Origin of the sequence: Paenibacillus qinlingensis, from assembly GCF_031455095.1 — a bacterium.
Lineage (GTDB): Bacteria > Bacillota > Bacilli > Paenibacillales > NBRC-103111 > Paenibacillus_E > Paenibacillus_E qinlingensis_A.
Genome location: NZ_JAVDSB010000014.1, coordinates 1 through 57,514, shown reverse-complemented (window position 1 = coordinate 57,514; position 57,514 = coordinate 1). Strand labels below are relative to the sequence as shown.

General features: G+C 45.4%; 61 protein-coding genes and 1 other annotated feature (1 of these 62 cut by a window edge). Of the genes, 35 read left to right on the top strand and 26 right to left on the bottom strand.

Going from position 1 to position 57,514, the window contains the following annotated elements; all coding sequences use genetic code 11:
- From J2736_RS26250 to ylbJ, 3 genes are all read right to left on the bottom strand, one after another.
- Positions 1-346, bottom strand: partial view of a PilZ domain-containing protein gene (locus tag J2736_RS26250; RefSeq protein ID WP_310501550.1) — the 5' portion only. Its footprint begins 326 nt before the window's first position; 346 of the gene's 672 nt are visible here — the first part of the coding sequence; its start codon is at positions 344-346; its stop codon lies beyond the left edge, outside the window.
- 132 nt (positions 347-478) lie between these two features.
- Positions 479-3,028: an alpha-glucan family phosphorylase gene (glgP, locus tag J2736_RS26245; protein WP_310501549.1), complete on the bottom strand. Its 2,550-nt coding sequence runs from the start codon at positions 3,026-3,028 to the stop codon at positions 479-481.
- A gap of 46 nt (positions 3,029-3,074) precedes the next feature.
- A complete protein-coding gene (gene ylbJ / locus J2736_RS26240) occupies positions 3,075-4,313 on the bottom strand; it encodes a sporulation integral membrane protein YlbJ (protein WP_310501548.1) in 1,239 nt (412 codons plus the stop codon).
- Between the two features lie 309 nt (positions 4,314-4,622).
- On the opposite strand from ylbJ, the gene J2736_RS26235 reads away from it, so the two are divergent.
- Complete coding sequence (locus tag J2736_RS26235; RefSeq protein WP_310501547.1) at positions 4,623-5,015, top strand: globin domain-containing protein; 393 nt, start codon at positions 4,623-4,625, stop codon at positions 5,013-5,015.
- A gap of 46 nt (positions 5,016-5,061) precedes the next feature.
- Positions 5,062-5,763, top strand: a complete 702-nt coding sequence (locus J2736_RS26230; RefSeq protein ID WP_310501546.1) for a DUF2225 domain-containing protein — start codon at positions 5,062-5,064, stop codon at positions 5,761-5,763.
- Between the two features lie 64 nt (positions 5,764-5,827).
- Here J2736_RS26230 and J2736_RS26225 read toward each other — a convergent pair whose 3' ends face one another.
- Genes J2736_RS26225 through J2736_RS26215 form a run of 3 tightly spaced genes read right to left on the bottom strand, consistent with a single transcriptional unit; the run spans position 5,828 to position 7,378 of the window.
- Entirely contained in the window at positions 5,828-6,937 is a 1,110-nt protein-coding gene (locus tag J2736_RS26225) for a GGDEF domain-containing protein (protein ID WP_310501545.1), read from the bottom strand.
- 27 nt (positions 6,938-6,964) lie between these two features.
- Positions 6,965-7,210, bottom strand: coding sequence for a hypothetical protein (locus tag J2736_RS26220; RefSeq protein ID WP_310501544.1), 246 nt, complete (start codon positions 7,208-7,210; stop codon positions 6,965-6,967).
- Between the two features lie 3 nt (positions 7,211-7,213).
- On the bottom strand, positions 7,214-7,378 hold the full coding sequence (locus J2736_RS26215; protein ID WP_310501543.1) for a YycC family protein: 165 nt from the start codon (positions 7,376-7,378) through the stop codon (positions 7,214-7,216).
- 156 nt (positions 7,379-7,534) lie between these two features.
- Here J2736_RS26215 and J2736_RS26210 point away from each other — a divergent pair, with 156 nt between their 5' ends.
- Positions 7,535-9,343 carry a M3 family oligoendopeptidase gene (locus tag J2736_RS26210; RefSeq protein ID WP_310501542.1) on the top strand — a complete coding sequence of 603 codons (1,809 nt, stop codon included), beginning with the start codon at positions 7,535-7,537 and terminating at the stop codon, positions 9,341-9,343.
- 61 nt (positions 9,344-9,404) lie between these two features.
- On the opposite strand, the gene J2736_RS26205 is transcribed toward J2736_RS26210, so the two are convergent.
- The gene (locus J2736_RS26205; RefSeq protein ID WP_310501541.1) at positions 9,405-10,664 is read right to left on the bottom strand and encodes a methyl-accepting chemotaxis protein; all 1,260 of its coding nucleotides are present in this window, start codon (positions 10,662-10,664) and stop codon (positions 9,405-9,407) included.
- A gap of 292 nt (positions 10,665-10,956) precedes the next feature.
- On the opposite strand from J2736_RS26205, the gene J2736_RS26200 reads away from it, so the two are divergent.
- Positions 10,957-11,319 (top strand): O-methyltransferase, encoded by a 363-nt coding sequence (locus J2736_RS26200; RefSeq protein WP_310501540.1) that lies wholly within the window; start codon positions 10,957-10,959, stop codon positions 11,317-11,319.
- 31 nt (positions 11,320-11,350) lie between these two features.
- On the opposite strand, the gene J2736_RS26195 is transcribed toward J2736_RS26200, so the two are convergent.
- The 3 genes from J2736_RS26195 to J2736_RS26185 are packed head-to-tail and all read right to left on the bottom strand — an operon-like array spanning position 11,351 to position 14,283.
- A complete protein-coding gene (locus J2736_RS26195; protein ID WP_310501539.1) occupies positions 11,351-12,181 on the bottom strand; it encodes an ABC transporter ATP-binding protein in 831 nt (276 codons plus the stop codon).
- 30 nt (positions 12,182-12,211) lie between these two features.
- Positions 12,212-13,261, bottom strand: a complete 1,050-nt coding sequence (locus J2736_RS26190; protein ID WP_310501538.1) for a FecCD family ABC transporter permease — start codon at positions 13,259-13,261, stop codon at positions 12,212-12,214.
- Positions 13,258-14,283, bottom strand: a complete 1,026-nt coding sequence (locus J2736_RS26185; RefSeq protein WP_310501537.1) for a FecCD family ABC transporter permease — start codon at positions 14,281-14,283, stop codon at positions 13,258-13,260. The genes J2736_RS26190 and J2736_RS26185 overlap by 4 nt, the downstream gene beginning before the upstream one ends.
- Before the next feature lie 199 nt (positions 14,284-14,482).
- Here J2736_RS26185 and J2736_RS26180 point away from each other — a divergent pair, with 199 nt between their 5' ends.
- Complete coding sequence (locus tag J2736_RS26180) at positions 14,483-15,481, top strand: ABC transporter substrate-binding protein (protein ID WP_310501536.1); 999 nt, start codon at positions 14,483-14,485, stop codon at positions 15,479-15,481.
- A 73-nt stretch (positions 15,482-15,554) separates the two neighbouring features.
- Here J2736_RS26180 and J2736_RS26175 read toward each other — a convergent pair whose 3' ends face one another.
- On the bottom strand, positions 15,555-15,791 hold the full coding sequence (locus J2736_RS26175) for an alpha/beta-type small acid-soluble spore protein (RefSeq protein WP_056613391.1): 237 nt from the start codon (positions 15,789-15,791) through the stop codon (positions 15,555-15,557).
- Positions 15,792-15,946: 155 nt separating this feature from the next.
- Here J2736_RS26175 and J2736_RS26170 point away from each other — a divergent pair, with 155 nt between their 5' ends.
- From J2736_RS26170 to ilvD, 3 genes are all read left to right on the top strand, one after another.
- Complete coding sequence (locus J2736_RS26170; RefSeq protein WP_310501535.1) at positions 15,947-16,444, top strand: hypothetical protein; 498 nt, start codon at positions 15,947-15,949, stop codon at positions 16,442-16,444.
- Between the two features lies 1 nt (position 16,445).
- Positions 16,446-17,096: a ribonuclease H gene (rnhA, locus tag J2736_RS26165; protein WP_310501534.1), complete on the top strand. Its 651-nt coding sequence runs from the start codon at positions 16,446-16,448 to the stop codon at positions 17,094-17,096.
- Between the two features lie 148 nt (positions 17,097-17,244).
- Complete coding sequence (gene ilvD, locus J2736_RS26160) at positions 17,245-18,930, top strand: dihydroxy-acid dehydratase (protein WP_068668162.1); 1,686 nt, start codon at positions 17,245-17,247, stop codon at positions 18,928-18,930.
- A 419-nt stretch (positions 18,931-19,349) separates the two neighbouring features.
- Here ilvD and J2736_RS26155 read toward each other — a convergent pair whose 3' ends face one another.
- The gene (locus J2736_RS26155) at positions 19,350-20,351 is read right to left on the bottom strand and encodes a permease (RefSeq protein WP_310501533.1); all 1,002 of its coding nucleotides are present in this window, start codon (positions 20,349-20,351) and stop codon (positions 19,350-19,352) included.
- A gap of 226 nt (positions 20,352-20,577) precedes the next feature.
- Positions 20,578-20,853: a binding site (T-box leader), on the top strand.
- A 71-nt stretch (positions 20,854-20,924) separates the two neighbouring features.
- On the opposite strand from J2736_RS26155, the gene trpS reads away from it, so the two are divergent.
- The gene (gene trpS, locus J2736_RS26150; RefSeq protein ID WP_310501532.1) at positions 20,925-21,908 is read left to right on the top strand and encodes a tryptophan--tRNA ligase; all 984 of its coding nucleotides are present in this window, start codon (positions 20,925-20,927) and stop codon (positions 21,906-21,908) included.
- Between the two features lie 71 nt (positions 21,909-21,979).
- Here trpS and J2736_RS26145 read toward each other — a convergent pair whose 3' ends face one another.
- Positions 21,980-22,165 (bottom strand): DUF5325 family protein, encoded by a 186-nt coding sequence (locus J2736_RS26145; RefSeq protein WP_310501531.1) that lies wholly within the window; start codon positions 22,163-22,165, stop codon positions 21,980-21,982.
- A gap of 151 nt (positions 22,166-22,316) precedes the next feature.
- Here J2736_RS26145 and J2736_RS26140 point away from each other — a divergent pair, with 151 nt between their 5' ends.
- A complete protein-coding gene (locus J2736_RS26140) occupies positions 22,317-22,547 on the top strand; it encodes a small, acid-soluble spore protein, alpha/beta type (protein ID WP_397341622.1) in 231 nt (76 codons plus the stop codon).
- Positions 22,548-22,717: 170 nt separating this feature from the next.
- Here J2736_RS26140 and J2736_RS26135 read toward each other — a convergent pair whose 3' ends face one another.
- On the bottom strand, positions 22,718-23,701 hold the full coding sequence (locus tag J2736_RS26135; RefSeq protein ID WP_310501530.1) for a metal-dependent hydrolase: 984 nt from the start codon (positions 23,699-23,701) through the stop codon (positions 22,718-22,720).
- A 118-nt stretch (positions 23,702-23,819) separates the two neighbouring features.
- Here J2736_RS26135 and J2736_RS26130 point away from each other — a divergent pair, with 118 nt between their 5' ends.
- On the top strand, positions 23,820-24,119 hold the full coding sequence (locus J2736_RS26130) for a hypothetical protein (protein WP_310501529.1): 300 nt from the start codon (positions 23,820-23,822) through the stop codon (positions 24,117-24,119).
- A gap of 53 nt (positions 24,120-24,172) precedes the next feature.
- On the opposite strand, the gene gerQ is transcribed toward J2736_RS26130, so the two are convergent.
- The 7 genes from gerQ to urtA form a co-directional block, all read right to left on the bottom strand.
- On the bottom strand, positions 24,173-24,622 hold the full coding sequence (gene gerQ, locus J2736_RS26125) for a spore coat protein GerQ (RefSeq protein WP_310501528.1): 450 nt from the start codon (positions 24,620-24,622) through the stop codon (positions 24,173-24,175).
- A 161-nt stretch (positions 24,623-24,783) separates the two neighbouring features.
- Complete coding sequence (locus J2736_RS26120; protein ID WP_310501527.1) at positions 24,784-25,476, bottom strand: response regulator transcription factor; 693 nt, start codon at positions 25,474-25,476, stop codon at positions 24,784-24,786.
- Between the two features lie 219 nt (positions 25,477-25,695).
- Positions 25,696-26,391 (bottom strand): urea ABC transporter ATP-binding subunit UrtE, encoded by a 696-nt coding sequence (gene urtE, locus J2736_RS26115; RefSeq protein WP_310501526.1) that lies wholly within the window; start codon positions 26,389-26,391, stop codon positions 25,696-25,698.
- Positions 26,384-27,175: an urea ABC transporter ATP-binding protein UrtD gene (urtD, locus tag J2736_RS26110; RefSeq protein ID WP_310501525.1), complete on the bottom strand. Its 792-nt coding sequence runs from the start codon at positions 27,173-27,175 to the stop codon at positions 26,384-26,386. The genes urtE and urtD overlap by 8 nt, the downstream gene beginning before the upstream one ends.
- 36 nt (positions 27,176-27,211) lie before the next feature.
- Entirely contained in the window at positions 27,212-28,294 is a 1,083-nt protein-coding gene (urtC, locus tag J2736_RS26105) for an urea ABC transporter permease subunit UrtC (RefSeq protein WP_310501524.1), read from the bottom strand.
- A 21-nt stretch (positions 28,295-28,315) separates the two neighbouring features.
- Positions 28,316-29,221, bottom strand: coding sequence for an urea ABC transporter permease subunit UrtB (gene urtB, locus J2736_RS26100; RefSeq protein ID WP_310501523.1), 906 nt, complete (start codon positions 29,219-29,221; stop codon positions 28,316-28,318).
- A 93-nt stretch (positions 29,222-29,314) separates the two neighbouring features.
- Positions 29,315-30,565, bottom strand: coding sequence for an urea ABC transporter substrate-binding protein (gene urtA, locus J2736_RS26095; RefSeq protein WP_397341617.1), 1,251 nt, complete (start codon positions 30,563-30,565; stop codon positions 29,315-29,317).
- A gap of 283 nt (positions 30,566-30,848) precedes the next feature.
- Here urtA and J2736_RS26090 point away from each other — a divergent pair, with 283 nt between their 5' ends.
- From J2736_RS26090 to J2736_RS26055, 8 genes are all read left to right on the top strand, one after another.
- A complete protein-coding gene (locus tag J2736_RS26090; protein ID WP_056613424.1) occupies positions 30,849-31,151 on the top strand; it encodes an urease subunit gamma in 303 nt (100 codons plus the stop codon).
- 23 nt (positions 31,152-31,174) lie between these two features.
- Positions 31,175-31,558 (top strand): urease subunit beta, encoded by a 384-nt coding sequence (locus J2736_RS26085; protein ID WP_310501522.1) that lies wholly within the window; start codon positions 31,175-31,177, stop codon positions 31,556-31,558.
- Positions 31,539-33,254: an urease subunit alpha gene (ureC, locus tag J2736_RS26080; protein WP_310501521.1), complete on the top strand. Its 1,716-nt coding sequence runs from the start codon at positions 31,539-31,541 to the stop codon at positions 33,252-33,254. The genes J2736_RS26085 and ureC overlap by 20 nt, the downstream gene beginning before the upstream one ends.
- 42 nt (positions 33,255-33,296) lie before the next feature.
- A complete protein-coding gene (locus J2736_RS26075; protein ID WP_310501520.1) occupies positions 33,297-34,001 on the top strand; it encodes an urease accessory protein UreF in 705 nt (234 codons plus the stop codon).
- 34 nt (positions 34,002-34,035) lie between these two features.
- Positions 34,036-34,698, top strand: coding sequence for an urease accessory protein UreG (gene ureG / locus J2736_RS26070; RefSeq protein WP_310501519.1), 663 nt, complete (start codon positions 34,036-34,038; stop codon positions 34,696-34,698).
- The gene (locus J2736_RS26065; protein ID WP_310501518.1) at positions 34,691-35,545 is read left to right on the top strand and encodes an urease accessory protein UreD; all 855 of its coding nucleotides are present in this window, start codon (positions 34,691-34,693) and stop codon (positions 35,543-35,545) included. Before ureG ends, J2736_RS26065 begins: the two co-directional genes overlap by 8 nt.
- A gap of 397 nt (positions 35,546-35,942) precedes the next feature.
- Positions 35,943-36,923, top strand: a complete 981-nt coding sequence (cyoE, locus tag J2736_RS26060) for a heme o synthase (RefSeq protein WP_310501517.1) — start codon at positions 35,943-35,945, stop codon at positions 36,921-36,923.
- A gap of 17 nt (positions 36,924-36,940) precedes the next feature.
- Complete coding sequence (locus J2736_RS26055; protein ID WP_310501516.1) at positions 36,941-37,573, top strand: SCO family protein; 633 nt, start codon at positions 36,941-36,943, stop codon at positions 37,571-37,573.
- A 10-nt stretch (positions 37,574-37,583) separates the two neighbouring features.
- Here the strand turns inward: J2736_RS26055 and J2736_RS26050 are convergent, their stop codons facing one another.
- Both J2736_RS26050 and J2736_RS26045 read right to left on the bottom strand, forming a co-directional pair.
- Complete coding sequence (locus tag J2736_RS26050; RefSeq protein WP_310501515.1) at positions 37,584-37,937, bottom strand: toprim domain-containing protein; 354 nt, start codon at positions 37,935-37,937, stop codon at positions 37,584-37,586.
- 160 nt (positions 37,938-38,097) lie between these two features.
- A complete protein-coding gene (locus J2736_RS26045; RefSeq protein ID WP_310501514.1) occupies positions 38,098-39,279 on the bottom strand; it encodes an MFS transporter in 1,182 nt (393 codons plus the stop codon).
- A 131-nt stretch (positions 39,280-39,410) separates the two neighbouring features.
- Between J2736_RS26045 and J2736_RS26040 the strand changes: the two genes are divergently transcribed.
- The 9 genes from J2736_RS26040 (at position 39,411) to J2736_RS26000 (ending at position 49,423) form a co-directional block, all read left to right on the top strand.
- Positions 39,411-39,566 carry a hypothetical protein gene (locus tag J2736_RS26040; protein WP_310501513.1) on the top strand — a complete coding sequence of 52 codons (156 nt, stop codon included), beginning with the start codon at positions 39,411-39,413 and terminating at the stop codon, positions 39,564-39,566.
- Between the two features lie 55 nt (positions 39,567-39,621).
- Positions 39,622-40,050 carry a hypothetical protein gene (locus J2736_RS26035; protein WP_310501512.1) on the top strand — a complete coding sequence of 143 codons (429 nt, stop codon included), beginning with the start codon at positions 39,622-39,624 and terminating at the stop codon, positions 40,048-40,050.
- 40 nt (positions 40,051-40,090) lie between these two features.
- Positions 40,091-41,239 carry a transglutaminase domain-containing protein gene (locus tag J2736_RS26030; RefSeq protein WP_310501511.1) on the top strand — a complete coding sequence of 383 codons (1,149 nt, stop codon included), beginning with the start codon at positions 40,091-40,093 and terminating at the stop codon, positions 41,237-41,239.
- 26 nt (positions 41,240-41,265) lie between these two features.
- Positions 41,266-42,015 carry an HAD-IA family hydrolase gene (locus J2736_RS26025; RefSeq protein WP_310501510.1) on the top strand — a complete coding sequence of 250 codons (750 nt, stop codon included), beginning with the start codon at positions 41,266-41,268 and terminating at the stop codon, positions 42,013-42,015.
- Positions 42,012-44,069, top strand: coding sequence for a peptidoglycan D,D-transpeptidase FtsI family protein (locus tag J2736_RS26020; protein WP_310501509.1), 2,058 nt, complete (start codon positions 42,012-42,014; stop codon positions 44,067-44,069). Before J2736_RS26025 ends, J2736_RS26020 begins: the two co-directional genes overlap by 4 nt.
- Before the next feature lie 412 nt (positions 44,070-44,481).
- Positions 44,482-46,356 carry an asparagine synthase (glutamine-hydrolyzing) gene (gene asnB / locus J2736_RS26015; RefSeq protein ID WP_310501508.1) on the top strand — a complete coding sequence of 625 codons (1,875 nt, stop codon included), beginning with the start codon at positions 44,482-44,484 and terminating at the stop codon, positions 46,354-46,356.
- The gene (locus J2736_RS26010) at positions 46,302-47,138 is read left to right on the top strand and encodes a Cof-type HAD-IIB family hydrolase (protein ID WP_310501507.1); all 837 of its coding nucleotides are present in this window, start codon (positions 46,302-46,304) and stop codon (positions 47,136-47,138) included. Before asnB ends, J2736_RS26010 begins: the two co-directional genes overlap by 55 nt.
- A gap of 67 nt (positions 47,139-47,205) precedes the next feature.
- Positions 47,206-47,685, top strand: a complete 480-nt coding sequence (locus J2736_RS26005) for a DUF456 domain-containing protein (protein ID WP_310501506.1) — start codon at positions 47,206-47,208, stop codon at positions 47,683-47,685.
- A 46-nt stretch (positions 47,686-47,731) separates the two neighbouring features.
- Positions 47,732-49,423: a putative polysaccharide biosynthesis protein gene (locus J2736_RS26000; protein WP_310501505.1), complete on the top strand. Its 1,692-nt coding sequence runs from the start codon at positions 47,732-47,734 to the stop codon at positions 49,421-49,423.
- Positions 49,424-49,437: 14 nt separating this feature from the next.
- Here the strand turns inward: J2736_RS26000 and J2736_RS25995 are convergent, their stop codons facing one another.
- Complete coding sequence (locus J2736_RS25995; RefSeq protein ID WP_310501504.1) at positions 49,438-50,736, bottom strand: DUF2515 family protein; 1,299 nt, start codon at positions 50,734-50,736, stop codon at positions 49,438-49,440.
- A 221-nt stretch (positions 50,737-50,957) separates the two neighbouring features.
- Between J2736_RS25995 and J2736_RS25990 the strand changes: the two genes are divergently transcribed.
- The 6 genes from J2736_RS25990 to J2736_RS25965 all read left to right on the top strand — a co-directional run bounded on the left by J2736_RS25990 (position 50,958) and on the right by J2736_RS25965 (position 55,096).
- A complete protein-coding gene (locus tag J2736_RS25990; protein WP_310501503.1) occupies positions 50,958-51,344 on the top strand; it encodes a GntR family transcriptional regulator in 387 nt (128 codons plus the stop codon).
- Complete coding sequence (locus tag J2736_RS25985) at positions 51,341-52,030, top strand: ABC transporter ATP-binding protein (RefSeq protein ID WP_310501502.1); 690 nt, start codon at positions 51,341-51,343, stop codon at positions 52,028-52,030. Before J2736_RS25990 ends, J2736_RS25985 begins: the two co-directional genes overlap by 4 nt.
- Entirely contained in the window at positions 52,027-52,860 is an 834-nt protein-coding gene (locus J2736_RS25980) for a hypothetical protein (RefSeq protein WP_310501501.1), read from the top strand. Before J2736_RS25985 ends, J2736_RS25980 begins: the two co-directional genes overlap by 4 nt.
- 61 nt (positions 52,861-52,921) lie before the next feature.
- Positions 52,922-54,151 (top strand): hypothetical protein, encoded by a 1,230-nt coding sequence (locus tag J2736_RS25975; protein WP_310501500.1) that lies wholly within the window; start codon positions 52,922-52,924, stop codon positions 54,149-54,151.
- 148 nt (positions 54,152-54,299) lie between these two features.
- Positions 54,300-54,662, top strand: a complete 363-nt coding sequence (locus J2736_RS25970; protein ID WP_310501499.1) for a DUF4183 domain-containing protein — start codon at positions 54,300-54,302, stop codon at positions 54,660-54,662.
- Positions 54,663-54,667: 5 nt separating this feature from the next.
- The gene (locus J2736_RS25965) at positions 54,668-55,096 is read left to right on the top strand and encodes a DUF4183 domain-containing protein (protein ID WP_310501498.1); all 429 of its coding nucleotides are present in this window, start codon (positions 54,668-54,670) and stop codon (positions 55,094-55,096) included.
- 45 nt (positions 55,097-55,141) lie between these two features.
- On the opposite strand, the gene J2736_RS25960 is transcribed toward J2736_RS25965, so the two are convergent.
- The gene (locus tag J2736_RS25960) at positions 55,142-55,333 is read right to left on the bottom strand and encodes a type II toxin-antitoxin system antitoxin (RefSeq protein ID WP_310501497.1); all 192 of its coding nucleotides are present in this window, start codon (positions 55,331-55,333) and stop codon (positions 55,142-55,144) included.
- A 12-nt stretch (positions 55,334-55,345) separates the two neighbouring features.
- On the bottom strand, positions 55,346-56,185 hold the full coding sequence (locus J2736_RS25955; protein ID WP_310501496.1) for an SPFH domain-containing protein: 840 nt from the start codon (positions 56,183-56,185) through the stop codon (positions 55,346-55,348).
- 368 nt (positions 56,186-56,553) lie between these two features.
- Here J2736_RS25955 and J2736_RS25950 point away from each other — a divergent pair, with 368 nt between their 5' ends.
- The gene (locus J2736_RS25950) at positions 56,554-57,144 is read left to right on the top strand and encodes a hypothetical protein (RefSeq protein ID WP_310501495.1); all 591 of its coding nucleotides are present in this window, start codon (positions 56,554-56,556) and stop codon (positions 57,142-57,144) included.
- The last annotated feature ends 370 nt before the right edge of the window (positions 57,145-57,514 follow it).

Sequence of the window (57,514 nt, the reverse complement as noted above, 5' to 3'; positions counted from 1 at the left end):
GAGGATGCCGTCGGTTTTGATGCTGAAAAACTTCCTCAGGAAGCGACAGCGTTAGCGAACAGATCGTCTTTTTGAGTTCAAGCTGAAGCAAATCAACATAAGCATAATATAAAATGGCACCGTCTTTGAAAGAGAACTCTACGAATGACACATGGTCAAGCTTGTCAAATGGGTATACACCCAATTGTTCCAGACATACCGTTATCGAATTTTCACTTATTTTGTCGATAGCAAAATTATCTTCAAAACAGAAAGGCTGTCCATCTTTGCATTCACCAACAATGATAATATGACAATCCTGATTTGGCGAAAAGGAAGCCAATTCTAGTACCTTATTCCAATCCATAGCATCACCAAGTCGTTAGATTTACATTCACATCTGCCTATACATCCAGTAATTCTTCTCTCATCATAATTTATATAAGTCAAGAAGAAAAGCCCCAAACGGGGCTTTCTCTAAGGTTTTACGATTTTCTTGTTAAGACAAGGTGCTCGTCACGAGTGAGAGCTCAAAGGAATGCGCAAAGTTGGTTGAGATGGGGCGCACACGTATTGAGAAGTGAGGGCCATGAATAAGATGAGACGGAATGGTAGCTTGGAAGCGCTGCGAATGATCAATAATCTCCCCTATGGGTGCCATCATGATAGTTTTTTGCTCCCATGTTTCGCCATTTTCCGCGTAATAAATGACTTCTACTGCCGTATCCTGCGGCCAAATGGAGCCGAAGTGTATGTGGGCCGAAATCATCTTCGTCGATGGAGGGATTTCGTCTAAAGGCACGTCGGAAGTCGATTTATTGGCGTGATCATCGATACTCATAATTCGCACCTGATGCCAATTGTTGCGAATGAATTGCTTATAATCAGCCACTTTGGTAGCAACATCGTAATCGTCCGCTACAAAGAGGCGAGCACGTTTGGCAGTGGGAACATACGTAAGATTCGTATAATCCTGCACCATACGGTGTGTGTTATAAACAGGTGTCAGCGATTGAACCGATCGCTTCATGCGTCCAATCCACTGGTGTGGCACTTCACCTTGATTGTAGTAGAGGGGAATAATCTCAGTCTCCAACAGGTGATAAATCGCTTTCGTATTTTCTTTTTCCTGCGCGGCCCAGTCCGCGGTACCCGTGGATCCGATGGCCCAACCGTTCATGCCGTTGTAGCCTTCTTCCCACCAGCCGTCCAGTACACTGAAATTAAGGACGCCATTCATGGCAGCTTTTTGGCCGCTGGTACCGCTTGCTTCGAGAGGTCTGCGAGGGTTATTAAGCCACACGTCAACGCCTTGCACGAGATAGCGAGCCATATTGATATCATAATTCTCGAGAATAACGATCTTACCGAGGAACTCCTTCAGCTGTGAGATACGGTAAATTTCTCGAATTAATTCTTGACCGGGGTAATCAGCAGGGTGGGCTTTGCCTGCGAAAATAAATTGTACCGGTCTCTCAGGATCATTGATTAACTTCTTGAGTCTATACAAATCATTGAAAATTAAATTCGCCCGTTTGTAGGTAGCGAAACGTCTTGCGAATCCAATTGTAAGGGCTTTAGGATTTAAATAGTGCCGTACCTCTTCAATCCGTTCTTCGGATTCTCCGTTACGTGTACGCTGCTCCATGAGATTTTGGCGGGCATAATGTACTAAATCCCCCTTCAAATGTTGATGAACATGCCAGATGGATTCATCAGGGATGACCTCAATTTGTGCCCATTGATGCTCATTAGATTGTTCCGCTCGCCATGTACCTGGAAGGAAACGGTCAAATAGTTCTTTCCAAGCAGGTGCTGTCCATGTATCCAAATGCACACCGTTCGTGATGGATCCGATCGGTACCTCACTGGCATCGATATGCCCATGAAATTCCTTGAACATCTCGCGTGAAACTTGCCCATGCAGCTTGCTTACACCATTTCGCAACCCCGCTGTATTCATCGCCAAATGTGTCATATTAAATTGACCGGACTTGTGATCAAGTCCTAAGGAAATAATGCTTTGTTTATGCTTAGGCAGCTCGCTGAAAAGATGTCCCAGATAGTGTTCCACCATCTCGACAGAGAAGGTATCATGACCCGCAGGGACGGGGGTATGCGTTGTAAATACAGTTGCGGAACGCACAGTCTCAACAGCAACGTGAAAAGGAAGACCTAAGTGAAGCAATTCCTTCAAACGTTCTAGGGTAAGGAAAGCCGCATGGCCTTCATTAATGTGATAGACATTCGGGTAAATACCAAGTGCTCGAAGAACTTTGACACCACCGATGCCCAGCACCATCTCCTGAGCTATTCGCATATCTTGATTGCCGCCATACAGCTGGGCTGTCAACGCTCTATCTGCGTCATTATTGGCTTCATGGTCAGTATCCAGCAAAAAGACCAGATTGCGGCCTACCCGAGCAGCCCAAACCAAAAGGGTGATATTTCGACCGGAGATATCTAGTGAGACAGTGAGCTGTTGGTTATTTTGAAGGACAGGACGAATCGGTAATTGCTTAAAATCATAGGGGAATAATTCACTTTGTTGACTGCCGTTCGCATCAATCTTTTGTGTGAAATATCCTTTTTTATAAAGCAGGCCAACGCCCGCAAGAGGTATGCCCAGGTCACTGGATGATTTGATATGGTCACCAGCGAGGATACCAAGCCCTCCGGAATATATCGGAAGCGATTCATGAAACCCAAACTCAGCTGAGAAATAAGCGATTTGAACATGCCCTTCGTCAGCATGGTTGTTCTCGAACCAGCCGGGTTCTTTCATATACGTATCGAAACTGGACATGACTTGCTGATAGCGTTCGATAAATGCAAGGTTCTGACCAAGTGCCTCTAGTTGAGAGGCGTCTATGTCATGCAGCAGTCTTACGGGATTATGGCCGTAGGATTTCCAGCGATCAGGGTCGATGCTTTCAAACAGCTGGAGCGCATCATGGTTCCAGCTGAACCATAAATTAAAGGCAAGCTCGCTTAATCGTTCTATTGCCTGCGGTAACGCTCTCGCCTCTTGGGGGACGGCTTCTAACATATCTGAATATTCGCTCCCTTTATAAACATGATCGTAGTTTCCCATATTATCTTGTTCCACCAACCTTTTCATACACCAGTTTAAGTAAGGAATATGCGAGGAAGAGACCCATGATGACTGCAAAAGCACCAACAAAGACCATCGCACTTATCGGGAAAATAAGTTTTAGATAGCTCATCAAGGGGGCTGCCGCGTCATAATGAGGCGCAAATACGGCTTGCGGACTTCGAAATTGCTGCATAGGCTCCCAAATCAGGAGAACAATAGCAGCAGAGAGAAATCCATGAAGGAGGCGGGCAAAAAGAAAAGGGAGGTAGCGCATGTTGGTATGACTTAGCAAGCTGACAATTTGAGCATGCACGGACATGCCTGCCCAGGAGAGAATGAAGGCGCCTATCGCGACTTTACTGGAGAGGGCTAGATCAGCCGGAGCCCCGCCTGCAGCCTTAGCTCCTAATGTAACTTCGAATAACCCGTTCATAACAGCTTGTGAGAGCTCGTGAGGTAACCCTGTGATGGTTAAAAGGGACGTTATGAGCAGGTAGAACACATTCATGACCTGGGCAGAGGTGAGCACTTCTAGAACGACGGAGAAGAAAACAACAAGTCCACCTACAACGAAAATTAATCGTAGAGAGTGGAGGATAGAGTCACTTAACAAAATGCCTAAAGACCGACCATCCTGCATTCTTGCGTTGTGCATGGTCTCGAACGCTTGTTTCCATATTGGGCCTCTTTCTTTTATTGGCTGAGGCGTAGGTATGGCCTTCCTGCCATGAAACCGCATGGTGAGGCCAATCAGGAATGATCCTCCATAATGGGCAATGGCCAAAATAAAGGCTAAAGTAGCATCATGGAAAAATCCGATCGAAACAGCTCCGATCAGAAAGATCGGATCCGAGCTTGTCGTGAAGGCGACCAGCCGCTCGCCTTCTTCCCGATTGACCAGCTTCTGTTCCCAGAGCTGCGCTGTTAGTTTAGCTGCTACGGGATAGCCAGCAGCGAAGCCCATCGCCATAACGAATCCTCCGATGCCAGGAATTCGAAAGAGGGGACGCATCATGGGATCAAGCAGCGTGCCAAAGAAATGAACAATTCCGAAGCCAAGCATAATTTCGGAGATAACAAAGAACGGGAATAGCGCTGGGAATAGCACGTCCCACCAAATGGAAACGCCGCGCAATGCAGCTTGAAACCCGTCATGAGGGAAAAGTACTAAGCATACAATAATGCCAATAATGACGAATGACATAAGTAAGGCTGGGGTGAAGTTTGGTTTCGGCATAGACGATAGATACCTCCTCTTATTCAACTATATGAATAAGCTTGGACATACATGCCGTCCCGAATTTCTTGAAGTAGTAGTAGGACTGAATAGCACTTTATTTTAGTCCTTGGGACTGTTCAGTCCTTGTTTTTATGGTAAAATAGAACTAGTATACGTAAATCCTATACATCGGGAGTGATTCAAATGACAGGTGTCATTGCCGGATTGGTTGTCTGTATGTTCGTGTTTGTCATTCGAGAAACGCTCATGCACACAGGAGATGAGGATTTAGAGAACTATTGAATATGAATTGCGAGGATCCTAGGTATGTCAGAGAGCAAGAACAGAACCATATTTGAGTTGATGGGTGGAGCGGAAACGGTAAATCGTTTGGTAGAGGCATTCTATCCGAAAGTAGTACAGCATCCGTTACTTTCGCCGCTCTTTCCAGCTGATATAGACCCAGTTATTGAGAAACAGAAGCTGTTTCTTACCCAATTTTTCGGTGGTCCAAGCTTGTATTCTGATCGTCATGGTCATCCGATGATGCGAGCTAGGCATATGCCATTTCCAATTACAAGGGAACATGCAGATGCATGGTTATCTTGCATGACCGAAGCTATGGTAGATATAGGCATGCCGGAGGACCTAAAGGCTTTTCTCATAGAACGGCTTAGAGGTTCAGCGTATCATTTTATAAACACACCTGAGGAAGACTAGTCCGTTCTTCCTACCACACTAACTAGGGGAAAAGGCGGGAATTCAATTGGTCGAACCTTTATATGAGATATCAGTGACATGCACTTACTGTACCAATTCGTTCAAATCGAAGAAGGTTCGACCAAGCTTCAAAAAAGCGAGTAAATCAGATACGGATTTCTGCCTTCACTATAAGGATATTAACCCGGACTATTACGTTGTTCGGATCTGCCCTTTTTGCGGGTATGCGCATACCGAGAACTTCTCGGATAAATGGACGCCGACCGAGCGAGAAGAGTTTCATGAGAAAGTAGCTCAGAACTGGTCGATGCGCGACTATTGCAGGGAAAGAACATGGGAAGATTCGGTCCACTGTTTTAAGCTGGCTCTTCTCAGTGCACAAATCAAAAACGAAAAGTCCCGCGTGGTTGCTGGTTTATTGCATCATTTGGCTTGGCTGTATCGGGGGAAAGGTGAAGCAGAGCAGGAAGAACGCTTCCTATCCTACGCCTTAGATGCTTATATCCAAGTATACGAAACGGAAGGCATGGATTTGAATAACGCGAAGCTTATGTATCTGATGGGAGAGCTAAGCCGAAGATTGAAACGTTTTTCAGATGCGGTCAAATGGTTTTCACGTATCATTAATGATCGTAAGATTATGGACGCCGGGATGATTCGAGCTAGTCGAGAACAATGGATAACTACGAGGGAAGATATGCTAGCGATGCGCCTAGAGCTGCCTGAAGAGATGAAACAAGCTACTTAACTGAAGCCAATAGGCGTGTAAATATAATGAACGCTCAACCATGATACGGTCATCAACCGAATGGTTAGGCGTTCATTTTTTGTACATTGATTTGAGGGTGTTCATAAAGGGTGGGCCGATTCTTGCCGGTATGCTTGGATTGATAGAGCGCGTGATCGGCTTCTGCAATAAGCGTTCTAAGATCCGTGTGCGAAGATTCTGATGTTGAAATTCCAATCGAGATCGAGATCGGTGCGGCTTCTAGTCCGTTCTTTTTATGTAGAAATAGTTCCGCAATCGAGGTACATAAGGTTTGGCCGTAGCTAAGAACGCGGGTAGGATCGGTTTCTGAACAGAGCAGAATAAATTCTTCTCCCCCGTATCTGGCTAAGTAATCTTGCTCATCAATCAAATGATGCAGGACAGAACTTACTTCCTGAAGGAGTTGATCGCCTTCCAAATGTCCGAATCGATCGTTGTATAGCTTGAAGTTATCTAGATCAATCATCATGATGGAGACTTTTCGCTTATGTAGTGCACGCTGTGCAATTGGCATAAAGCTTCTTAAATTGGGCAGCTTGGTTAAACCATCTTGATTCGCTTGCAACTCAAGCTTTCGTTGCAGTCGCCAATTGTTGTTCTCGTCATTCACCATGATGATGATCATGAAGAGGGTGGCAGATGTAATCGCAAACATAAATAGTTGATCAAGGGTATACGACCAAGAAAAGCTGCTTGTCAGGAAGCTATGTGTAACTAGACGAAGAATGTAAACGAAAGCACATATTTGGAGTGCAATTCGAATAGGAATGTCCATGAAGCCGTTACGGTACTCTTTGTTATGGAAAAAGGAGCTAATGATGGCTGGGGCAATGAGGTCTTGTGCGATGATGAACCAGGCTTGATTGTCAGATACGATGAGACTAGTACCTGCTGGAAGTAAGGTTGAAAAAAGTGCAACAGGTAATCCATATCGCAATCCGGCCATGAAGATGGGTAATGAACGAAGATCGATGATGCCAAATGTCTCTGGGAGAGGAACCAGCATCATGATGATGCTGGCCAAACCCGTAAGTAATGATGCGAATAGATGTTCGTGTGAATCAATCAGCATTTTGCTATGAACTTTTAACGCTAAATAATTTAAGGTCACTAAGGTACATGCGCTTGTCAAAGGAATGAGATACTCATTCATAAAGGTTCGTTTGCTCCTTGCAATGAACTACGAATTATGTTTGTTTCGCACCGCGGTGTCCGCTAATAAATAATCTCGATCTGTATCCACAAGTGTCAATTTGTTATGACAGCAAGGGAACACAAGGAGTTTCTTTTTACCTTCGTGAATAGAGGTGAGTTCATCAATTTTGAGCGGCAATAAGACATTTGAGCTCAGACAGAATGGACATTGGGCCACGTAAATGTCCTTCATGATGATGTCGTAAGGCCAAGTATTGGCAAAAGGTATCAAGAGTTACTTCGTTTCTGATTCGCTCTTGTCGGAGGAAGAACTTTTCGCGAGCTCAGCTAGTTTCTGCAGGAGAATATGTTGTGGCATATGCATGAGATGTTCTAAAGGTACTTTAAGCTGTTCCGCTAACTTCACAGCTGTTTCAGGAGAAATTTGCAACGGTTTCATTAGTAAGAAATCACCCATCCTGTTCCGATTTAGTCCGAAGGAACTATACATAATTGAAGCATACTTTTTGAAGAGAAGCAATGAGGAAGATGCGGATAGTTGGCGAATGACGAACGGATATGATTTAATTAAAAGTGGAAAGGATAGGTGATCGCATTGTTAACATTACCTCTTAATCAAACATGGAATCTTGAAACATTTTTCCCTGGAGGAAGTGACTCTCCTGCATTCGCTGCACACCTGAAGAAGCTTCAGGAATCGATTGCATCTTTTCAAGAGCAAGTTCGTCATACGGCTTCCCCGGAAAGCGTGGAGGACACAGCGCAACTAGCACAATTGATTGAATTGCTTCAGCACAATGTGATGCATATTCATGAGGCTGATTCCTTCGTGGGTTGCTTGCAGGCGGATAATCAGAAGGACAAAAAAGCACCTGTACTCAGTGGACAAGTGAAAAGCTTATATGCCGAGCATTTATCGTCCCTCACACATTTTGATCAGATTCTGACAGGTGTGCCAGATCAGGTCTGGGGAGCGATACTACAGCAAGAGCCTTTTCAAGCTATTGCCTTTTCATTGGATGAGCGACGCTCACTAGCTAAAGAAAAACTCCCGCCAGAACAAGAGGCGTTAATTAATGATTTGGCCGTAGACGGCTATCATGGGTGGAGCGATTTGTACAATTCGACCGTAGGTCAATTCAGCATGGCTGTTGAAGTCGATGGCAAGCAAGTTGAATTATCGGCGGGTCAAGCCTTTAATAAGCTGCATACGGAGAATCGCGAAGAACGTCTAGATCTATTTGATAAATGGGAGCAGGCTTGGACGAATAAAGAGGAATACTGTGCAGAAGCATTGAATCACTTGGCTGGCTTCCGTCTTCAGGTTTATAAGGCAAGAGGCTGGAAAAGCATACATAAAGAACCGCTAGCGATCAATCGGATGGAAGAAAAAACATTGAACGTGATGTGGGACGTCATTGACCGTAATAAAGGTCTTTTCGTGGAATATCTCAATCGAAAAGCGAAGCTGCTTGGGGTTGACAAGCTGGCATGGGTTGACGTCGATGCGCCGCTTGGCGATTCATCCAAGAAGATTTCCTATGATGAGGGTGCGAGTCTGATCATTGATCAGTTCAAGCAATTTAGTCCGAAGCTTGCTGCCTTCTCAGCGGAAGCTTTCGAGAAGCGCTGGATCGAAGCAGAAGACCGTCCTGGTAAGCGCCCTGGCGGCTTCTGTACGTCATTCCCGCTAGCGGGTGAGACACGTATCTTCATGACGTACGGCGGAACGCTAAACAACGTCTCTACGCTCGCTCACGAGCTTGGGCATGGCTATCATCAGCATGTGATGACGGATATGCCGGCTCTGGCGCAAGAGTATGCGATGAACGTGGCAGAAACCGCATCTACCTTTGCTGAGATGATCGTAGCGGATGCTGTCGTGAAGAGTGCTTCGACAGATGATGAGCGCATTGTTCTGCTCGAGGATAAAATCCAGCGGGCTATCGCGTTCTTCATGAACATTCATGCGCGGTTTATTTTTGAGACGAACTTCTACGCGGAACGCAGTCAAGGCTTAGTCAGTGTGGAGCGCCTTAATGAGCTCATGGTTGATGCTCAAAAGCTCGCTTACAAAGATGCATTGAGCAGCTATCATCCGCATTTCTGGGCAGCTAAGCTGCACTTCTATGCGACGGATGTGCCGTTCTACAATTTCCCGTATACCTTCGGATACATGTTCTCTGCAGGTATTTACGCCAGAGCTGTGCAGGAAGGCGCGTCCTTCGAAGACAAGTACATCTCACTGCTTAGAGATACGGGCAGCATGAATGTAGAAGAACTTGCGAAAAAACATCTCGGCGTGGATCTGACAGAGCCAGATTTCTGGCAAAGCGCCGTGGATATGGCAGCACAAGACGTGAAGCAATTCATGGAACTAACGGAATCGAAAGTTCGCGTTTAGGCTATTTGCAAAGAAAAACAGCCCCTCGGAGAAGGTCTCGAGGGGCTGTTTCCTTTATGTATTAAAGTTTAAATATCTGAATCGTCTGCTGCAGTTGGGTCACTACCCGCGTCATTTCTTCCGCTTGTGTAACGATGCCCTGCACCGTTGAAATTTGCTCATTCATCGAAGCGGACACTTCTTGCGTACCAGCCGCGGATTCTTCTGTAATGGCTGAAATATTTTCCATGGCAGCAGCAATTTGTCCTGAGCTTTGAAGCATGCTTTCGCTCTCTTCAGCGAAGCGTGTTATCTCTTCCGAGATAAAGCCGACGCTGCCAACAATCTCAGCAAATACAATTTCGGTTTGATCGATCAAGACGGTCTGCTTCTTAACGACATCTTCGTTCACTTGAATGCTGCGAATGGCATCTTGGATCCCTTGTTCAATGCTCTTAACGAAGCCGAATACTTCACGTGTTAGGGAAGTCGATTCTTCAGCGAGCTTACGCACTTCTTGAGCTACGACGGCAAAACCACGTCCATGCTCACCAGCTCTAGCTGCCTCAATGGATGCGTTAAGGGACAAGAGGTTCGTTTGTTCAGCAATCTCGGAGATGGACCGAGTTACATTCGTAATACCAGCTGCTTGGCGAGCAAGCATAGCAATTGTATCTGAAACCTGTTTAGTTACTTCTACATTTCGTTTCATGCCGACGCCTTGGCTCTCAACCGATGTGCGTCCTTTTTCAACGAGGGTCATCATTTGATCCGAACGGTGTTTCATTTCTTGGGCAGATCCAGCATAATTGACAATTTTCACTTCAATATCTTTGGACGTGATGGAAACGCCTGAAATCTCCTCGGAGATTTGTCCCGCACCTGCTGCAAGCTCATGGGCCGAAATACTCACTTGTTCAAGAACCGTGCGGAAGCTTTCATTTTTCACATAGATATCACGACTTGTCTGGAAGACCTGTTTCGAAATAGTCCCTGTATCACGTAGAATATCGCGAAGCTTGTCAATCATCTTGTTAAAAGATTGACCTAGTTGACCTAGGGAATCGTCACTTGTGATTGCTACTTTTTGGGAGAAATCACCTTTGGAGATGTTGAGCGCAATACGAGAGATATCTGCAATAGGTTCTGTCAATTGAGCTTCAAACCAACGAATGAACGGAAAACTTCCTGCTAGAATAATTACTAGGAAAATAATGCCGAGTAAGCGGTTCCAGTCTGAGGCGAAAGTTACAATTAACATAAAAAGAGAGTTTAAACCAATTAGTGCAAAACAACCAAGTTGTAGTTTCTTTCTAAACGATAAGGATGAGATTTGTTCCAATCCGACCGACTCCTCTGCAAAATTTGTTAACATATGGAGAATATTATTAAGCATATTCGAAAATTATATCACTGAACTTGGAAACATTCTACAGTTTTTCGACATGAAACGTTCAGTATTTACAAAGAAAATTGACATTTTCATTGCTTGAATATAAAGAATATAGTGAATTTTTCAAATATTGGGAATTAACTGTTGAATTATGTAAAATCAGTGGGTATAATGGGACTACAGTCACAAAAAATTCACATAATTTATAAATAAAAGTAATTTAAGGAGTTGTAGCACAAAGATGGATCATTTTACACTCGCGAGACAAATTGATGTGGTATTTCGAAAGATCAAAGAAGAGCTTTCGCATATGAACTCCGGCACTGTATTTGTTCATATTCGAAACAACGAGATTGGGAAATTTGGCATTAAACACCTGCCGTTTGAAGGCACAGAAGGTGCATTGTCAGCGGTAGAAAATGTGGGGCTGACGGAGTTACAATTTCAATCTTTCCGTCAGATGGCGATAGAGTCATTGAAGCGTAAGAAGAGCTGGACGCATGGGGAAATTTTGTTTGATTTCGCGGTAAGAAGAAATGTCATTTCCGTTAGTGTAAGTCTAGAAAGCAATTATAATATGGCTACATACGCAAGAACGATTTAGCACTTATACCGTTATAAAAGAAGAACCCCTATCACAATTGTGATTGGGGTTCTTTTGTTAGCAGGATGCGACCCTTGCCATACGGAATGCACATTGGTGTTCCGAAGATCGGATCGGTGGTCACTTGGCAATCCATATCGAATACCTCACGCAGCAAGGAAGCATTGACAATGTCCTCTGGCTTGCCTTCGGCATAAATAGCGCCTTTTTTGATGCTGACAATGTGGTGAGCATAGCGACAAGCTAGATTAATGTCATGAAGGACCATGACAATTGTACGTTGTTCTCGCTCGTTCAGTTCGAATAGTAAGTCCAGTACCTCAATCTGATGCGTAAGATCTAGATAGGTGGTTGGCTCATCTAGGAGCAAGGTAGGTGTATCTTGAGCTAAGGTCATTGCAATCCATGCGCGCTGGCGTTGTCCACCAGAGAGTGAATCTACAGTGCGATCGGCAACCTCTAACATATCGGTAAGCTCAAGAGCCTTCATGACCTTGTTCTCATCCTCTTCACTCCATTGCTGCAGCCAGCTTTGATACGGATATCGTCCCTGTTTGACGAGTTGTCTGACGGTGAGGCCTTCTGGTGCTACAGGCCCTTGAGGCAGGATGGCCATCCGTCTAGCGACTTCTTTCGTAGACAGCTTAGCGATCTCATGGCTGTCTAGTAAGATGCTCCCTGAGGTCGGTTTCATGAGTCTGGCCAGCGAGCGCAGCAACGTTGATTTCCCACAGCCATTGCTACCGATAAAAACAGTTATTTTTCCCTTTGGGATTTGTACATCTAAGCTTTGAAAAATAGTTGTTTCTCCATATGTCAAGCGAAGCGATTGGGCTTCGAGAGCTGGGTCTAAGGTTGTCATGAACTTGTTCTCCTTTGTCGTAGACATGGCTTAACCGCGATTTCTACTTCGATATAGGACATAGATGAAAATGGGGGCACCGATTGCTGCCGTGAAAACACCTGCTGGAATGTCGAGCGGTTTGAATAGGAAACGACCCGCTAAGTCAGCAAGCAATAGCAGCAGGGAGCCAGTTAAAGCAGAGACAGGTATCAAAGAGCCGAAGCTAGGACCAACTAGCTTACGTGAAATATGTGGGGCCATAAGCCCGATGAAGCCGATGGCTCCACCAAATGCAACAGCAGCTCCAGACAAGGCAACACTGAGCATAATTAAGAGGAATCTTTGACGTTGAACACGACTACCGACACTCATCGCGATGTCTTCACCTAGGGATTGCACGGTAATATGCCGCGCACAGATGAAGATGACCGGGATCAAAACAATAACCCAGGGTAACAAGGGATACACAGCTTTGGTCCACGATACACCGTAAATGCTGCCCGTCATGAAAGTAAGTGATTGCTGAGCAAGCACAATAGGGCCTGTAAGCATTAAGAGATAGGAGATTGCACTCATCGCAGCTGTAAGCCCCGTTCCAATAAGTACGAGTCGCAGCGGAGTTATGCCATTTTTCCATGAAAACAAGTACACCAGCAAGGTTGCAACGAATGCACCTAGAATAGCGGCGACAGGCAGCCAATGAATGCTAAGTTTATCTGAGAAAAAGAAGAAAAACGAAACAGCACCGAGCGATGCCCCGCCTGTTGTACCAATCGTATCCGGTGAGGTTAGCGGATTGCGGACGATCCCTTGCAGAATTGCACCAGCGACGCCTAACGATGCACCGATTAGTACGGCCATAATGACACGTGGTAGGCGCAAGGTTCGCACAATCATTGTACTGGAACCCTCTCCATTGCCAAATACAGCGCGTACAACATCCAATGGTTTAATCGTAATACTGCCGACACCTGTACTTATAATCATCATGAGGATGACGGCAAGTAATAGAGATAGAGTGATGATAATGGCTTTTTTGCTTATTAAAAAAGAGTAACTTTGGCTCCGGATTGTCACATCACGCTTGGTAGTGCTCATTTCAAGAGTCCCCCTTTGCGCGCGATATAAATAAAGAACGGAACGCCGAGAATCGCTGTCATAACGCCGACATGAACTTCTTTTGGCATAATAATAAATCGAGCACCAATATCAGCGCTTACCAAGAGGATACCTCCAAGCACGGCGCAATAAGGAATAACCCATCGATAATCAATGCCTACTAGGAAACGGACAATATGTGGAATCATGAGACCGACGAAAACGATGGGACCCGCAACAGCGACGGAACCGCCAGCAAGAATGACAATAATAATTGCAGTGATTACTTTTATGTAAACGGTTTGTTGTCCAAGCCCTTTGGCAATGTCGTCACCCATCGATAGCACATTAATATGAGGAGATAATACGATGGCGCCGATCCAAGCAAGCAGCATATACGGGTATACAGACTGCAGCATGGCCATGGTACGTCCTTCTACGGAACCAACAAGCCAGTATAAAACTTGCTCAAAAGCTTTGCCATTACCTAGAAGAATGCCTTGTGTTAGAGAAGCGAAGAATGCTGTCATCGCTGCACCGGCGAGCGTGATCTTCATAGGAGTTAAGCCATCGCGTCCTAGTGACCCAAGCGCATAGACCAATGTAGCACTCACGGCAGCACCCAAAAAAGCAATCCAGGTAAATTGCGATAGGCCGGATACGTTGAAAAAGCTAATCGCGATAACAATGGCAAATGCAGCTCCTGAATTAATGCCGAAAATACTCGGCGAAGCGAGAGGATTTCGAGTCATCGCTTGCATGAGGGCACCGGCAACTGCCAAACTGCCGCCAACGAGTGCGGCAATTAATGCTCTAGGGATTCGTACGGTTTGAATGATAATTGATTCATTCGTTGGTTTATCAGATGGATTAAATGAAGTGATGATTTGATCCCAGGAATACGTTTTGAGGCCAAATCGGACACTACTGAGCATTAATGCGATGAGCACACAGGTTGCAGCCAATAAACCAATGCTCTTATAAATACGAGAGAGACGTTCTGTCGTCGTTGTGGCATGCATGTTGGATGGTTACCCTCTTTCTTTCTACCTTTCATAGTACCTTTCTTGCTTCATTTATTTTAAAGATAACCGTACTTGAAGTCAACGATTATGAGAATCATTATCAAAAGTATTGACAAATAAGGCTAGATTCTAGTAGTATGTGCTAGAGAATGAGAATCGTTATCACGATAATTCACCTAGGGGGAACTAAATTAATATGTTTAGTACAAATCGTCGCAAAATTGGAAGAGCGTGGGCTTTGCTAGCATGTCTCTTTGTATTTAGTATGATCGTAACCGCATGTGGGGGCAAAGCAGACACGCAAACATCCTCTGCTTCTGCAGCGCCGCAAGCAACAGCCAAATCGGATGCTCCTCGTACAATTAAGCATGCTATGGGAGAAACAGCCGTTCCTGCTAATCCGAAACGTGTAGTTATTTTGACAAATGAAGGAACAGAAGCTTTGCTTGCGCTTGGTATTAAACCGGTTGGCGCTGTTGAATCTTTTTATGGCAACCCATGGTTTGACCATTTCAAAGCGGACATGCAAGGTGTTACAACAGTTGGCGTTGAAGGACAACCCAATCTGGAAGTCATCGCATCACTTAAACCTGATCTAATTATTGGTAATAAGCTTCGTCAAGAGAAAGTGTATGAGCAATTGAAAGCCATCGCACCAACGGTGTTCTCTGAAACACTTCGCGGCGAATGGAAAAACAACTTCAGTCTATATGCGGACGCTTTGAATAAAAAAGCCGAAGGCGATAAAGTCATTTCCGATTACGATAAACGTATTAATGATTTCAAATCCAAAGCAGGCGACAAGTTGAAAGAAAAGATTGCAGTTGTCCGGTTTATGGGCGGTAAAACAAGATATTACTATGATGATATGTTCTCAGGCGTAGTCTTCAAGCAGCTTGGATTCGCACGTTCGGATGCTAAGAGTGCTGAGAAATCTTTCGAAGACATTACGAAAGAACGTTTAACAGAACTGGATAATGCAGATCGCGTCTTCTACTTTACGTATGAAATCGGTGATGGCAAAGGGAATAAACAAGAGCAAGAGTGGATGAACGATCCGCTATGGAAAAACCTGAAAGTAGTCAAAGACAATAAATTGGTCAAAGTAAACGATGCAACTTGGAACACAGGCGGCGGAGTGAGATCGGCTAACATCATGTTGGATGATTTGTACAAAATCTACGACATTAAATAATGTAAAAAAGGGCTTTCACCGAGTATCTACCCGGATGAAGGCCCTTTTGTTGCTTAAGTATTTTGGATCGAAATTATCTGCTGAATTTATTGCTTGTACCAGCAAGTTGTTGCTCAGCAATTTGAACGAGACGACGAGTGATGCTGCCTCCGATAGAACCTGTGTCATAAGACGTCATGTAGCCGTAGTAGCCATCTTGAGGAATTTGGATGCCCAATTCTTGAGCAACTTCATACTTCAATTGGTCTAGTGCTGATGAAGCTTGAGGAACTACCAAGGAGTTACTGCTGCGAGATTGTCCTGTAGCCATCTGATATCACCTCCAGTAATAGGTAGTATGAACAGTTTTGTTAATATTACTCATTATTTTTTTGGGAATTTTAGCCTTTTTTTAAAAGCTCAAAAGCAGGAATGTTTCGTCTTTGTTATAATGGAAGAATGACGTCGGGAAAGCGGGGAGAAAGCATGTTTGAATTAGCGATTAAGGGCTGGTCTTTAGATAAAGATTTACAAATTATTCAGGCGGACGTTCACATGTCTGTGGAAGATAGTCTACTTATCGAAGAACCTTTATGCATAGATGTTGGACTGCCGGCTTTGTTATACAGCGCGTTGCATGATAGCGCACCCAACCGTTTTGCCCCAGCAGATCAATGGGAGCGGATGCCGTTCTTCGTCTGTGGCTGCGGCGACCCCGAGTGCAGAGGGTTCTCCTTTGTTGTACGTCATTTGGAAGGGGAGCAGCTGGAGCTTTCGTCTGTAGAAGAGCGCACGAATGGAACGTACCGCGAACTTGAGACGCATGTCATTCCTGCTCTTGAATACCGTCAGCAGCTTGTTGACATTGGCGAGACGTATCTGCGATTTATAGCTGAGTTGGATTACCGGCCCTATTTCCAGGATACAGTGAAAGTCGTCGAAGAGCTTGTCGCACAATTACATCTTAAATTACGGAGTGAATGATATGGCGTCATCAGTGAAATTTTATGTGGTTTGGGTAGGGCACAAGCCAGGTGTTTACCGTTCGTGGGCCGAATGCCAAGCTCAGACCAATGGCTATCCACAAGCGAAATTCAAGTCTTATGAGTCTGAAAATGAAGCCCGCCAAGCACTTGAGAAGGGCTGGCAAAAGTCGCTTAATTTTGCTGCGAAAGGAACTGGCACTCAAGCTGCAGGTAAAAAGTCTGCGACTCCAGAATCTGCGCCTGAGGTCGATTATGATAGTATTTCTGTAGACGTAGGCTGCTCAGGAAATCCAGGAATTGTGGAGTACAAGGGGGTAGATACGCGGACTGGCGAAATCATTTTCTATCAAGGACCGATTTCGAAAGGGACGAATAATCTAGGGGAGTTTCTTGCCATCGTACATGGACTGGCCTACTTAAAGAAAAAGGGAAGTAATCAAACCATTTATACCGATTCGGTGACTGCACTGAGCTGGATTCGCAAGAAAGAAGTATCGACTAATTTAGTTCGGGATACATCAACGGAAGAAATTTGGACATTAGTGGATCGCGCATTGAAATGGCTGCATACGAATACGTACACGAATAAAATCGCCAAGTGGGATACGAAAAAGTGGGGCGAGATTAAAGCAGATTTTGGCAGGAAGTAAATGGATGAATCGTGTTTGTGAGTTGCTGGCAAGCTGATTTAGAATTACTTTGATGCGTTATCACACTAAAGGGAGAAATATTGCGAGAAGTGTGGTATGATAGTTTCATTGTTTTCATAACAGATATGAATTCTAGGAGGAATCAAGTATGGCACATCCAAAACAGCGCAGTGACATGATTAAAAAAGGTTTTGACCGCGCACCGCACCGTAGCTTACTACGTGCAGCTGGCGTTAAAGAGGAAGATTTCGGCAAGCCGTTTATCGCGGTTTGTAACTCTTATATAGACATTATTCCTGGACATGTTCACTTGCAAGAATTCGGTAAGCTCGTGAAAGAAGCGATTCGCGAAGCAGGCGGGGTTCCTTTCGAGTTCAACACGATCGGGGTTGACGATGGAATTGCGATGGGTCATATCGGGATGCGTTATTCCTTGCCAAGCCGTGAAATTATTGCGGATTCCTTGGAAACGGTAGTAAACGCGCACTGGTTTGATGGTATGGTGTGTATTCCTAACTGTGACAAAATTACACCAGGTATGATCATGGGTGCCCTGCGCGTTAACATCCCAACGATGTTAGTAAGTGGTGGACCGATGAAAGCTGGTAAAGATAAAAACGGTAAATCCATTTCCCTTTCTTCCGTATTTGAAGGCGTTGGTGCTTTCCAAGCGGGTAAATTGGATGAAGCGGGTCTGGAAGAGCTTGAACAATATGGTTGTCCAACTTGTGGATCATGCTCCGGTATGTTCACAGCAAACTCAATGAACTGTCTTGCAGAAGGTCTTGGATTGGCTATGCCAGGTAACGGTACAATTCTTGCTGTTGCTGAAGAGCGTAAACAATTCGTTAAAGATTGTGCAAAACAACTGATGGTTCTAATCGAAAAAGACATCAAGCCGCGTGATATCGTAACGATTGATGCGATTGATAATGCATTTGCTTTAGATATGGCGATGGGTGGTTCCACGAACACAGTTCTTCACACATTGGCAATCGCGGCAGAAGCGGGTATCGAGTATCCAATCGCTCGTATTAACGAAGTAGCAGAGCGCGTTCCTCACCTTGCGAAAATTGCTCCAGCTTCCGATTACCACATTGAAGATGTGCATTTGGCAGGCGGTGTGAGTGCGGTAATTAATGAGTTGCTCAAAAAACCAGGTGCTTTCAACGGTGATTGTCTATCCGTTACGGCGCAGACACTTCGCGAGAACGTGGCTGGACGTGAAATTCAGAACTTTGACGTGATTCGTCCACTTACGAACCCGCATAGTGAGCGTGGCGGTTTGGCAGTTCTGTTCGGTAACTTGGCTCCTGAAGGAAGTATCGTAAAAGTTGGTGCAGTTGATAAGTCCGTTGGTGGACGTCACGTAGGCCCAGCGATTTGCTTTGACTCCCAAGACGAAGCATTGTATGGTATCGCAAATGGCAAAGTAAAAGAAGGACACGTTGTTGTCATTCGTTATGAAGGACCAAAAGGTGGACCTGGTATGCCAGAAATGTTGGCACCAACGTCACAAATCGTTGGTATGGGTCTTGGCGCGAAAGTAGCTTTGATCACAGATGGACGTTTCTCCGGAGCATCCCGCGGTATCTCACTAGGACACATGTCCCCAGAAGCTGCTGAAGGTGGACCACTGGCTTTCGTACATGATGGCGACATCATCGACGTAGACATGGATGGACGCAAAATCGAATTGCAAATCAGCGATGAAGAGTTTGCTAAACGTCGTGAGTCATGGGCTGGATTCCAACAGAAGATTACTTCTGGTTACTTGGCTCGTTATACCAAAATGGTAACGAATGCAAGTGCTGGCGCGATTTTGAAAATCTAATTTTTTGCAAAATAAAGGCCCTATCCGACTTGTGTCGGGTAGGGCTTTTTGTGCGACTAATGGATGTGGAACATGTTATATTCACTATCCCCTCAGCTCAGTTTTTCTAATGCAAGCTGTGGGGGGATGGTCACTGATGCTACCATCATGTGAGCACTATCCCCTAAGCTCAGTTTCTCTAACGCAAGCTGTGGGGGGATGGTCACTGATGCTACCATCATGTGAGCACTATCCCCTAAGCTCAGTTTTTCTAACGCAAGCTTTGGGGAGCGTGGTCACTGATGCTACCATCATATGGGCACTATCCCCTAAGCTCAGTTTAGCCTTCATGGAACTGACAACCTGAGCGAAAGGGATAGTGGCCATAGATTTAGTTCTCGTGACACTGCACGTAACTTGGGTATGTGGTATGTTCCCATTCAAGTCAGAAAAAAATGCATAAACAGAAGCGATCCACTCAAGACTGTTATCCCCACGACGATCGACAAGGTAAGGACGAAACGTGCCTTGAAGATCGATAGCATCATCAAGGTGCTCTTCACATCGATCATCGGGCCGAACACTAGGAAAGCGAGCAGAGAGCCCGGTGAGAACGATTTGGCGAAGGAGGCAGCTACAAAAGCGTCTGTCGTTGAGCATAGCGAGAGCAGGTACGCGAAGCCCATCATGAACACATGCGAGAAGAAGGCGCCTTGGCCGATGGCGCTCAGGCTATCCTGTGCCACGAATGTCTGAATTAGCGCGGTCAGCAGCGCACCTAACATTAAGTACTTGCTCATCTCGAAGAGCTCGGAGGAGCCGTGACTGATCATCGTCATGACGCGACTTTCACCGTGAGCGTGGTTGTGACCATGATGATCGTGCTGGTGTCCGTGATCATGATGTTGATGCACATGGTTATGCTCGTGCTTGTGATCATGATCATGGCTATGATGATCATGTTGGTGAGCATGACCATGTGTCTTGCTTGCAGCCGGCTCAATTGGATGGCGCAATGGATTGCTTTTGAGGAAGCGCGTGAGCAGGAAGCCAATCACAAGCGCAACGCCAAAAGTGAGCCCCATGCGTGAGTAGGCCATGGCTGGGTCGCCTTGGAAAGCCATCCACGTGGAAGCGAAAACGATGGGGTTAAGGATGGGGCCGACTAGAATGAAAATGACGGCGATGTAGACAGGCATCCCTTTGCGCATCAGTCTACGGACGAAAGGGATCATGCCACACTCACAAAGGGGAAACATAATGCCTAGCACACAGGCAAATAATATGCCCCCGAGAGGGTGTTTTGGTGTCATTCGCTGAATGACGCCCTCAGGAATGAAGTTTTCTACGATCGTAGACAGCAGTACGCCGAGAATCATGAAGGGAAGGGCGTCTAAGAAGATGTCCAGAAAAGCCATAAACACTTGGCTGATTGGCTCCATGATCATCCCCAGAGGGGGGAGTTGTCTTGTTGTCACGATCAGAAACAAGAGAAATACGCAAATCACCGTGGAAACGGGAAGGCTCCATCGGTATAGAGTTGAGGACAATGCATTGACACCCCTTTGCCGCAAGGATTGGTATGTATCTATCCTATGTACATGCTAGGCTATCTAGGACAATGTCCTCGATTGACATTGATCTTTAAGGGTGTATAATAATAGAAAATCAATTGCGATGATAGGAACAAGTACGTTTGTTTTTTTTTCGTTTCTCAGAGAGCCGGTGGTTGGTGCGAACCGGTGAAACAAGCAAACCGAATGGATCCTTGAGCTTGAAGCTGAACGCTGTGTAGAATCACCGGAACCTAGGCCGGATTAAAACCACAGTTAACTATGCTAAACGGTAGCTCTCCGTTATCAGAGCCTGAAGGTTTACATGTGCATAACTTTGGTTTATGCAGGTAGACAAATTAGGGTGGTACCACGGTCTCTCGTCCCTTGCGGAGGGAGGCTTTTTTGTTGTCTTTTTTACCGATACGAATGAGAAGAAGTGAAAATTAGGAGGTTTTTAAGATGAAACGTGTATTATCAGGCATGCAATCCAGCGGTCAGCTGACGATTGGTAATTATATTGGCGCACTACGCAACTTTGTGAAGCTGCAGGAGCTCCACCGTTGCTATTTCATGGTGGTTGATATGCACGCAATCACAGTGCCGCAAGATCCTGCAGCGCTCCGCGAACAAACCGAGTCTATCGCTTCGCTTTATATTGCTTCGGGTCTAGACCCGAATAAGGCATCTGTCTTCCTGCAGTCCCATGTTCACGCACATGCGGAGCTAGGCTGGATTATGACGACGCTAACCCATATGGGCGAGCTGGAGCGCATGACACAATTTAAAGATAAGTCAGAAGGCAAGGAATCTGTGGGTGCAGGGTTATTCACCTATCCGTCGCTAATGGCAGCTGATATTTTGCTGTATAATGCGGATTTAATTCCTGTTGGCGACGATCAGAAGCAGCATTTGGAGCTGACGCGCGATTTGGCGAACCGTTTTAACAACCGTTTTGGAGATATGTTTGTCATGCCACAACCGTACATGCCAGAAGTTGGCGCAAGAATTATGTCACTAGATGATGCATCAAAGAAAATGAGTAAGAGCAGCCCGAATGCCGGAAGTTACATCGCGATGCTCGATGAGCCAGCCGTGATTCGTAAAAAGCTTAGTCGCGCGGTTACGGATTCTGGGCGAGAGGTCAAGTATGATCCTCAGAACAAGCCTGAGGTAAGTAACTTGATGTCGATTTACTCACATTTTGCGGATATGAGTCTGGCTGAAATTGAAGCTAGATACGAGGGACAGGGGTATGGTCCATTCAAAAAGGAGCTAGCTGAGCATATTGTTTCTGTTTTGGAGCCAATTCAGCAACGCTATCGTGAGATTCGCAGTTCGGGAGAAATTTTTGAGATTTTGAAAAAAGGTGCGGATGAAGCTGCAGAAGTTGCCAATCAAACGCTGCTTGAAGTGAAGAAACGTATGGGCTTTATTGTACGATAACGTATAAAGTCATCTATACAACCAAAAAAAGCTCGAAATCCCTAAGATCGCGGATTTTGAGCTTTTTTATTTTACTCGCTAGGTGTATTTTTACGACGCATCTTAGCCTTCACAGCAAAACCGTAACCGATAAATCCTAACGATATAAGAGTGAAGAGGAGTACCATCCAAGGCTCTCGAAGAGCAATGAAAAGGGAGATAGAAGCGAGCAGCAGCGTACCTACAACTGCGAATAGGAGTGCGAGTGGTTTACTCATAGGTGTGACCTACTTTCTAGAAGTTATGGCTATGATCTTATTTTAAACTTTTTTTAACGCTGTGCATATAAATTCATTTCCTCCACATACTATCTTTGCAAGCTTGCAAATACATCAAAGATTATAGCTGACTGAAAGGAGTACGATCCTGATGGCACAATCTCGTAGCAGTAACACACTAGTCGTTCCGCAAGCCAATCAAGCTTTAGATCAATTGAAATATGAGGTAGCTCAAGAACTGGGCATTCAAATCCCTCAAGATGGTTACTATGGCAACATGGCAACCCGTGATACTGGTTCTATTGGTGGTGCGATTACTCGTCGCTTGGTACAAATTGCTGAGCAATCGCTCGCGGGACAATCTGGGTCTAACTACCGTTAACTTAGAGTCTCCGTACTAGCATACCCGAAATATGTAATAATAAAGCTCAGGAGGCTAAATAGCTCCTGGGCTTTTGGTGCGTAATACGAAAGATCAACAATGATAAAGAAAAAGACCCAGGCAACTTGCGCATGGGCCTCGCTCGATGTTGGATCTCAGTTAAGGAACTTTTAGTAAAGATCAACCTTCAGTTTCTTTCCAAGCTTGGTGTCGTTCACCCAACCTACATAAGAATCAAGGGTTTGGAAGTTATGATCCATCAGGATGACGCCGACGAATGGGTATTGTTTACGATGACGATAGCGGACATCTGCCCATCTCACTTCATAGCCCCATCGATGTTCTTTGACCTCAGCGGAGGTGAAAGAAGAGAAATAGAGGAGCGATTGAATGTCCTCATGGTGCTTGGAAACCTCGACAGCAGGGTGCTCTGCACAAGTAATCGTGTCCAACCACTTGAGCTTGCCATTCTTGAGCTCGCCTAATTGATACGTACCATTAGCGCACTCTTTGACGACATTCCAGACGTAGAGATTGAATGTTACAATAAGCGTATATTTGTCACCGGGTTGATAGGTCGCATCTTTGCGATAGAGACCTTTTTCGATAATGGCATGGTCTAAGGTTCGCCAAATGTAATACAGCGCGAGTAAGCCGTACAAGGTTGGGAAGATCAATTGTGGTCTAGCGAGATCGAAGGACCACATGAAAATCGCAGCAATGTGACTTGTGAAAATAAATGGATCGAAGATGTGAATAATGTTCCAAGATACCCATTTTTCCGAAAAAGGTCGAAGGGCTTGTGTGCCATAGGTATTGAAACAGTCGGTAAACACATGCACACAAACGGCGATGCCGATCCACATGGCCAGATGCAAGAAGGAAATACCATGGAAAAATGGCGCAAGAGCACCAGTAATCAGTAACGTCCATAAGGGAAGGGCTGGCAAGGAATGTGAGCGACCACGGTGATTACGAATATAGACGGCGTTTCCCTTGAAACGGAGAAGCCCATCAATATCAGGAATCTGAGAACCGACGACAGTACCAATAAAAACAGCCGTTGTTGCTGCAGAATCTGCAGAAATGCTCGGGTCAATTTGCGAAAGGCCTGCTAAACCTAAGCCGATGACGAGATGAGTGCCTGTATCCAACTGGTTTTCCTCCTAAGTGTTTCTGTACATAGTTTGTCTGCAAAGTGGTGGGTTATTTAACATCTTCCTCTTAGTTTACCATTTTAGAGTAAAAAATAAATCAGAAGGAGATCTAAAAATGTCTAAAGTTTTTGTAGAGTATGCCATAAAATCGGAGTATCGGGCCTCATTTCTCATCTATATGCAAGGACTTCAGCGGCGGGAAGGGCGTTTGGAGCTATTGACGGGAACAGATCAAGAAGGACTTTTTGTAGAAATTTGGCATGATGTAACGTATGAAGACTACCTGAGCATGAAGAAAGTTCGTTTAAACGTTGAGCGATTACGTGATGAGCAACATGGTGATTGGGAGCAATGGATCAAAGGCGGCATTCAAAAACTGCACATGTGGCATTTTTCGTCCGTTACATATACTTAAACAAAAAAACCGTTGCTCTATCAGAGCAACGGTTTTCGTATGGGATTCAACAATTATCTGGAGATTACTCCTCCACGGAAGGGATAGCTGTAATTGAGTTCTTCATCGAATGTAATGTAATCCAGATTCACCATAAGTAATAGGAAACGCATGCCAGTTACAGGGTCGCTGATGATGATATGATCACGACCTGCAGCCTCCAATCTTCCTTTGAAAATCTTGGCGTTCCACTCGGAGTTATTTTCATAAGTCATGTAGATGGTGGCCATTTTACCGAGGTTCAAACGCAGGATATTTTCAATATACGACTCTTCCACTGGAAGGCCAGGGATATTAACGCCTGTTTGTAATCCGCTTCCTGGTGGCGTAAGAACGGATCCCGCTGGCGTTTGGGGAACAACTTTATTCGTAATATTAGTCGGGACAGGGAATGCCGGATAGGGATTGCCGTATGGCATTTGCGGCATCGCTTGATTACCTATTTTGTAAGGGTTATTCAACATAATAATAATTTCCTCCTTGAGCTTTCAATATGAAAGCTTCCTTCATTTGATGTGTTTTAACGATCTAAAAGGTCATTTTCCATAATCATCATATTGTGCTAGTGCCTATTTGGTGACGAATTTGAAAGGAATTCACAAAACAAAAAAGCTCCCGAAGGAGCTTACGTGAATAGAAATTTATAGCCGACACCCCACACGGTTTTGATGTGCTTGGGTTCTTTAGGATCATCCTCAACTTTTTTGCGAAGGTTGGCGATATGCACATCGATTGCACGTTCCGTTACTTGGGAATCAAAGCCGCGAACACGGTTCAACAACTCTTCTCGACTGTATACTCTGCCTTGATTTTGCCAGAAAAGCTTCATAATCTCGAATTCCGAGAAGGTTGTTTCAATATTCTTGCCGTCAACGTAGAGACAGCGTTTCTCGAAATCCAATTGTATCCCTTGTTGTTTAAGTACATCGGTAGACGATAGAGACTGTTGTGTAAAGGTGTTGGAACGGCGAAGTAAGGCTTGAATTCTGGCGGACAGCTCTCTCATCGAAAACGGTTTGCATAAATAGTCGTCAGCACCCGTCTGAAGCCCCTTAACACGATCTGAAACTTCGTTCTTGGCAGATACCATTAGAATTGGAATGTTTGAGGTATGACGAATCGTCGTACATAGGTGTATCCCATCCATATCGGGCAGCATGAGGTCAAGAATAATCATATCAGGCTGAAATTCTCGAAATAAGGCTTCACCTTGTCTGCCATTCTCCGCACGTTTCACTTCATAGCCATCTTCGTATAAGTAGATGGACATCATTTCACCGATACTTACATCGTCTTCAATAATTAAAATTTTAGACATACAGGTTCCCCTCCTTTTCCTTTAAAAGGCTAGGTGCTCGCTATGCCCTCCGCAATAATCGACCCTATCTATATGACATGTTATCCTATCCATTTTGTGACGTCCAGTTTTAACTTTATTTTTGAACGAGAAAAAAAGAAGCCCTTCGTAACTCTAACCCTCGGTACTCAGGTCAAGTTAGCCAGCTTCTTGGGGGTAAGGTGATAAAGAATAAAACAATCATACGGTCAAATGCTTTCGGACAAGATCTTCGCTTAAATGCTCCGCTTTCCCTTCAGCGGCAATGGTGCCGCGGTCGAGAACATAGTAGTAATCCGCAATACTTGTAGCGAATTCTAAGCTTTGTTCGACTAGGAGCACCGCAATTTCTCGATTGCGCTTAATCGTTTCAATGATGGCTTCGATCTCCATGACAATAGATGGCTGTATCCCTTCCATGGGTTCATCCAGCAGCAACAGCTTAGGTCCTGAAACTAACGCTCGTGCGATAGCTAGCTGCTGCTGCTGACCGCCACTGAGGTCGCCACCTTTGCGATGAAGCATTTGGTGAAGAACCGGAAACGTATCAAAGAGAGTTTCAGGCAATTTCTTGCGGCGATCAGCCGCGGCCTCGAGGCCTAACATGAGATTTTCCTCAACAGAAAGTTGGGGAAATATTTCCCGGCCTTGTGGCACATAGCCGATACCGGACTTCGCGCGGCGATCTGGTGAAGAGGAAGTTATGTCATTGTCCATGTAGTGGATATGGCCAGATCTTGGCTTAATAAGACCCATAATACTCTTCATCAGTGTTGATTTGCCAACCCCGTTACGCCCCATTAGGCAGACGATCTGACCGGGTCTTACTTCAAGGTTGACGTTACGAATAACCATGCTCTCGCCGTAGCCGGCTTCTATACTCTGTAGTTTAAGCACCGCGTTCAACTCTCCTTCCGAGATAAACTTCCGCTACTTTATCATCATTCTGTATGTCTTGCATGGTGCCTTCTCGAAGGACTGTTCCTTCATGAAGTACGGTTACTGTTCTAGCGAATTGGCGTACGAACTCCATGTCATGCTCAACGACAATAATCGTTTGATTCTCTGCGATCTCATGAAGCAGCTCGCCGGTTTTCTCTGTTTCACTGTCGGTCATGCCTGCAGCAGGCTCGTCGAGCAGCAACAAGTCAGGCTCTTGCATCAGCAGCATGCCGATTTCGAGCCATTGCTTCTCGCCGTGGGAGAGGGAGCCTGCGCGTTCTTTCGCCTTACTCTGCAGGCCAATCATGCCAAGCCTGAGGTGGAGGCGTTCTCTTTGTTCACTAGTTGTTTTAGCCCAGAGCGCGCTGAGAAGGCCGCGCTGCTGCTTCATAGAAAGTGCCAGATTCTCAAATACCGTTAGGGTAGAGAAAACAGTAGGTGCTTGGAATTTTCGTCCAATACCTAGCTGGGCAATCTGGTGCTCTTGATGCTTGGTGAGGTCAATCGTTTCTTTAAAAAAGACATGTCCTTGGGATGGCTTTACTTTGCCGCAAATGACATCGAGCAATGTTGTCTTACCGGCACCGTTAGGGCCGATAAGAAAACGGAGTTCGCCAGATTTTAACGAGAAATCTAGATTTCGCAAGGCTTTGAATCCGTCGAAGTTCACCTCAAGTCCCTTGACGCTCAGGATGGTCTCGTCAGTTGTCGGTTGTTGTTTCGCTAATTGTCCTAGCATTGAAATGTTCCCCTTTCTGGTTTTCATAAGCAGAGTTTACGTTTCTATGACTTCTTGCGATGAAGTGATCATTTTGGGTTGACTATTGCGTTTCCATTTAGGGAGATAGTGCGCTAATGTGCCCACGATTCCCTTCGGCAGAAGGAGAACGACGATGATAAACATGGCTCCCATCATGATCGGCCACCAAGCGGGATAAGCTTCGCTAAACGTCGTTTTCGCCGCATTGGTAAGCAAGGCCCCAAGTACGGCACCGCCAATAGTTGAACGACCGCCAATTGCTACCCATAACACCATCTCAATGGAGGGTACAATGCCCATTTGCGCTGGCGATATAATACCTTCTTGAAGTACGAAGAGCACACCCGCAAGTCCAGCTAAACCCGCCGAGACACAATAAATGAAGACTTTATACGTGACGGGATTATAGCCAATGAAGCGAACCCTGTTCTCACCATCTCGAATCGCAGTGAGGATATTGCCGAGTCGGCTGGTTACCAGTAAAGAACTCAGGATGAGAACGACGAGTACAACGGCTAAGGTGAGATAGAAGAATATCAACTTCGTCGATTGGGATTGCAGGTTCAGGCCAAGAAAGGTTGAAAAATTCGTCAAGCCATTCGTGCCGCCCGTATAACCTTGCTGACCGACGAACAGTGTTACGGTAATGATGACTAAAGCTTGCGATAAAATGGAGAAGAAAGCCCCTTTAATCCGGTTGCGGAAGGTGAAATAGCCGAGAATGAAGGCGACAATCATCGGAACGATGAGTGCCAATAGGAAGGCTGCTGTTGCACTGTGAAACGGTACCCAGAACCACGGCAAGCTTTTGACACCGCTCCAGGACATGAAATCAGGCAATTGATTGGGCGTGGAAGCAAGCTTCAGATGCATCGCCATGCAATAAGCGCCAAGCCCAAAGTAAACGCCATGTCCCAGACTTAAAATACCGGTATACCCCCAGATTAAGTCAATTCCGATCGCAATAATGGCATAAGCCAGGAATTTGCCGAGTAAGGATAAACGAAAGTCAGACAAGAACAGGGGGGCAAGCGCGATGAGTAGTAAACCTATCCCATAGATGGTTAGCTTGAGCTTAGATTGTCTGGCAAAGAGCATAGATGAGGTCACATCCTTTCTTCAATCTAAGGATCTCGAACGCATCGTTACAAGTCCCATTGGTTTCCATTGTAAGAACGCGATGATCAGTGTAAATACAAGCACTTTACCGAGTGTAGCGCTGGTTGTATATTCCAAGGCGGTATTGAAGACGCCGATCCCAAGCGCACCAGCCACAGTGCCAATTAATTTGCCGATTCCACCTAGTACGACGACCATAAAGGCATCGACAATATAATAGGTACCAATTGTAGGCCCGATCGGGCCAAGCAAGGACAACGCACAGCCGGCGATACCTGCCATGGCTGAGCCGAAAGCGAAGGACTGTGCATCGACTCTACGCGTAGAGATACCTAAACACGAAGCCATTTGGCGATTTTGCATAACAGCTCTCATACGTCTTCCGCCAGCAGAGTGATAGAGATACAGATAGATGATGAAGATACATAATGCCACGAGCCCAATGATAAAGAGTCTCTTATAGGGAAGGATCAAGTCTGCTGTTACATGCCATCCGCCTTCCAGCCATTGCGGTGCTTTAACGGCCACATTGGGTGCCCCGAAGATGGAGCGGGCAATTTGTTGCAGGGCTAGAGAGACACCCCAAGTAGCTAATAGGCTATCTAGTGGTCTACCGTACATGAAACGAATGAGTACAACTTCGAGCAGCCAGCCAATAGCAAAGGCTACTGCGAAGGCGACACCAAGTGAAACGACGAAATACCATCCGAATGCAGAGGCCGGCAAATAGGTTTGGAAGCCTTTTTGTACGAGGTAAGCCATATAGGCACCGATCATAATAAATTCGCCATGAGCCATATTCATCACATTCATAAGACCGAAGGTAATGGCCAGACCAATGGCGATTAGAAGCAGAATGGAGCTTAAGCTGAGTCCGTTAAATATTTGAAGCAGTAGCAAACTCATGACAACATCTCCTTTCTGAAGAAGCGGGAGTGAAATGATGAAATCCAGGACTGCGGTTAGGCAGTCCTGGTTTCTGAGTGTACAGAATGCTGATCACTTCGTTACTTCTGCGCCCCAAGGGTACGTTTTGAGGAATGGATCCGGTTTGAGTGCTTTGCCTGAATTCCAAATTTCTTTAATTTGGCCATCTGCTGCAATTTGACCAATTCGTGCTGTTTTGTAAATATGTTGATTCTCACCATCAATGGTAACTTTGCCTTCAGGTGAGTTCCACTCGATGCCTTTGGCCGCTGCTTTGACTTTCTCAACGTCAAAGGAGCCAGCTTTCTTCACAGCTTCTGCCCAAAGATATACAGCTGTGTATCCAGCTTCAATCGGATCATCCGTTACACGGTCTTTGCCGTATTTCGCTTTGTAAGCCTCAACGAACTTTTTGTTCTCAGGTGTATCTGTCGTTTGGTAGTAGTTCCATGCTGTGTAATGACCATCGAGAACGGAAGCGCCAATGCCGCGCACTTCTTCTTCAGCGATACTCACGGACATGGTTGTTAAATCTTTTGCCGAAATGCCAGCATCTTTCAATTGTTTGAAGAAGGCAACGTTACTATCGCCGTTCAATGTGTTGAAGACAACGTCTGGTTTTTCCTTTTTAATCTTACTAATGATTGTATTGTAGTCCGTGTGTCCAAGCGGTGTGTACTCTTCAGCAACAAGCGTTCCGCCATCTGCCTTCAGCTGCTCTTTAATGATTTTGTTAGCAGTTCTTGGGAATACGTAGTCGGAACCGAGGAGGAAGAATTTCTTGCCTTTGTTTTGCAGGAGCCAAGTCACTGCGGGGATGATTTGTTGATTCGTTGTTGCGCCGATGTAGAAGATGTTAGGAGAGGACTCTACACCTTCATACTGAACCGGGTACCATAGTAAACCTTTGTTTTGCTCAACCACAGGCAGCACAGCTTTACGGCTAGCGGATGTCCAGCAGCCAAAGATTGTAACTACGCTGTCTTTTTGCAGGAGCTTCTTTGTCTTCTCTGCAAACGTTGGCCAATCCGATGCCCCATCTTCGATAACGGGTTTAATCTTTTTACCTAATAGACCCCCAGCTGCATTAATTTCGTCAATTGCCATGAGTTCAGCATCTCTAACAGATACCTCACTGATGGACATTGTACCTGTTAGTGAGTGAAGAATTCCCACGGGTACGGTGTCGCCAGATGTTGTTGAAGCCGCAGGTGCAGTCGTCGTAGAGGTGGTAGTTTCTGTCTTCGCACAGCCGGCCGCTACCAACATCAAAGCCATACTTAGTGCAACTGTAAGCTTACCTTTGTTTCTTATCTCTCTCATTCACGTCCCACTCCCTTGCCTTACAAGATTTGGATTACATGGCTTATGATAAATGCCGATACAAGTTAATGTCAATATACATGACATAAACAGAATATTTTTTGTTTTTAATGCACAAAAGGATGTGGGATTCCTGTAAAAATCACATAAAAACGAAATATTTTTATGATATTCAAGACTTGAATGTAATAATAACTAACATTAAAGATTTACAATCCTAAAATACACGAATATAATGAGTGTAAAGGATTACCATTATTCGGTTTTTGATGAGGTGAGACATGTGCATTTAACGGAAAGAGAAAAAGAAAAGCTACTTATAACTGTAGCTGCTGATCTAGCTAGACGAAGGCTAGCCAGAGGATTAAAGCTTAATTACCCTGAAAGTATTGCTCTGCTGACTTCTGAAATCATGGAAGGAGCTAGGGATGGGTTAACGGTTGCGCAGCTCATGGCCTTTGGTACGACAATATTGAAGGCGGATCAGGTTATGGAAGGCGTTCCTCAAATGATTCATGAAGTACAAGTAGAAGCTACGTTTCCCGATGGAACGAAATTAGTTACCGTACATGAACCCATTACATAATCACGCAGGAAAGGGGCGAGCGCATGGTTCCAGGTGAGTATCGAACAGCCAAAGGCTTTATTGAAATGAATGCAAACAGACAGACGATAGAAATCATCGTTACCAATACAGGAGATCGCCCAGTTCAGGTAGGTTCGCATTTTCATTTTTTCGAAGTAAATAGAGGCTTAGCATTCCCGAGAGAGCTGGCATTCGGCATGCGGCTAGACATTCCAGCTGGAACGGCTGTACGTTTCGAGCCTGGCGAACAGAAACCAATTCAGCTTGTCGAATTAGGCGGAGCAAAGCTGTCTTATGGACTTAATAATCTGAGTCAAGGCTTGGCGGAAAAAGACAAAATGTCGGCTGAAACAAGAGAAAGATGGCAGACTTGGGAGGGGATGCTCGGTGAGTCGAATAGATCGTAAGAACTATGCGCTGATGTTTGGCCCTACAACTGGCGATGCCATTCGATTGGCAGACACAGAGCTTTGGGCACAAATCGAGCATGATTACACCGTTTATGGGGATGAATGCAAGTTTGGCGGTGGGAAGGTTATCCGTGACGGAATGGGACAGTCCAGCGGCGCGACCCGTGCACAGGGTGTCTTAGATACTTTAATAACGAATGCTGTCATTATCGATCATTGGGGGATTGTCAAAGGCGATATCGGCATTCGTGATGGTCATATTGTTGGTATTGGCAAAGCAGGTAATCCGGATATTATGGATGGCGTGCATCCGAATATGATCGTAGGTGCAAGCACAGAGGTTATTGCAGGTGAGGGCAAAATCGTCACAGCCGGCGGCATCGACGCACATATCCATTTCATATGCCCACAACAAATTGAAACGGCACTTTCCTCAGGCGTAACGACGATGATTGGTGGTGGAACCGGTCCGGCAACGGGAACAAATGCCACAACCTGCACACCAGGGGCTTGGCATATGCAGCGGATGCTGGAGGCAGCGGAAGGATTTTCGATGAATCTGGGTTTTACCGGCAAAGGAAATTCATCCTTCTTGGAGCCACTGACAGAACAGATTGAAGCTGGCGCTATTGGCTTGAAGCTTCATGAAGATTGGGGAACAACGCCGGCAGCGATCGATATGTGCTTAGAAGCGGCAGATCGATATGATATCCAGGTAGCGATTCATACGGATACATTAAATGAAGCGGGATTTCTAGAGGATACCTTGGCCGCGATCAAAGGGCGTACCATTCATACGTATCATACCGAGGGCGCAGGGGGCGGTCATGCACCGGATATTATCCGAGCGGCTGCAGAGCTGAATGTTCTCCCCTCTTCAACGAATCCGACTCGCCCATACACGATTAATACCATTGAAGAACATTTGGATATGTTGATGGTGTGTCATCACTTGGATAGTCGTATTCCGGAAGATGTGGCATTCGCAGATTCTCGGATTCGCCCTGAAACGATTGCTGCGGAAGATATTTTGCATGATCTTGGCGTGTTCAGTATGTTGAGCTCCGATTCCCAGGCGATGGGGCGTGTTGGTGAGGTTATTATTCGTACGTGGCAAACGGCGGATAAAATGAAAAAACAGCGCGGGCCGCTAACCCCTGATACCGCTGATCATGATAATTTTCGTATTAAACGTTATATAGCGAAATATACAATCAATCCAGCTATAACGCATGGCATCTCGCATCTTGTTGGGTCCATTGAACCAGGCAAGTTTGCAGATTTGGTCGTTTGGAGTCCGATGTTTTTCGGAGTGAAGCCGGATCTGGTTCTCAAAGGGGGCAGTATCGCGTATGCGCAAATGGGAGACCCAAACGCCTCCATTCCTACGCCTCAGCCAGTCTTCGGCAGACCGATGTTTGCTGCATTTGGGAAAGCGTTGACGCAAAGCTCGATAACCTTCGTTTCTCAGGCGGCATATGACAGTGGGATTGCAGAACGCTTCGGATTACAAAAGCGGGTAGAACCCGTGAAAGGCTGTCGCAGCATTTCTAAGAAGGATATGATCCATAACGATGGAACACCTTCTATTGAAGTAAATCCGGAAACTTACGAGGTGAAAGTTGACGGCGAAGCAGTAACCTGTGAGCCTGCGACAGAGCTGCCGATGGCTCAGTTATATTTCTTGTTTTAAATAGAATAGAAGGAAGCCGCGATTGAGGATTGAGGTGACGATATGACAGCAACAGAACAATCATCCTTTCATTGGTTAGCCTATCAGCAACTGTTGGATTCGGCGCTTCCAATCGGCGGTTTCTCCCACTCATTTGGACTGGAAACACTTGTCCAACAGGGGAGAATGACGACGATCTCCGAGCTGGAGGCCTACATCCGTTCGATGCTTGCTAATAGCTGGGTATCTTCTGATTCGATGGTCATTAAAGCGGCTTATATGCACATTCCTAACGGGGAGCTTAGCGATCTGTGGGACATTGACCATATGCTTCACGTGCAGCGAGTTGGCAGTGAGAGTCGGATTGGTGTTCAGAAAATGGGGCGCAGACTGTTTCAATTAACGCGATCCCTCTATCCAGAACTGAATTGGCAGCCTTTTGATGAAGCTGTAAGTGCTGGAAGATGCAGCTCGAATCATCCCGTTGTTCACGGTTGGGTGAGCTATCATCTTGGCGTCTCACTCGATCAGGCAGTTGAGGGGTATCTTTATACCTGTATCATGACTTGCATCAATAGTGCGCTCAGACTGATGTCCATAGGACAAACGCAAGGTCAGATGCTCCTGGCGAAGCTAGTTCCTTTGACAGGAAGTGAATGGCAGCGTGTTTCCCAGTTGGATCCAAAGGAAGCCTACACGAATTCACCAGCGGGGGATTTAGCTATGATGCAGCATGAAACTTTATATTCACGTTTATTTATGTCATAAAAAAATCTAATCATAGATCTGAGGAGGAATGACAATGTGTCAAGGTAACGGTCATCATCATCATCACGAATGGGAGAAGCCAGCAGGGGATCGCGATCGTCCGATGCGAATTGGCATCGGAGGTCCCGTAGGATCAGGCAAAACAAAACTAGTAGAACGCTTAGCCGGAAAGCTTAGTAATCGCTACAGCATTGCTGTGATAACGAATGACATTTATACAAAAGAAGATGCGAGAATTCTGATTAGCACAGAAGCGTTGCCGGAGGAGCGAATTATTGGGGTAGAGACAGGCGGATGCCCGCATACAGCTATTCGTGAGGATGCGTCCATGAATTTCGAGGCGATTGAAGAGTTGGAGAAACGATTCGAGCATCTCGATATTATTTTCATTGAGAGTGGCGGCGATAATTTGGCAGCTGCTTTCAGTCCGGAGCTTGTGGATCGCTTCATATATATTATTGACGTGGCCCAAGGGGAGAAAATACCGCGCAAAGGTGGTCCAGGTATCATGCGTTCGGATATGCTCATCATTAACAAAATCGATCTTGCCCCTTATGTAGGTGCTAGCCTCGAAGTGATGGATTCCGATACGAAAAAAATGCGCGGCGAACGTCCGTATATTTTCTCCAACTTGATGGGCGGTACTGGGCTGGATGATATCGTTACCTGGGTGGAGACGGAGTTCAGCCATGCCTAAGCTGACTGGGGAGATATCTGCACAATTTGCTGTACGCAGTGGGCTTACGCGACTCGTGCACAAGTATCATGCCTCCCCGCTCAAAATCGCCAAAACGTTCCGCTATGAGAACGATACGTTCAACCATGATGCCGCCCCCATGGATCAATTGGGCGTTTATATGATGGATTGCTCACCTGGGCTGATGGCAGGTGATCATTATGAAATTAACGTGCGCCTTGATGAGGGCGCACGTGTTTTTCTAACGAACCAGTCGTTTACCAAGGTTCATCCAGCTGCAGAGGATCAAGGAAGCACGCAGCTACAGATCCTTCGGCTTGGAGTAGATTCGTTGTTAGAGTATATACCTGAGCCGTTGATGCTTTATAAGGACGCCAAGTTGTTCGCGGCAACAGAAGCTCATCTAGCGAAAGGTTCTACATTAATATTCTCGGATGTTATCTGTCCAGGACGAACGCAACGAGGGGAAATATTTCAATATTCACGATATGTGAACCAGATGAAAGTTTGGTATGAGGGAGAGTTAATCTTTTATCAAAATCAGCGTATTGAGCCGTCGATCATGCGTCTGACTTCTCCAGGTTGCTGGGAAGAGGAGACGCATCTGGGGAGTCTGTTTATTTTCTCAGATCGTCTCAGCCAGCGTCACTTGGAGGCGATAGCGGAGAATCTAAGCCAGTCGGAAGGTGGCGCGGTTCGAGTGGGAGCGAGTATGACATATAAACACGGCCTCGTCGTGACCGTCATGGGGAGGCATGCTTGGGAGCTGCAGGATGTCTTGACGACAGCGTGGCATCAGATTCGGCGCAGCTTAATGGCGTTAACACCATTGCTAGTGAATAAATAGAAAGAGGAGGCAGGCTATGACCTGTCTCCTCTTTCTATTTATACCAGCTACATGGGGGGCGGAATACGTGGAATGCTAAAGTTTATGGCCACTATCCCTTAGGCTCAGGATTGTCGACGCTTGCTCTCCTGAGCAAAGGGGATAGTGGCTATAGATTGCTCTGTGAGAGCATAGATAGGGGTGTAAAGATGTCCCGCGCGTGAATATCCACAACTTTTTCACATATTCCAAAATGGAATCGAATGGTAAGCGCATTTTCCACGCATACTGGAAGGGAGAATCGACAATATGATGACAACTGCCCGTGCTTCATTGTCAAATGATGTAGGGGTTGGTATGATGAGAATGTTCATTAAGATGTAGGATCGGAAATTCGACATAGAGGAGGTAAGCGTACATGGATAATCAAGTCACTTACGAAAATGTTTCAACGGGCTCGTCCCAAGGGCAAGCTGGAACTGATGACATAGATGCTAGCCAGGCGAAAGGTGCAAATGGACCTGTTACCATGAAGGAATATTACCGACTGGTGAAACCGGGTATTATTTATTCCAATTTGATGACAGCATTCGCTGGATATTGGGTAGCGGCCAAGTGGGAAGTTGACTGGCTCCATTTACTTATGACGATGCTAGGCACAGCACTTGTTATGGCTGGAGGAACGGTACTGAATAATTATTTGGACCGTGAGATGGATGCCAAAATGGAACGCACGCAGAATAGAGCACTGCCAAGTGGGCGGTTAACCGCTAATTTTGTTCTTTGGTACGGCATTATTCTAGGTACAATTGGTTTAGGGGTTCTTTATTTAGGAGCTCATTCACCTTTAGCTACTTTAATGGGTTTACTTGGATTGTTCTTTTATGTTTGGATCTATACAGCTTGGTTCAAGAGAACTTCGGTATGGAGCACATTCGTAGGTGCGATCTCAGGAGCAGTAGTACCTCTAATCGGTTATTGCGCAGTTAGCGGGACAATTGATCTGGGAGCAATCTTGGTTTTCTTATTCCTATTCCTATGGCAGCCGCCGCATTTTTGGGCACTAGGTATTCGCCGCATGGAAGAGTATCGTGCTGCAGGATTTCCACTGTTACCGGTCGTTAAGGGGAGCTTCGTAACGAAAATCAGTATGGTTCGTTATGTCGTTCTATTAGTACCTGTTACGGTGATGCTAACGGCATATGGTTATGTAGGAACGATCTTTTTAATCGTATCAACGATTCTTGGATTAACGTGGGTTTTCATGAGCGTCAAAGGGTTCAAAGCAACAGGGGAAGCGGAAATTGTATGGGCAAAGCGTATGTTCTTGTTCTCCCTTTTATATTTAACGCTGTTATCGATCTTGATGGTCATTGATACAACGGCGAAAATTAGTTAATCTGGGGGACGGAAACGATGGGGACGTTTTTCGAAAAAAACTGGTTCAAACTAGCATTGGGTGCGATACTAATCGCGATGATTGCATCTTTTGCTTATAAATTAGTGACGAATGGCAGTAAGCCGGATGAAAGATTAACAGCTATGAAGGCTGCACCTTCTTTTCAGTTGCAGGATTTAGATGGCAAAACAGTAACCTCCCAAGATATGGAAGGTAAAGTACGACTCGTCTATTTCTTCTTTTCTTACTGTCCTGATGTGTGCTTACCGACAAGCTTTTTAATTTCACAAGTGCAAGATGAATTGAAGAAAAAGGATTTACTTGGCTCGAAAGCAGAAATTTTATCGATTACAATTGATCCAACGAGAGATACACCAGAGGTGTTAAAAGCATTCGGAAATCGCTTCGAATCGAAGCCGATTCCGGGCGGATGGACGTTCCTCCGTGGTGAGGAAGCGAAGGTTCAGAAGCTTGCTGAGGACTTCGGTATCATGGTAATCAAAGAGAAGGACGGTAATTTCTCGCATGCGAATGCGATTCTTCTAGTGGATCCCAAAGGTCAGCTAAGAAATTACTATGATGCTAGCAATCCAGAATTGGATGCAGCGCATATCGTGAAAGACGTTGTAACCCTCTCAAAAGGGAAATAACGCAAAATGGTTATTCATAAGCAGGGTTGGGCGCAGGGTAGATAATATACGCGTCCAGTCCTGCTTTTTCTAATTGCTGTATGAGATATTCCTCAGGTGTTCCCTCGACACCCGCATAGCCCTTACGGGTATAGATGTGTTCTGCATCTGGAAAGGTATCACGCAGCAAAAAGCGGATCTTTTTGCCAGAAGCATCATTATCCGTGAAAATATAGACGGGCAGATGGTCAACTTTTTTGCGCAGCGCGTCAAGTGTAATGGAACTAGGAGTTCCGAATGTGCAATGGATGCTAACTGTATCATCAACGACGCGCTTTAAGCGGCTTTTATCGTTTTTACCCTCAACAATAATGGCAATGGACATAGATTCACCGTCACTCCCTTTTTAGAGTAGTATACCCCGTTTGGAGCGGCGATCCAAGTAACATGCACCAACGATATTTCCTGGGAAATGACAAGTATTTACAGCGTATGACACGTGAAAAAAAGGCCTGATGACATCAAGCCTTTTTACTAAGAGGAAATTATGAGGTTATCAGTGGCGATTTGAATGTACGAAGCGGCAAAAGTGATAAGGCTAGCATCAGAATGAAGAACGCGATGAAGTAGGAGGAAATGTGGTCACGAAGCTGACCAGCCATCATGGGGCCAATGAAGGCGCCGACAGAGTATGAAATGGACAGCAAGGAAAATACGCGACCGTATCTAGCACTGTTTGTTATGCTCGCAAGCAAGGCTGCAAGCGCAGGATAGATAACACCTTTGGCCATACCGATGAGAAAGAGGGAAACCGCCAAAGGAATCGGCCATTGAATGGCTAGTCCGAAAAATACGGCTGCAAGCCCAATACTGCCGACAATCGTCCGGAGGAAGGGTGATATTTTGTTCAAAAACCAGAATGAGATACTTAGCAGGGCACCTAAACTGACCAATGTAAAAAATACGCCTGAAGTAAGGATGGAGTCCCGTGCTGATTTCATTAAAGGGAGCTCAAAGAACAAAATCCCTTGCGAGCAAGAAAGTGCCATGGGGATGAGGAAGAACAGCCAAGGGATATTCACATCATTTGATCCTTCATGGAGATCTTCTGTAGAGACATGATGACCATGAGCGTCTAAGATAGCTGTTGAACCCTTTTGCTTCCCTTGGTGAGCTAAGAGTTGCTTCTCTTTCACACCGAAAATTGCCAGGAAGCCCGTGATGATAAGGATCCAGCCTAACACGGAAAACGCTGTGGTGAAGCCGATTTTGGCTACTAGAACAGCACCTGCTGCAGGAGAGACCACGGAAGCCAATGTGTGAACGAGACCGTTACCGGCCATAAGCTTGCTTTGCTGAATGCGGTCACGGGCTATGCGAGCTAGTAAAGACAAACAAGCTGGGGATAGGAAGGCAAGGACAAATCCGCTGATGGAACGAATGTAAAGCAAATGCCAGGGGTCTTTGACATTCGATTGAAATAATAAGATGATCCCTGCTACAATTAAACTACAGACGATGAATATTTTACTGCCGTATTTGTCTACACCATAACCTGCAATGAGATTGCCAGGGAGATGGGTAAGCGAGTATACACCCATGATGAGCCCTATAAATGAGGGAGCAGCGCCCAGTGATAAGGCGAAAGGAGATAAAATCGGGTATTGCGCATGTAAATCAAAAAAGGCAACAAACATAAATAAGTACAACCATATGGCTGTTCGCACGGTTTCACCACCTCGTTCCTTTCGTCTAACGACATAGCCGTTTATTTCATCTCTTCTTAAGTTTTACGCCGCTCGTCCCAAGGATATGACCGTTCGGGACAAATGACACATTTTCGTACATAGGAGGAAGTATGGATCCCATTGTTTATATACTGTTGGCTGCAGTTGGTATATTTCTCGTATTCCGGTTAAGACAGTCCTATATGAGGACAGGGAAGACGTTGGATAAAACCGATGAAATCGAGCAGAAGCTTGCCCAATTAAGGAAAAAAAGAGATGAAGATTAAGGAGTCCATGTAGTATGATAGGAATGGACTTTTGGATGATGAGGAGGGGTTATTGATGGATCAGTGGATTTCGTTTGCACAGGATCGTTGGTATTTAATTGTAGGTGCTATTATTGTTCTATTTATTGTGATTGGTATTGTTAAAACCGTGGTGAAATGGGTAGTTGTTCTTGTCATTGTAGGGGCGCTTGTCGTTTATGGAGCGAGCTATAAGGATAAAATAAAGGATATTGGGACAAGTGTTGTTTCCCAAGTCAGTGACGATATCAAGGATAAGGCAGTCAGTGCCTTAACGTCCGAGGCTAAAGAAGCCAAATTTAAGGCGAACCCGGATGGTTCTTTTTTGATCACGACGAAAAGCTTGCAGGTAGAAGGTAAATCAGGATCGGACGAAGTACAGGTGACGTTTCTCGGGAAATCCTTCAAAATGAATGCCAACGCAGCTGTGAATGCATTTATTGAACAAGCCAAGAAAAATAGCTAATGATTTCGCAGGTCAGCCTAACAAAGGAAGGTGAGTACACATGACGGATACCACGTGGTTGTCAAGCTTATCTATCAATCTCATATCCATCTTGATCGTTCTCACCATTGCGGCTTCTGTGCTGCAGGGATTTTTCCGTGGCGGCTCTGGCTCGGCCAGGCATTTTGTAGCCATGTTGGTGGAAGCTGTGCTCGCTGTCATATCTCTGTTGATTGCATGGAAAGCCGTGCAGCTGATTTCACCTTGGATTCAGACATGGTTAAAAGATCAGAATCTGCAAATTCCAGTGGTTGATGTAAGTGCGATAAAACAAGCCTATTATACCGTTATCACTAGCTTGCGTGATTTTCCATTACTCCGTTTCGGAGTTTTATTTATCCTTGGTTATGTCATTATCAAACAAGTTTTGAATCGCTTGGTGGATGTATGGCTTGGACGTTGGTTGGCTGAACGGTATGCCATGCCGAGACAAAGTCATTCCGTACTTAGTTCAGTTTCAGGCGGTGCTATTGGTTCTATAGCTGGATTTGCTAGAGCGCTTATGCTAATCGCGATTTTATTCATCTATGTTTCTTTGTTTCCCCACTCGTTGATAACTCCCTATATTGAGTCCTCGGCCATGTATCAAAAAGGAGCTAAAGAGGTCATTTCACCGTTTACAGGTGATTTTATAGCAGAGAAGGCGCCTGTATTCACACGTGCGGTTGAGCAGGAATTCACCAATATTTTACAACGGAAATATGAAGTACTTGATGCGAAAATCCCTGGCAATATCGCAGATGCGGCGAAAGAAATCACGGCGAATGCGCAGACAGATGAAGAGAAAGCCAAACTGCTGTATAGTTGGGTTGGCACTCGAGTCAAGTATGATTGGAATAAAGTGAAATTGTATGAAGAACAGCGGATTTGGAAGGAACAGACACCAGAAGATACGTTTAATACCAAAGAGGGTGTTTGTATCGATTACTCTAGGTTATATGCCCAAATGGCCAGATCGATTGGACTGGATGTGAAAGTAGTCACGGGTTTAGGGTATGATGGACAAGGGGGTTATGGTCCTCACGCTTGGAATGAAGTGTACCTGAAAGAAACCAGTAAGTGGGTACCTCTGGACTCAACTTGGGTAGCAAGTGGTGCGAATTGGTTTAATCCGCCTAATTTTGATCAAACTCACGTGAGGGACGTTTAGCATTAGGCTTGTTAGAAGGAGACGATATGCGAAAAGAATTAACATCATACAAGATGATTTATTTGGATGCAGGTGACACCTTAGTAACGATTCCTGCGGCACAAACAATTTTAAAGCAATACTTAGAATTGCGCTCTGTTGACCGAGATGAAGCGCATATTCATGAACTTTTTACAGAAGCATTTCGTCTATTTTATTATGTTGAGAAAAAAGATAACTTCGTGGTATGCAGTCCTGAGTCAGATCGTGAATTCTGGGTTAACCTATACCACTATGTCCTGCATAAACTAGGCATTCATGAAGATTGGACAGAGGAAGAAATTTTCAACTGCTGTCATGAGCTTTATGACATTTTCACGGCGCCAAAGTATTACGATTTGTTCGATGATGTGAAGCCATTTCTAGAAGCACTGCGCGTGAGAGGCTTTCGAATCGGTATTATCTCTAATTTTGCTCCAACGCTGAAAGCCATTCTGGCAGACAAAGACGTATTGCACTATTTTGACCCGGTACTTGTTTCCACAGAAGTTGGCTTAGAGAAGCCTGACCCCGCAATTTTCAAGCTTGCGCTGCAAATGGCGGACGTTGCGGCTGAGGATGTGCTGTATGTCGGAGATCATGAGACGAATGATATATGGGCTCCTAATCAAGTAGGCATTGATGCTGTTCGTATCATTCGGTACCCTTACCATACGGGAGATGGGATTCGTTCTCTGCTCGAACTGATTCAGGAGCCTGCCGGCGATGTACGAGAGAAAGGATATGAACCCGCATGAAATCATCCATTATGGATGATCCGAAGAAAAAAGAAATCACTAAAAAACGGCACTTTTCGTTTCGGATCAATATATTTTTCTTCGTTACCTTTTTATTGTTTTCCGTGCTAATCGTGAGGTTAGCGATTCTTCAATTCGTTCAAGCCAAGGATCTGAAGGCCGCGGAGAATACCAATACGAATCAAACCAACAAGATCGCTCCGATTCGCGGTAATATTTATGATTCAACAAAATCTCCGCTAGCCTACACGATTCCGGTGCAGTCCTTATTTTTCCGTATTGAACCAGGTCAGGATAAGGATGCTAATATTGATTTAGCCAAGCGCATCAAGCGGGATGTTTTTGACCCATTTGCTAAACCCAATACCGTTAGCCCGACAGCTGAAGAGATTGTTCTTGCGATGGATTTGGGCTATGACATTAATAAAAATAAAGTAAAAGACCCAAGCTACTATTCCGTTCCTCGCCGTATTAAAGCGGATTTATCCAATGCTGAAATTGCATTTTTGCTGGAGCATCGTGATGAATTCAAAGGGCTGGAAGTAACGGAAGAAAGTATCCGTACTTATGAAGTGGAAGAAGATAAAACGACAATTGCGACGCAATTAGTCGGGTATACGAATGCTTTTTCAACCCAAACTGCGAAAGAAATCTATAAGGATAATCCGAATAGTGAAGAATATTTAAGCAATGAAAATGTCGGTTTCGACGGCATCGAGCGGATGTATCAGGATGAGCTGCGAGGCAAGAACGGGAGCAAGAAGTACCCCGTGAATGCTGCGATGAAAATCATTGGAAGAGCCGAAGTTACAGCTCCGATTAAAGGAAATAATCTGTATCTGTCCATTAACAAGGACGTTCAGAAGGCGACGGAAAAAATGCTGAAAGATCATATCGCCTACCTTCGACTTCCTACCCATGCCAATGATTTGTATATGAAAACGGGTATGAAGGCTTCTTCGGGCTTTGCGGTTGCCATGGAAGTGGATACGGGCCGCGTTATCACGATGGCGAATTATCCAGATTATGATGCGAATGCTTGGACAGGCGGTATATCGCCTACGATTTACAAGGATATTAGTACGTTTATTTCCAATGGTACGATCATGACGGCCAAATCGAAGTATCCGGATGAGAAAGAAAATGCAAAGCATCCTTCTTCCATTGTTTTCATGGGATCGACGATTAAGCCATTATCTGTCTTAATTGGTTTGAAAGAGAAGTTGTTTACAGCGGGGCAAAAATATTATGATTCAGGCACATTTACCTTCGGTAAAGATGGCAACAGTGCCATTTCGAACTCAGGAAAAGCTGCCTATGGTCCAATTAATGCAGCAGAAGCAATTGAACATTCCTCGAATACGTATATGTCAGCATTTGTAGGCATTCCATTTTGGAACAAATTCGGACGTGAGAATTCGAAAGTAACGGCGAAATGGGCAGAATATCTAGCTAAGTTCGGTATGGGTGTGAAGACGGGCAGTGGGCTGCCAGGTGAATTCGCAGGCTCCAATGACTTTATCAAAAATGCGGAAAAAGACAGTTATCAATCGGCCATGGTCTATGCTTCTTGGGGTCAGAATGAGAAAACGACTACACTTCAGTTAGCGCAGTATACGGCTACACTGGCGAGTCGTGGCAAACGGATGAAACCTTTGTTCGTCGATGAAATTCGTGATTACCAAGGTGAATTGGTGAAAAAGGTGGAGCCGGAGGTCCTCGAGGATGTATCGAAGGAGTTCGCTCAAGCTGATTGGAATACGATTATCCATGGGATGAAAAGCGGCGCCGAAGGCATCGAAGAATTGCCATTCAATGTCGCGCGTAAAACAGGTACCTCTACACAGGTTGTAGCAGGTGGATCTGTAGAGAATGCGGTACTTATCGCCTTCGCTCCGGTCGAGAATCCGAAACTGGCTGTGGCGGTTGTTATACCTGAGGGTGGATTTGGACGCTACGGGGCTTCGCCGATTGCGGCGAAAATCTTCCAAGCGTATGACGCGGCGAACGATGGTATTTTGACAAAGCTTGGCGGCGGGAAGAGGCCGTGGTAAGGAATAGGAAAAGAGGGAGAGCTTGCTGCGGCAAGCTCTTTTTTGTGATATGCCGAGCCCGAACCCCACTTCACTGGGGCTAGTTGGTGAACAGGAGTCCCTTTTCAGCAGCATGCACCAGTTACTCTCCAACCGCATATCCTGTATCAAGGGGGGAGAACTTGCTCTACCCTAAATGTTGCCCTAACTCAACTTTTATGCGTGCAGGAAAGGTGGTCGATCCATTTGAAAAAAAGGCGGTTGTCTGCTTCTTTAAAACGACTTATCATTTCCATCATTTTTCTATAGGCATCTGGGTTTTTCGATTTTCGTACCCTCATGGTATTTCCTGAATGGCGGGCTGATATGGTATACTAATATATCGGTTGTCCAAGAGAAAGAATGATGAGAGTACGGAGGAGTGAGTCTCACCATGTGTGGTATTACGGGTGTAATGTATTTTGAAGATAGAGAACCAACTGAGGCAAGTTTGAAGCAAATGACGGATGTGATCGTTCATCGAGGACCGAATGATGAGGGCTTCTGGACAGAGAATCGCATTGGCTTAGGATTTAGACGATTATCCGTTATTGATATTAAAGAAGGCCATCAGCCACTAGCGAATGAAGATGAAACCGTCTGGATTATTTTCAACGGTGAAATTTATAATTACAAAGAGCTGCGCACGATGTTGAAGGAGCGCGGTCATATTTTCCGCACGCAGAGCGATACGGAAGTTATCGTCCACCTTTATGAGGAATTCGGCGAGGATTGCGTGAAGCACATGCGTGGTATGTTCGGTTTTGTTATTTGGGACCGCAAGAAAAAGCAGCTGTTCGGAGCGAGAGACCACTTCGGCATTAAGCCGTTTTATTATCATGTGAGCGACCGTCAATTCCTGTTTGGCTCGGAAATCAAGAGCTTGCTGGCGGCCGAAGGCATGAATCGGTTGATCCATACGGACAGCTTGCTGAATTATTTGACGTTTCAGTATGTACCAGAGCCGCATACCATGTTCGAAGGCATCTATAAGCTGCCTCCAGCGCATTCAGTTACAATTACGTTCGAAGGCAAAATGACCCTACATAAGTATTGGGATCCGATGTTCGAACCGGAAGAAAAGCCATTTGACTATTATGTGGAACAAATTCGTGAAGGCTTGAAAGAGTCCGTCAAGCTGCACATGGTCAGCGACGTGGAACGCGGATGCTTCCTGTCGAGCGGGATCGATTCGACGGCGATTGCTACGCATATGCGGAATATCGAACCGATCCGCACGTTCTCTGTTGGCTTCGAAGGTTCCAACAACGAGACGCCGATTGCGGCGCAGACCGCTGCAACGCTCGGCACAGAGCACTACGATAAAATCATCACGCAGGATGATTTCTTCGCGACCATGCCGAAAGCGATCTGGCACCAGGACGAGCCTGTTGCCGATCCTTCGGCCATTGCCCTTTATCACGTGGCGCAGCTTGCACGTGAGCAAGTGACGGTCGTGCTGTCCGGCGAAGGCGCGGACGAGCTGTTCGGCGGCTATCGCATTTATCGCGAGCCGCAGTCGCTCAAGCCGCTCGATGGGCTGCCGCCATCGGTGAAACGGATGCTGAACCGCTTCGCACGCATCCTGCCGAGCGGAGTGAAAGGCCGCAACTATGTGTTGCGGGGAACGACTCCGCTTGAGGAACGGTTCCTCGGGAACGCCAAAATCTTCTCCGAGGATATGAAGGCAGAAGTGCTTCGCCTTGATAGCGAGATGCTGCGCGCCTACAAGAATCCCGTGCAAATCGCCGGGGATTACTATAACAAAACAAAGCATCTGGATCCAGTAAGTCGGATGCAATACATCGACATGAACTTGTGGATGCCTGGTGATATTCTCATGAAGGCTGACAAAATGACGATGGCACATTCCCTGGAGCTTCGCGTTCCCTTTTTGGACAAAGAGTTGTTCGAAGTGGCTCGCCGGATTCCAGCGAAATACCGCATTGCGAATGGCACGACGAAGTATATCTTCCGTAAAGCGATGGAAGGGATTATTCCAGATCCGATTCTAAATCGTCCGAAACTAGGCTTTCCTGTGCCACTCCGGGATTGGATGAAGGGTGCGATGGGTGACATGGTCATGGAGCAAATCAAGTCCAGCGGAATCGAGGATTATATCGATATCGAGGCGGTTGAGAAAATGCTTCATAAGCACCGGATTGGTCAGGGAGACTACGCGAGACGCTTGTGGACCCTCTATATTTTTGCTCTATGGCACAAAACGTTCATGGAAGAACTGCCGAAGAAAGTACTCACTGCTTACTAGGTAGACATCATACAGGCTGCATGAGACTAGGAGTTGACGAGATTGTGGGTAAGTATAAATTAATCGCGCTCGATATGGATGGAACCTTGCTGAATGAAGACAAAAAAATATCTGCCGAGAACCAGGCGGCTATTCGCGAAGCATCGTCACAAGGGAAAGTTGTTATTATGTCTACAGGTCGTGGAGCGATAAGCGCAATGCCTTACATTAAAGAGCTAGGGCTAACAACACCACTTGTCGTTGTGAATGGTAGTGAAGTGTGGGCTTCGCCAGATCGGTTACTGAAACGTACTTTAGTACCGATTGAAACGATTCGTGACTTGCATCAGCTAGCGGTAGCTCATGACTGCTGGTGGTGGGCTTATTCGGTGGCAGGCGTGTTCAATCGTGAAAGTGAAGGATTGCATTTGGATGAGCATGAATGGCTTAAATTCGGTTACTTCACAGACAATGCAGAGAAATTGCAACGCATTCGCGAAGTTGTGGCGAGCTGGGGAACGCTTGAAATCACCAATTCGCATCCATCGAATTTAGAGATGAATCCACTTGGCGTTACGAAAGCTAGTGGTGTTGAAACGGTGTGTGACTTCTTGGGAATTTCGATGTCTGAGGTTATTGCTATGGGCGACAGCGAAAATGACATTGCGATGATTCGTGAAGCTGGACTAGGCATTGCCATGGGAAATGCGCAAGACGAAGTAAAGCGAATCGCCGATATGACGACGGTTACGAATGATGAACATGCGGTTGCACAAGTTATTCGCACTTACATGCTTGCCTAGTTTAGAGAATGTACTGTCCTACAAGGACCGTGAATCCGTTTAAGATAAATGGAGGAATGAACTGAGCATGATTACCTTAGGCTGGATTGTCGTTATTCTTTTATTTGTTGTCGGAATGGTCGGTGCCATCTATCCGATTCTGCCTGGCGTATTAGCCATTTATGCTGCCTTTTTCATCTACGGCTGGCTGATCACTTGGGAGCACTTCGGCTTGTGGTTCTGGTTAATCCAGACCTTGATCGTCATTATTATTATCGTGGCGGATTATGCGGTTAGTGCACTAGGTGTCAAAAAGTTCGGCGGCTCGAAACCGGCAATCGTCGGAAGCACCATTGGTTTGATCATTGGTCCATTCGTGATTCCAGCGTTCGGGATCATCCTAGGTCCATTCATCGGTGCCGTAGTGGGTGAATTAATTGCTGGAACCTCTTGGCAGAACGCTATTCGCGCAGGAATTGGATCCGTACTTGGTTTTTTCGCCAGCTCCGTGGTCAAAATTGTTTTGCAGCTCGCTATGATTATTATTTTCTTCTTGTGGATCTTTTGAGGCCTAGATAGACGTAATATAACTGTAAGAGAGAGAAGGAACGGACTTGACGAAGGTAACCAAAGATTCCCTTGTAAAAGGGACGCTCATTCTCACCGTAGCCGCGCTTGTAGCGCGGTTTCTCGGCGTTTTCCAGCGTATACCGCTGGTGCATTTGCTGCATGAAGAAGGCATGAAGAGTTATGTGATCGCATTTAATTTGTATTCAGTTTTATTGGTCGTTGCAACAGCAGGCATACCCAGTGCATTAAGTAAAATGGTAGCCGAGAAACGTGCCATCGGTAGACCGCACGAAGCACAGCGCATCTATCGAGCTGCGATTTGGTTTGCGGTTGTTGCAGGTGCAGTCATGACTATATTGCTGTACGTTTTTGCCCCGATTTATGCTGAAAGCATATCGCAAGGTGGTCCTGACGCAACGTTAGCTACGAGGGCGATCGCGCCAGCCATGCTTCTATTTCCCCTTATCGCGATCATGCGGGGATATTTCCAAGGACGTCAGAATATGATGCCTAACGGCATTTCACAAGTCGTGGAACAAATTTTTAGACTCATTGTCTCGATTACATTGGCCTTTTTCTTACTTGATATCTCGCTTGGATGGGGTGTAGCGGGGGCATCATTTGGAGGCGTGGTTGGAGGCGCAGCGGCTCTAGCTGTCATGCTGTACTATGCTGTAAAGCTGAAACGGGCGGATGCACAAGAACAGAAGCAACCAGCTGTTTCACAAGCCGCGGCAGAGGAGATAGGAGCTGCTCGGTCGAATGATCATCCCGTTGAATTGCTCCGGTACAGAGATATTTATCGCAGTTTATTGAGGCTCTCGATACCTATTGTGATATTCTCGGTGACGGTTACGCTAGTGTATCTAATTGATACATCCATGATCATCCCACTCCTACAAGATGCGATCGGTACTAGTGAAGCCTCACGATTAGTAGGTATTCTAGGTGGACGCGCTCAACCGCTAGCGGGGATTCCTATTATTTTGGCCATCGCGTTGAGTCAATCCGTTGTACCTATTATTTCGGCTGCTTATTCGCGTAAAGATTTGAAGCAGGTCGGACAGCAGACAACACGTGTGCTTCAACTGGCTATCCTTTCGGGCCTTCCTGCAGTACTCATGATTAGCATTGCAGCGAGACCGCTCGACTACTTCCTCTTTGGCCTAGAAGACTCAGCTTTCGGTATGGCCCATGGACCTGCGATGATCTCCTTGCTAACAGCGGGAGCGATGTTTCAGATCGTCATGCAGACCTCAGGAGCCGTTCTGATGGGGATGGGACGGATGAAGCCATTAATGGCTCATGTTGGTGTCGGCATCGCAATTAAGCTGCTTGGCAGCTTCCTGCTAGGGCAATGGTTCGGTATTTACGGTATCATTATCTCCACAGGATTATGCTTTATTGCCATGTCGTGGCTCAATATCCGCACACTTCGTAAAGAGGTATCGTTTACGATTCTGGGACGTCGTTTTGGCGGACTTATCGTAACGATTCTGGTGATCGGTGTTCTAGGCTTTGCGGCGGAATGGCTGACGCATACTTATGTGCTGCCTACACCTTGGTTCCGTTTAAATCAAGGTATCCAAGCGGTGTTAATTTGCGGATTCACTGTGGCTTTGTACCCTGTTATGCTGATGCTTACACGTGTGGTGACGAAGGATGATGTGAAAAGCTTCCCTTCACCCGTACAGAAGCTCATCGCGAAGGCGAGTGGGTTGTTAAAGCGATCTTAATCGGTTAAGTATCGCTAACGCATGAGCTTCTTAATCGCTTGTGCACTAACAACAGCGAGTTCTACTTTACTTAATCCGAGGCACATATCACGTGTCAAATCGTAAGATTCCGGAACAGCGAAGGATTGCATATGTTGCAAAGGTTCCTTTAACTCCGTAAACCAATCCCCACGCTCAACCGGCGCCAGTGGCCTGTCAGGCCATGCTGAATGAAGCGGAGGACTATAAAAGGGTGCTGCGCCTTTCTTAAGGCTGTAGCCATCGAGCCTCTCCTGATACTTGAGATCAGGAGGGGTTTTTCGTATTTGTGCAAATAGATGAGGCCAGTAATCAGAACGTGACCCCGTATGGGGAGTTGATGCTGCAAAAGCTATTGCACCTTGAAGGATGCCTGGTGCCCAAAACAGGATGGCGTATAAGCTTTTGCCGAATTCAATGCGTTCAGAGAGGTTCTTAAAATTTTCAAGAATTAGGCCTGCGAGATGTGGTTGTGGTAGATCGACCGAAGCGGAACGAAAAGGGAATCCGACTTGATTGAGCTGCAGCCAGGCTTGTGTTTTGAACTGAGGCGTATTTAAAACCGTTTGTTTGTAGAGCGGATTCTGAACGACGCGATCCTCGACATAATGCTGCTCATTGACAATCAATCCAAGGGTGAGAAGTGTCGTATCTTGATATAACCAGAAATCCTGCCAAATGGGCATCATCCAGGCGGATATATGCAAATGAGGAAGCAGATGAAATAAATTAAGCTTCCTTCGTTTGCTTTCGGCATAGAGCAGCAATTGCGGGTAGGCATCTTGAAAAATGAGAGCATTCGCGCGCTCAAGAAAGGCAAACAAATGCTCTGTGGCTTCGTTGTTCAATAGATGAGGCAGCAATTCGCCACGCAAATCGGTCATGCACCAGCCCCCATTGCGGGATACCATGTGGGCTAACAACGCCCAGTGCAGCTCTGGGAAGTCTCTGTAACAAGTCCAGTAGGCTTGCGTGCGAGTCACGTTATTACGATTATGGGCTTGGGTCTTGGCGACGATCCGGGCAACAATCTCTTGCTCATACGCTGTGATGGCGGGAGGAATAACGCCTGCTTGCAGCAAAGCATGCTGATGGCGCAAAGCTTTTTCTAGTCTCGCTAACATTGTCGGCGTGATCTCGATAGTAGGAGGCGAAGCTGTCTGCTCTGCATCTGACGAGGTAATTAACTTGGCGGCCTGCTGCTTCACAAGCTGAGCAAGGGCACCAGGCAATCCTCGCATTTTCGCATATACGCTTAGGTTCTTCTTATTCTCCGGTGGAAGTTGTACTCGCATTGTGGCCTCCTTTCTTGTGCGAAATCCTTCTTTCTATTATTTGCATGTTGGGTTCGTGGTATGTCAACGGTGTGGAATAAAGGGGAGAGAGTATCTGAATATACCAAATGTTGACAGATAAAGTGTATGAGTAGTATAGTACACATATAGTGTATGAACCACTTAGTACACACACTAAAAAATTCCAGTTTTACCTAGAAAGGATCATAGGAGATGGGTAGATGAACATTACGTTTAATAATCGCGATCCCGTTTATCTGCAGGTTGTCAGGTATTTCAAGGAGGAGATGGCCACTGGCAGGCTTAAGGGTGGACAAGAAATTCCATCCAGACGTGAGCTAGCGGGGCTGCTTCAGATCAATCCGAATACGGCACAAAAGGCTTATAAAGAAATGGAGGAGCAGAAGTTGATCACAACTGCAGGTAATTCCCCGAGTCGGATAACGACGGATAAGCTCATATTGACTACGATTCGTGAAGAACTCATTGAAGAAGCGGTTGGCGTATTCGTTCAGTCCATTAGCAAGATCGGATTGCCAACTGATGAATTGCTGCGTTTCGTTAAAGAAAAGTATGAAGCTGAGCGCGGAAGGGAGGTTGCGGAATGATAGAAGTAGATGGGCTTGTAAAGCGATATGGACGGAAGCAAGTGTTGGACAACGTTTCCTTTACTGCGGAGAGAGGCCAAATCACCTGTTTAATTGGCATTAATGGTGTGGGTAAATCGACGATTATGAAGGCAATCATGGGTTTGACTCCTTTTCAGCGTGGAGAAATTCGTGTGGATGGTCGGATACCAACTTCGAAATCGTATGAGAAAGTTGTCTTCATTCCTGATACGTTAACGATGCCCTCTCACATGAAAATCAAAGAAGCCATGCTATTTATGAAGGATTTCTATCGGAACTGGAATGAAGCGCGGGCGGAAGAGTTGATCGCCTTTTTCAAATTAAATCCTGAGGATCGACTTTCGAGCTTGTCAAAAGGAAATTCAGCGAAAGCGAACCTTTTGCTGGGACTTTCATTGGATGCGGACTATCTGTTGATGGACGAGCCTTTTTCAGGGATTGATATGTTCAGCCGCGAACAAATCACGGGTGTATTCACAAGTCATTTGATGGAAGACCGCGGTGTTCTTATTACGACCCATGAAATTCAAGATATCGAGCATCTCATTGATAAAGTCGTTTTGCTGGATGGAGGGCGGGTTCGCAAACAGTTTTATCCAGAGGAAATGCGCTCAAATGAAGGAAAGTCCGTGGTGGATGTCATGAGAGAGGTGTATGTGACTTGAAAACCTTTATCAAATTGTTGAACTGGGAACTGGTACGGTTTAGCAAACTATATGGTGCCCTGGCACTTCTGTTAGTAGTATCTCAGTTTGTGGGGATTTGGCTTACCGCCCAATCGTATCTCAGTGATGCTCATGCTTGGGTGGACCGAAATGGTGGAACAGAAGCGCAATACGCAGAAAAGTTTCAAAAATTGAATCTTGTTTTTATGTTTCAATCGGTCTGGTACGAAGGAGCCATCAGTTTATGTGCAATCGTTCTTGTCCTTTATATTTTTATGATTTGGTACAAGGAATGGTTCGGCCGAAATACGTTTGCGTATCGACTGCTTATGCTGCCAACTTCACGAATGAACGTATATTACGCTAAGTTAAGTGCAATTGTGTTGTTTGTATTTGGTTTTGTCTCTCTACAATTTGTGCTGATTCCACTTCAATTGGCCTCCTTCGTTTCCTTCATCCCAGCTGAACTACGAGTAGAGGTTACGATTGGAGAACTGATTCGAAGAGATCCTTTGCTGAATTTGTTTATGCCTAGCTATGTTATTCAATTTATTTTATATTATGGAGCTGGCATTCTCGGTGTTTTTGTACTCTTCACGGCCATTCTTCTGGAACGAAGTTACCGATGGAAGGGTATCGTTGCAGGTGTACTGTACGGTGCGGCGGTTCTGATCGTGATCGTGTTGCCCCAAGAAATAAGTCAATTAGGAGTTACACTGCCTCTATTTCCAAGTGAAATTGTGTTGCTGCAGGCGTTGATTGGACTGTGTATGATTGCCCTTTCAATCGGATTTAGTTCGTATTTGCTGCGAAAAAAGGTGACAGTGTAAATTCTCGAATTCTCGAAATTCGGGTGAAGGGCTTTCAAGACAATGCTTAGGAGGTGCACGCATGAAACGATACTGGCTGCTTGCTACACTGATACCTTTTTGTGTACTAGCTTTGGGAACGTATTATGTGTCAGGTACTAGTGATCAGAAGCAGGAATATGTGTTGAAAACGATGAAAGGCATAGAAAGCGATGCTGCTGAGCTGCAAATTAAGGTGAATATGGATGGCATCACGACAACAGTCTCTACGAAAGGGAGCGAGTCGGATGTCGAGCAACTCTCCTATTTGGATAGGCTTGATGCTGAATCTTACTATGATGAAGATTTAAGACGGCTAGTCAATGAGCATCGTTCTTTCATGCGAGGGAAGAGTGATGTGAATTCCTTTTATGAGGATGATCAGGTACTTGCGTATGTGGGGACTGAAGCTCACAATGATGCATCCAAGAAGCAATCTGACCGGTTAACCATTTCAATCATGGGGAAATTGGACCAAGAAACGACTTCGTTTCATGTTCGTGCAGACAAGAAAAACGATGAATATATAGGTATCCATGACGTTCAGGTCAAAGACCAGACCATGAAGGTACTTGTGAATCGTATGCGAACCGACAAATATCCGCAGTTCTATCATGTCGGATACGATATGTATACGATTGATCTAACAAACCAAAGCTTGCTGAAAAGCGAGAAGATCCTGGCTGCCGAGACACAAGCGAATGAAATAAGAACGACTACATGGTACATATCGAGCAATGATCGGATTGGCCCAAGTGGGTATGCGATATTTGATCGCAGTGAAAATAAAACGATAGATAAGGTCGGCGAAAGTCAGACCGTAAAGAGAAATGAAGGGTTAGTAAATCGGGAGATTCGCGTATACGATATTTGGAACGGACAATGGTGGACACTGCAGAGTGAGCCGCTGCATAGCTTTTTGATGGAGGATAACTCGATGGGGATGTCTATCCAGTATGCTAATCAGGAGCTATCCTTGGCTGCTATATCGGAAAATAAAGACACTCACGTCATGGTAGTACAAGTAGCGGAGAATAAAGTGATTCGTGATGTGCAATTACCGCTTCAAGCGATTCAGAAAGAGTGGGGCAGAGTCAACTATAGCTTGGTAGAGAAGGATCGATTGTATCTACTCATGTCTGGTCGTCCTAATCCAGCTATTGCTATCGTTGAGCTGCAAACGGGGAACATCCTCTATCAGGGAGAAGTTGAGCGTAAGAATCAGAAAAGTATTGGCTATATCAATGCGTACGGAATCAAAGTGCAGAACTAAAATTGAAGAAATAAAAGGTAGAAACCCCCCTAATCATGTTGATCAGGGGGGTTTGTATGTCATAAATGGGGATAAGTACCGAGGTGAATATCCAATTTCAGGTAAAGATTCTTGCATAAGATATCTTAATCTATGAGTGGCCTGTGAGGTGATTCCCATCCGGAAACGAAAACGTCTTGAAAAAACGGTCCGCAAGTCAAAAAAGGACAAAGAACGGCTGTGCAAAGCCAAATATGTCTCGAAGACTTATTTTTATTACACCATTTCAGACGGAGACAAGCGTTGGTATACGGAAGAGGATCGTACCAAAGGCTACGGCGCTCAATCGATTCCAGATCCGAAAACGGTGACCTTCGCACAAGTCTTCGTTAATGGTGTACTTCAGCCTAGTACGCTCTACCACATAGATAAAGGCTCTATTATGTTAACCTCGAAGGATGTGCCTGAAAAAGGTGTTCCCATCATCGTGCAATGTATTCGCGTTTACAAGCGAAGATCGGGAAGGGGGTGAATTAGATGGCAGCCTCACTTATTAAACTTTTTGTTACAGCTGCGTTGGCGAATGCGCCAGTTGCTTCGGGTGGTGTTGTGACAACAACCGTAGATCCCGATGTGACGAGATACAATGCAGTACTTGACGCAGGCATGATTGGGGGTACGGAAACCACGATTCTTGCAGAAGATTTTCTTGATGACAATGGTGATCCCTTACTCGCGAACGAACTACCAGCCTTACCTACTAACGGATATATTAACGTGTATGTCAATGGTGTGTTACAAGAAGCGGGTCTCTCGACGCTAACAACGGCTTCCTTGGTGTTAGATACAATCTTAGCAGTCGTTGGTACACCTGTCGTTCTCGAAGTTGCAGACTTCTCCAATACAAGCTCTGCGATTACTACTCCACAAACCATTTCTGCGCCAGCAATTAACGTTACAACCTAAGGAAAAAACAATCTTACATGACGCCATGTAAGATTGTTTTTTTTGTTAGTTGTCCAATTCTTCATTTGTTTGCTGCGCGGCACTAGCTTTAGGGAGCCGTCCCGAACGGAGGAGCGCTTCTCGGAGTAAATATTCAATGTGTCCGTTAACACTTCGGAACTCGTCTTCAGCCCATTGCTCTAGAGCTTGGTGGAGCTTCGGATCAAGTCGAAGTGGGAAGTTTTTCTTGAGAGCCATACCATGGCCTCGTTAATACAACGTTCCGGTATTAATGACCGGAGTTGCAGAACGATCAGATACAATCGCAACAAGCAGATTGTTGATCATGGCAGCTTTTCGCTCCTCGTCAAGCTGCAAACCTTTGGCTTCCAATTGCTCAACAGCCAATTGAACCATGCCTACGGCACCTTCTACAATAATCGAGCGAGCAGATAAAATGGCGGAGGCTTGCTGGCGTTGCAGCATGGCGCTGGCAATTTCCGTCGAGTAGGCTAGATGCGTTAGACGAGACTCAATGACCTCGACACCTGCAACTGAAAGACGTTGCTGAAGCTCTGCGCTAAGTTCAGCCGCAACTTCATCGGCATTGCCTCTTAGCGAATAGCCTTCCGTTTCGTAGCGGTCATAAGGATATTTGCTGGCTACATGGCGTAGAGCAGTTTCGCTTTGAATTTCTACGAATTTCTCATAGCTGTCCACATCGAACAAGGCTTTATACGTATCCACCACTTTAAACACGATCACAGCAGCAATTTCGATCGGATTTCCATCGATATCATTCACTTTTAATTTGACACTGTTAAAATTGCGAACACGCAGCGAGATTTTCTTATGAGAAGAAAAAGGGATAACGAGCCATATCCCGCTTTTACGAATAGTTCCTAGATAGCTCCCGAAAAAAGTAATGACAGTAGCTTGATTCGGCTGAACAACAGTGAACGACGACAGCGAGATGATGCTAACGACAATTAAAATAGCCCCAATGAGAAAGCTTTGTTGTGTGAAACTATAAATGCCTAGCCCAAGTGCGGCGAAAAATAAGAGTAAGCCAATAAAGCCATTGACTGACCCTGCTTTAACTTCTTTCATAGATGTATTGCCTCCCTTAGTTTACATATTATTTTGATATTTATATGATATCACTTTTAACTTTAATTGTAAAATGTAAACATGCGGCCGCGCTTGGCCTCATGCAATTAATCAAGGGAAATAAAGATTATTAGTGGACAATAGAGTTCGTTAGTGTTTGTTCACTTTTGTTAATAACCGCTTTTTTAGGTTTAGGGGTTAATAAATGAGGAAATTGCTGCGCTAATGGTAGCTAAGAAGAAAATCGAGCACTCGTTGCTTGCTCAGCTAATGAGCAGAATAATGGAACAAATTGTCTGTATTCCTTCGTATTCATCACATGATAAATTAAGAACATTACAGTAAAGAACGTATGGGGTGAATAGGGATTGGGTAAGTTTATGGTTGTTATTTTAACGGTCGTCTTCTTATTGGCAGGATGTTCAAGTGATGAAAAGCCAAACGAGCACAACGTAAAAGAATTACCGATTCGCTCACATGCAAAAGTGGTGGCTGAAGGAGATTTTGTCTATCGCCTTGTGTCAGAGAAGTCAGTATACACCGAAGGTGAGAAAGTAGAGGTCTATGCAGAGTTGGAATACGTGGGAGATGAGCCAGAGATTAAAATAGCCCATGCTGACTCACCGTTCTATTTCCCGATGAAAGAGAAAACGAGGAACTACGATATCGGGTACGGTATGAAAGAGCCTTTACGCGTGACTGTCCTAAAAAAGGGAATACCACTGAGAGAGATATTTAAGCCCCGTGGTGGATATAGTTCGGACGATCAAAAAGAATATGTAGACTACATCAAAGCTTTATGGGAGGCATCCAATAAAGGAACGCTACTTCAGGGGGACTACCAGGTAGCTGGAACAGCTATGTTCAATCCCTTAAATGAATCGATGGTGAGTCAAGAAAGTTTTCGCTTAAACGCAGAGATCGAGTTTTTAGTGGAAAAACCTAAGAATAAAGAATGATAAAAAGGGTTAGGCGCAACGAAAGAGTCAAAAACAGGGTGGAGTTAAGCTAACTGGCGAAGTACGACAAGTTCTGCCATAAGCACTAAACAGTGCGAAAAGCAGGAGACTACAGCAGTAATCTTAACTTTACAACCGAGGATGGGAATGACGGAACCATGTATCTTGAAACCATCCCGCCAATACTCCTGCGCGCGTCATATTTAACAGTACATGAGGTGTGAAGTACAGGTAGATTCGGCAGAACGAAGGCTAGAGCCATTTTTTTAAAAAGGTATGCCAACGGATATGTCGCGTGGCTGAAAAACTGGATACGGTGAGAATGTTCGCATAGAAGCGAACTGACGAACTCCCGAATGTACAGGTCTAA

Excerpts from the sequence above, each read along its gene's own strand:
- glgP (WP_310501549.1), bottom strand. The coding sequence starts at position 3,028 with ATGTTAGAAGCCGTCCCCCAAGAGGCGAGAGCGTTACCGCAGGCAATA.
- ylbJ (WP_310501548.1), bottom strand. The coding sequence starts at position 4,313 with ATGCCGAAACCAAACTTCACCCCAGCCTTACTTATGTCATTCGTCATT.
- J2736_RS26235 (WP_310501547.1), top strand. The coding sequence starts at position 4,623 with ATGTCAGAGAGCAAGAACAGAACCATATTTGAGTTGATGGGTGGAGCG.
- J2736_RS26225 (WP_310501545.1), bottom strand. The coding sequence starts at position 6,937 with ATGAATGAGTATCTCATTCCTTTGACAAGCGCATGTACCTTAGTGACC.
- J2736_RS26215 (WP_310501543.1), bottom strand. The coding sequence starts at position 7,378 with ATGAAACCGTTGCAAATTTCTCCTGAAACAGCTGTGAAGTTAGCGGAA.
- J2736_RS26200 (WP_310501540.1), top strand. The coding sequence starts at position 10,957 with ATGGATCATTTTACACTCGCGAGACAAATTGATGTGGTATTTCGAAAG.
- J2736_RS26195 (WP_310501539.1), bottom strand. The coding sequence starts at position 12,181 with ATGACAACCTTAGACCCAGCTCTCGAAGCCCAATCGCTTCGCTTGACA.
- J2736_RS26190 (WP_310501538.1), bottom strand. The coding sequence starts at position 13,261 with ATGAGCACTACCAAGCGTGATGTGACAATCCGGAGCCAAAGTTACTCT.
- J2736_RS26185 (WP_310501537.1), bottom strand. The coding sequence starts at position 14,283 with ATGCATGCCACAACGACGACAGAACGTCTCTCTCGTATTTATAAGAGC.
- J2736_RS26180 (WP_310501536.1), top strand. The coding sequence starts at position 14,483 with ATGTTTAGTACAAATCGTCGCAAAATTGGAAGAGCGTGGGCTTTGCTA.
- J2736_RS26175 (WP_056613391.1), bottom strand. The coding sequence starts at position 15,791 with ATGGCTACAGGACAATCTCGCAGCAGTAACTCCTTGGTAGTTCCTCAA.
- J2736_RS26170 (WP_310501535.1), top strand. The coding sequence starts at position 15,947 with ATGTTTGAATTAGCGATTAAGGGCTGGTCTTTAGATAAAGATTTACAA.
- rnhA (WP_310501534.1), top strand. The coding sequence starts at position 16,446 with ATGGCGTCATCAGTGAAATTTTATGTGGTTTGGGTAGGGCACAAGCCA.
- ilvD (WP_068668162.1), top strand. The coding sequence starts at position 17,245 with ATGGCACATCCAAAACAGCGCAGTGACATGATTAAAAAAGGTTTTGAC.
- J2736_RS26155 (WP_310501533.1), bottom strand. The coding sequence starts at position 20,351 with ATGGAGCCAATCAGCCAAGTGTTTATGGCTTTTCTGGACATCTTCTTA.
- trpS (WP_310501532.1), top strand. The coding sequence starts at position 20,925 with ATGAAACGTGTATTATCAGGCATGCAATCCAGCGGTCAGCTGACGATT.
- J2736_RS26145 (WP_310501531.1), bottom strand. The coding sequence starts at position 22,165 with ATGAGTAAACCACTCGCACTCCTATTCGCAGTTGTAGGTACGCTGCTG.
- J2736_RS26140 (WP_397341622.1), top strand. The coding sequence starts at position 22,317 with ATGGCACAATCTCGTAGCAGTAACACACTAGTCGTTCCGCAAGCCAAT.
- J2736_RS26130 (WP_310501529.1), top strand. The coding sequence starts at position 23,820 with ATGTCTAAAGTTTTTGTAGAGTATGCCATAAAATCGGAGTATCGGGCC.
- gerQ (WP_310501528.1), bottom strand. The coding sequence starts at position 24,622 with ATGTTGAATAACCCTTACAAAATAGGTAATCAAGCGATGCCGCAAATG.
- J2736_RS26120 (WP_310501527.1), bottom strand. The coding sequence starts at position 25,476 with ATGTCTAAAATTTTAATTATTGAAGACGATGTAAGTATCGGTGAAATG.
- urtD (WP_310501525.1), bottom strand. The coding sequence starts at position 27,175 with ATGCTAGGACAATTAGCGAAACAACAACCGACAACTGACGAGACCATC.
- urtC (WP_310501524.1), bottom strand. The coding sequence starts at position 28,294 with ATGCTCTTTGCCAGACAATCTAAGCTCAAGCTAACCATCTATGGGATA.
- urtB (WP_310501523.1), bottom strand. The coding sequence starts at position 29,221 with ATGAGTTTGCTACTGCTTCAAATATTTAACGGACTCAGCTTAAGCTCC.
- urtA (WP_397341617.1), bottom strand. The coding sequence starts at position 30,565 with ATGAGAGAGATAAGAAACAAAGGTAAGCTTACAGTTGCACTAAGTATG.
- J2736_RS26085 (WP_310501522.1), top strand. The coding sequence starts at position 31,175 with ATGGTTCCAGGTGAGTATCGAACAGCCAAAGGCTTTATTGAAATGAAT.
- J2736_RS26075 (WP_310501520.1), top strand. The coding sequence starts at position 33,297 with ATGACAGCAACAGAACAATCATCCTTTCATTGGTTAGCCTATCAGCAA.
- ureG (WP_310501519.1), top strand. The coding sequence starts at position 34,036 with ATGTGTCAAGGTAACGGTCATCATCATCATCACGAATGGGAGAAGCCA.
- J2736_RS26065 (WP_310501518.1), top strand. The coding sequence starts at position 34,691 with ATGCCTAAGCTGACTGGGGAGATATCTGCACAATTTGCTGTACGCAGT.
- cyoE (WP_310501517.1), top strand. The coding sequence starts at position 35,943 with ATGGATAATCAAGTCACTTACGAAAATGTTTCAACGGGCTCGTCCCAA.
- J2736_RS26055 (WP_310501516.1), top strand. The coding sequence starts at position 36,941 with ATGGGGACGTTTTTCGAAAAAAACTGGTTCAAACTAGCATTGGGTGCG.
- J2736_RS26050 (WP_310501515.1), bottom strand. The coding sequence starts at position 37,937 with ATGTCCATTGCCATTATTGTTGAGGGTAAAAACGATAAAAGCCGCTTA.
- J2736_RS26040 (WP_310501513.1), top strand. The coding sequence starts at position 39,411 with ATGGATCCCATTGTTTATATACTGTTGGCTGCAGTTGGTATATTTCTC.
- J2736_RS26035 (WP_310501512.1), top strand. The coding sequence starts at position 39,622 with ATGGATCAGTGGATTTCGTTTGCACAGGATCGTTGGTATTTAATTGTA.
- J2736_RS26030 (WP_310501511.1), top strand. The coding sequence starts at position 40,091 with ATGACGGATACCACGTGGTTGTCAAGCTTATCTATCAATCTCATATCC.
- J2736_RS26025 (WP_310501510.1), top strand. The coding sequence starts at position 41,266 with ATGCGAAAAGAATTAACATCATACAAGATGATTTATTTGGATGCAGGT.
- J2736_RS26020 (WP_310501509.1), top strand. The coding sequence starts at position 42,012 with ATGAAATCATCCATTATGGATGATCCGAAGAAAAAAGAAATCACTAAA.
- asnB (WP_310501508.1), top strand. The coding sequence starts at position 44,482 with ATGTGTGGTATTACGGGTGTAATGTATTTTGAAGATAGAGAACCAACT.
- J2736_RS26010 (WP_310501507.1), top strand. The coding sequence starts at position 46,302 with ATGGCACAAAACGTTCATGGAAGAACTGCCGAAGAAAGTACTCACTGC.
- J2736_RS26005 (WP_310501506.1), top strand. The coding sequence starts at position 47,206 with ATGATTACCTTAGGCTGGATTGTCGTTATTCTTTTATTTGTTGTCGGA.
- J2736_RS25995 (WP_310501504.1), bottom strand. The coding sequence starts at position 50,736 with ATGCGAGTACAACTTCCACCGGAGAATAAGAAGAACCTAAGCGTATAT.
- J2736_RS25990 (WP_310501503.1), top strand. The coding sequence starts at position 50,958 with ATGAACATTACGTTTAATAATCGCGATCCCGTTTATCTGCAGGTTGTC.
- J2736_RS25985 (WP_310501502.1), top strand. The coding sequence starts at position 51,341 with ATGATAGAAGTAGATGGGCTTGTAAAGCGATATGGACGGAAGCAAGTG.
- J2736_RS25975 (WP_310501500.1), top strand. The coding sequence starts at position 52,922 with ATGAAACGATACTGGCTGCTTGCTACACTGATACCTTTTTGTGTACTA.
- J2736_RS25965 (WP_310501498.1), top strand. The coding sequence starts at position 54,668 with ATGGCAGCCTCACTTATTAAACTTTTTGTTACAGCTGCGTTGGCGAAT.
- J2736_RS25960 (WP_310501497.1), bottom strand. The coding sequence starts at position 55,333 with ATGGCTCTCAAGAAAAACTTCCCACTTCGACTTGATCCGAAGCTCCAC.
- J2736_RS25955 (WP_310501496.1), bottom strand. The coding sequence starts at position 56,185 with ATGAAAGAAGTTAAAGCAGGGTCAGTCAATGGCTTTATTGGCTTACTC.